This is a genomic window from Acinetobacter lwoffii (genome assembly GCF_015602705.1).
GTDB classification, from domain to species: Bacteria; Pseudomonadota; Gammaproteobacteria; order Pseudomonadales; family Moraxellaceae; genus Acinetobacter; species Acinetobacter lwoffii_E.
The window spans coordinates 1-57,671 of sequence record NZ_CP059081.1 but is presented as its reverse complement, the minus strand read 5'-3'; the positions used below and the strand labels follow the sequence as shown (position 1 = coordinate 57,671).

Genomic DNA, 57,671 nt, shown 5'->3' with positions numbered 1-57,671 from the left:
GGCAAAACTGGTTTGCGGCAGCTGCTGATCCAGCGGTAAATAGAAACGCGGAGAACCAATTCCGACATAGGCCACATAGTTATCAATGCCCTGCTGTTTCGACAAAAAGGCTTCAACTTTTTTCACCGCAGCTTCGGTGGCTTTCAGAGAGGCGCCTTCTTCGAGTTTGAGATCCACCAGAATTTCAGCCCGATTCGAGGGCGGGAAAAATTGCTGTGGCACCAGCTTAAACATTAAAATGGAGAGAATAAAAATTCCTACCGTTGCTGTAATCACGGTCTTACGATAGGTCACACAGGTATTTACCCAACGGCGAAAACCTTGATAAAACCGGGTTTGATAAGGGTCATGCTGTTCGCCGGCATGATGTACGACCGGCTGAGGTTCGGGCTGCTTGCGCAAACGCGCCCAAAGGCGCTGATACCACGGCGCTTTTTGTATCAAGTCTTTGTTGAAATTGGGCAGCAGTTTATCGCCCAGATAAGGCACAAATAACACCGCGGCAATCCAGGACATCAACAGTGCAATCGTGACCACCTGAAAAATAGAACGGGTATATTCACCGGTACTCGATGCTGCTGTGGCAATCGGTAAAAATCCGGCGGCGGTAATCAGGGTGCCGGTCAGCATTGGAAAGGCGGTGGTTTTCCAGGTAAAGCCTGCCGCTTCAAGCCGGCTATAGCCCTGCTCCATTTTAATCGCCATCATTTCAATGGCAATAATGGCATCATCGACCAGAAGACCAAGTGCCAGAATCAGGGCACCCAAGGAAATTTTATGCAGGCCGACATCAAATAAATGCATGCCGGCAAAGGTCATTGCCAATACTAGCGGAATCGAAAAGGCCACCACCAGTCCGGTACGAAAACCCAGCGAGAAGAAACTGACCAGCAGCACAATAATTACTGCCTCTGCCAGCACTTTCATAAATTCGTTAATGCTGCGTTCGACTGCCACTGGCTGATCGGAGACTTTTTGCAGCTCCATGCCGAGTGGCAGAGCTTTTTGCAGGCGGGCGAATTCCTGTTCCAGATTTTTACCCAAGGCAATGATGTCCCCACCCTTGCGCATCGATACAGCAATACCAATGCCGTTTTCGCCCATAAAGCGCATCCGGGGCTGTGCCGGATCACTAAAGCCTCGATAGACTTCTGCGACATCTCCCAGCTGAATAGTTTTGCCATTGACCAGCAGCGGCATCTGTCTTAATTCTTCAACACTGTTTAATGCACCACTGACCCGCACCTGAATCCGGTCTGAACCGGTTTCAAAAAAACCGGACTGGGTGGTGGCATTTTGCTGCTGCAGGGCTTGCTGAATCGCCATGACTGGAACGCCCAGCTGAATGGCCTTGGTATTGGAAATCTCAATCCAGATTTTCTGGTCTTGTAGGCCAATCAGCTCAACTTTGGCAACATCTTTGACCCGTTGCAGTTGCAGCTGTAAGCGGTCGGCGTATTCCTTGAGGGTCGCATAGTCAAAATCTTTACCCTTGAGCACATAAATATTGCCAAAGGTATCGCCGAATTCATCATTAAAGAACGGCCCTTGTACCCCTTGTGGCAATTCATGTCGGATATCGCCCACCTTCTTGCGCACGTTATACCAGACATCAGCGACATCTTTCGAAGCCAGGGAATCCTTGGCAACAAAAGTCACCATGGATTCACCCGGACGCGAATAGGCCATGATGCGCTCATACTGTCCCGTGGTCATCAGTTCCTTTTCAATCCGGTCAGTGACCTGTAGGGATACTTCTTTGGCACTGGCACCCGGCCAATAGGTCTGGATTACCATGACTTTAAAGGTAAAAGGTGGATCTTCACTTTGTGACAGTTTGGAATAAGAGACGATGCCGATCAGACCCAGCAGGATCATGAAATACAGCACCAGACCTTTATTTTTTAAAGCCCATTCCGACAGGTTAAAGTTCATGCTTAACTCCCTGCCTGAATGGTCACACGACGGTTTTCACGATCAATCGGATTGATTTTTTGCTGGTTACGCAGCAGATGTACGCCACCAATCACCACATAGTCTTCCGGCTTGAGCCCACTGAGTACAGGAACACTGTCCCGGCCATAGGCACCGAGCTGGACCGGGACTTTACGTAAGGTATGATCGGGCTGGACCACCATGACATAAGCCTGCTGATCCGTTGCCGAGACACTGGATAGCGGCACACTGAGCATATTGTCGCGGCTGTGCTGAAAAAACACCCGGGCACTTTGCCCCAGCTGGATCTGGCCATTGCCTTCACGTAAGGAAACTTTAACCCGAAAGGTACGCGACTGGTCCGCTGCCGGTGAAATCTCGCGGACAATGGCGGCAAATTTTTCTTCAGGTTTGGACCATAAGGTGACTAGGGCCGCTTGCCCCACCCTGATTTCAGCAATCGCCTGTTCCGGTACGCCAATCACCACTTCACGTTCGCCGGCAATCGCCAGTTCATACGCCGCCTGCCCGGCAGCGACCACCTGTCCTGTTTCAATATTGCGTGCCGTGATCACGCCGTTTCTGGTGGCAATCAGCTGGTTATAAGCAGTCTGGTTTTTAGCGGTATCATAGTTGGATTGTGCCTGCTTCAGATTTGACATGGCGGTCTTGTACTGATTTTCGATCGCATCATATTGTGAGCGGCTCACGGCATTGGATGGCAATAACTGCTTGAAACGTTGTAATTCATCCTGAGCAATCTTAGTGGCAGACTGCGCGCTTTCCAGCTGGGCACGTGCTGCATTCAGCTGCAGCTGGGCATCTTTGACATCCAGAGTTGCCAGGACTTGCCCGACTTTGACCTGGTCACCCACATCGGCGAAGCGCTGGGTCACCTGTCCAGCCACCCGAAATGCCAGCGCCGTTTGCTGGCGCGCCTGCACATCACCAGCATAACTTTTTAATTCATGCCGTGAAGAGGTGGGTGTGGCCACCATGACAAAGGGAACTTCCTGTTCTGCTGCAGCAGTATCTTTGCTGCACCCGCTTAAGGTCACGCTGCAAAGCACCACCATGCCAGCCAATACGCTGTAAATCCTGCTCATCTTATTCGCTCTTATCTGATCGTCTTTTTTAGGGCAAACTATGCTGATATATTGAATTGCTTGTTTTTAATTAATATACCACCCGGTACACTAATTAAAACTCAAGCTTCAAAGCAATGACCGTGGTGACTTTTTTTGGAAAAAATTGTGCAAATACCTGTAGGACGACCCAAGGATCTGGAAAAGCGTCAGCGCATCCTGAGTGTGGCCAAAGCGCTGTTTTTAGCGCATGGCTATCATGCCTCCAGCATGAACCAGATTGCACGTGAGGCAGGTGTAACCAAGCTGACGGTGTATAATCATTTTCAGGACAAGGCGACCCTGTTTAGCTGTGCGATTGAGGATACCTGTGAAGCCATTCTGCATGAACATCCTCAGCTCTTGCAGCCGAGCAGTGACTTTGCGCAGGAGTTTTATCAGGCCTGTCAGCGCGCTTTAAATATTATTCATTTACCAGAAGCGATCAAGCTGGACCTGCTACTGATGGAACTGGCATCGCAGCAAAGTCCTCTGGCAGAACAGTTTTATCAGGCCTCGCATAGCAAACTGGATGCAGTCTGGAATGATTTTTTTAACCTGGCCCAGCAATACCGCTTTATTCAGGTCGATCTTCCAGAAAAACAGACCGAGCTGATCGTGTCCCTGCTGACCGGAACCCGTCATCAGAAAATCCTACTGGGTCTCAGCCCTCCCCCTTCAAGCGCAGAACAGCAACAGATTATTAGCGAGGCCATTGAACTGTTTATGCTGAAATATGCCCTTTCGGATTAAATCCTTTCCTTTGGATTGATCACCGATCACCGTATATGGCCTAAAAGTTGCTAAAAAAGCAGCCTATGTTCTGCAACTTTTGTCTCTAGGGGACTTGGATTGTCATGCAGTCGCGGTATAGTCAAAGCATGCATGTGAGGGAATAAAAAATGATTCAACAGATTGATGCACCACTACGCGAAGACGTACGCTTACTGGGTAATTTGCTTGGGGAAACCTTAAAATTACATGCCGGGCAGGATTTGTTTAATCAGATCGAGCAGATCCGTGCCCTGTCCAAAGGCGCTCGCGATGGACAGGTCGAAGCAGAAAAACAACTGGAACAACTGTTTTTGAGCCTGGAAGATGCCGAAATCCTGCCGCTGACCCGTGCCTTTACCCACTTTTTAAACTTTGCCAATATTGCCGAACAATATCATGTGGTACGTCGTCGCCGTCAGAGCGAGTTTGATGACACTGCAGAATCGCCCAATCCTCTGGTGCCTTTATTTGAAAAATTTAAACAGCAGGAAATTTCTGCCGATACGCTGTATCAGCAAATCTGTGAACTGAAAATTGAACTGGTCCTGACCGCGCATCCCACAGAAGTCAGCCGCCGTACCCTGATTCAAAAATATGATGGCATCAATAATGCCCTGTCCAAATTCGACCAGCAGAAACTGACGCCACGTGAACGCCAGGCAGTCCTGGCCGATCTGAAACAGCTGATCAGCTCCGCCTGGCAAACCGATGAAATCCGTCAGCATCGCCCGACTCCGATCGATGAAGCCAAATGGGGTTTTACCACCATTGAACAGACCCTGTGGAATGCGGTCCCGAAATTTATCCGCGAACTAAATGGCATGGTTCAGGCGCAATGCGGCCAGAACCTGCCCTTAGATGTCGCACCAGTACGTTTTGCCTCATGGATGGGGGGTGACCGCGATGGCAACCCGAATGTCACCCACACCGTCACTCAGGAAGTACTGTGGCTGTCGCGCTGGAAAGCAGCCGATCTCTATGTACGCGATATTGAAAACCTGCGCTGGGAACTGTCCATTCAGCAATGCAGTCCGGAAATTTCCGAAGCTTTGGGCCAGCCCCATCCTGAACCCTATCGTGAATATTTACGTGACACCCGTACCCGCCTGAAAGCGACTCGGCACTGGCTGGCAGAAAAATTAAAAGGCAATGATGCCGATGACAGTCTGGTGATTAAAAGTAAAGACGAACTTTTACAACCGCTCCTGACCTGTTACCGCTCGCTGATGGACTGCAATCTGGCTGAAATTGCCAATGGCAGCCTGCTGGACTTTATTTACCGGGTCAACAGTTTTGGCATCGAACTGCTAAAACTGGATATCCGTCAGGAATCCGGGCGTCACCGTCAGGCAATTTCGGCCATTACTGAATATTTGGGACTGGGCAATTTTGAAACCTGGACCGAACAGGCCCGTCAAAACTTTTTACTGCAGGAATTGCAAAGCAAACGTCCGTTACTGCCGAAACATCTGAATGAACCGGCCGGCAGCCTGATTGAACATCCGGATGTACAGGAAGTCTTTGCCACCATGCGCACACTGGCCGAACAGCCGAGCGAGTCTCTGGGTGCCTATATTATTTCCATGGCAGAATATCCAAGTGATGTGCTGGCCGTACTGCTTTTACAAAAAGAAGCCGGCATCGAGCAGGCGTTACGGGTGGTTCCCCTGTTTGAAACCTTAAAAGATCTGGATGGCGCAGCCGCAACCATGTCGACCCTGTTCAATATGCACTGGTACAAACAGCATATTCAGGGCAAACATGAGGTCATGATTGGCTATTCGGATTCTGCCAAAGATGCCGGCTTTATGTCGGCCAACTGGGCACAGTATCGTGCCCAGGAAGAACTGACCGCGGTTGCCCAGCAACATGACGTGCAATTGACCCTGTTTCATGGTCGTGGCGGTTCAATCAGCCGTGGTGGTGCGCCAACCCAGCAAGCCTTGTTCTCTCAGCCACCAGGTTCTATTTCCGGTGCGATCCGGGTGACTGAACAGGGTGAAATGATCCGCTTTAAATTCGGGCTGGAAGAAATCGCGCTGCAAAATCTGGAAATTTATACCGCTGCAACCCTGGAAGCGACCCTGCTCCCGCCACCTGAGCCAAAACAGGAATGGCGCGACCTGATGCATCAAATGACTGAACTGTCTGTTCAGGTCTATCGCCAGACCGTACGGGAAAATCCACACTTCGTGAAATACCTGCGTACGGTAACGCCAGAACTAGAACTACAAATGCTGCCGTTGGGTTCACGCCCAGCCAAACGTAAAGTCAGTGGCGGGATTGAATCCCTACGTGCGATTCCGTGGGTATTTGCCTGGACCCAGATTCGCCTGATGTTGCCTGCCTGGCTCGGTACTGGTGCCGCACTGAATGAAGTTCTGGATCAGGGACAACGTAATGTACTCGATGAGATGCTGGCCGAGTGGCCATATTTCCAGACCCTGATTGATATGCTGGAAATGGTATTGTCCAAAGCCGACGCGCATGTGGCGCTATATTATGAATCGCATCTGACTCAGGATGAAGATCTGAAAATTCTGGGGACAGCGTTGCGCCAGCGTTTGCAGGATGCCGTACAAACCCTGTTAAGCTTGAAAGGTGAATCGAAACTGCTCAGCAGCAATGGCGTACTGGATCAGTCCATGAAGGTACGTAAACCATATCTGTTACCCTTGCACTTGCTGCAAGCTGAACTGATGAAACGTCGCCGTTTATATCTTGAACAGCAACAGGCCGAAAACACCCCGGTAGATCATGCGCTGATGGTCAGTATTGCCGGTATTGCAGCCGGTTTGCGTAATACTGGCTAAGCAAAAATGCCCATTTGAAAGCACATCCTGGTGATGTGCTTTTTTATTGACCAGTCAATAGCCAGGAAATATTTTATTTTATATAGTAAATCAGATTTATTTATAGATACCCCTATTCATAATAAGAAATTAATCTACTGATTTCACTTTAATTTTAACCCAGTATTCTTTTACCGCCCGGTAAAATCTTAAATAAAGTCATAGAATTAATTTGAACAAAAATTTTGTTTAAGTGATTAAATCTTCTAAAGAACAAGAGTATGATGTGCACAATTTATCTTTTGAGTGCTCATTTTATGTCCAGTTGGTTTCCCAAATGGCGCCCTTATGAGGGCAGTATCGATGCACGACCAGTAGGTACCGCAGAGTATTTGCCACCCGCACAAACGGTCATTTTGGGTGTACAACATGCTTTTGCCATGTTTGGCGCAACTGTACTGGCACCTTTTTTAATGGGCTTTGATCCTAACCTGGCGATTTTAATGTCAGGGGTCTGTACCATTCTGTTCTTTTTAATCACCGGTGGCCGGGTTCCAAGTTATCTAGGTTCAAGCTTTGCCTTTATTGGTGTGGTCATCGCAGCAACAGGTTATGCGGGTGGTGGCGGGCTGAATCCAAATATTGGCGTTGCAGCAGGCGGGATTATCGCGTGTGGCATCTTCTATGCGCTGATGGGCTTTCTGGTCATGGCGACCGGCACCCGCTGGATTGAAAAGCTGATGCCACCGGTGGTGACCGGTGCTGTGGTGATGATCATTGGCCTGAACCTTGCTCCAGTCACAGTGAAAAGCGTGATGGGCAATACCTTCAATATGTGGATGTCCCTGGTCACTGTGCTGTGCATGGGTTCAATTGCCGTATTCACCCGTGGCTTATTACAGCGCCTGCTGTTATTGGTCGGCCTGTTATTGGCTTATCTGATTTACTTCGTACTCAGCAATGTCATGGGTTATGGCACTGCGATCAATTTCCTTCCCATTCAGCAAGCAGCCTGGTTCGGTTTACCGACTTTCCATGCACCGACCTTTGAATTGAATGCGATGCTGATCATTGCGCCAATTGCCTTGATTCTGGTGGCTGAAAATCTGGGGCATATTAAAGCCGTAGGCGCGATGACCGGTGAAAACCTGGATCCGCATATTGGTAAAGCCTTTGTGGCAGATGGTGTTGCAACCACTTTAGCCGGTGGTGTAGGTGCGCCGGGTATGACTACCTATGGTGAAAACATTGGTGTGATGGCCGTGACACGGGTTTACTCGACCATCATCTTTGCAGTCGCGGGTGTCTTTGCTGTGTTCCTGGGTTTATCGCCTAAGTTTGGTGCGATTATTCACACGATTCCGACAGCGATTCTGACCGGTGCTTCGATTGTAGTCTTTGGTTTGATTACCATTGCTGGTGCCAAAATCTGGATTGAGAACAAGGTCGATTTCTCGCAGAACAAGAACCTGATGGTGGCTGCGGTGACCATTATTTTAGGTACGGGTGATTTTGCCCTGACTTTTGGCAGCTTCAATCTGGGTGGTATTGGTACGGCAACGTTTGCTGCACTGATCCTGAACTGGTTCTTTAGCCTGGCCGATAAAAAATAAAACTCGAAATAAAAGTATTGAGCAGCCGAATGGCTGCTTTTTTTATCTTTATATTTTTCAACTTTGCGATGAAAGAAATGAAAAGAAGCCCCACAAGGCTTCTATTAAAGCATGTGCCTGGTTAAGGACGAAACTCTTTCAGTTCACGTTGAATAAAATAATGAAACATTTCACGATAGAGATGTTCGATAAATTCCTGATCGACGCCCTGTTGCTGTGCCAGCGCCCTGACATTTTCTACAATCTGTTCCATACGTTCCGGTGACTGCAAATCGGTTTCGGTTTTTTTGAAACGGGTGGTTTGATCAACATAAAATTGACGCGCAGCGATCAGCTCAACTAAAGCTGTATCAATGGCATCGATCTGTTGACGTGCATGTTCTAGTGATTCAGCTTTGATCTTTTCCATGTTTTTTCAGTTCACTTTCAGTTTGATTATTACTCTTATACTTTTCTTCTAACACATTACTGAAAATACTTTCAATCATCCAGACCCGATATAAGCTATTAAATGTATAACTTTGATCATCTATGCGCAGTTCCAGTACCGGGAAATTCGGCTGGGACTTCATTTCACAGAGCATATCATTGTCCTGCAGCTTGGCCAGAATATCGTCCTGGGTCAAATCGACAATATTTAACTGTTGCTGCAAATGTTTGAAATGGGGTACATAAGACAGGTCTTCACCACGGGTCCAGACAGCCTGCAAGATCTGGTACATCGCCTCAATCCGCTGTTCCTCGGGGCAGCTATAAAATAACTGTGCCATTGGCGCAATCGCCTGCTCGGTCGGTCGGCAGAACGGGGTAAATTCTACTTCCGTCCGTTTGGATAAACGGGTGGCCAGACTCCAGTCAAAGTCATCTCGGCCACGATAGGACAAGGGATAGACATTTAGCTGGATATTATAATAATCCGCCAGTTCTTCCTTGATATAGGCCAGTAATAGCCAGGAAATCGGATCTTCCAGCGCGATATACAAGTCCAGTTCCGGATCCATCGACTGGATCTCGTTCAGCTCTTCAGCATCACTGATTAGATGCTCACGCCATTCAATGTGATCGATCATAAAAATCGGATTACCGGTCAGCAGTTTTTGCTGCTCCAGACGTCGGGTCAGACGTAACAGATCATCGACCGCCTGATACTGGCGTCCGCCTAAATTAAAATAGCTGGCCAGAATCGGGGTCTGATCAAAAATACGTTCAGGAAAATCCTGTGGCTGATGATGGCGGCTGGCCATGGCATATAAGGTGCGCAATTTTCCGGTCTGTTTTTGCCAGAGCATATGGAATACATCTTCCAGTAAATACAGGAAATCCTGTCCCCGCAGCGGCGTATGCCGCAAAATCAGTTCGGCCTGTTTTAAGGCCTCAGCGCTCGGTAATTCCGGCGTATCATGAAAACTGAAACGATGCTGTTTTGACAAGATTTTTGCATCATTAATCGTGTAGTGCTGCCATTCATCAAAAGACATCTGGTTCGGCGCTTCGGCATGCTCACTGGAAATGATGACTTTTAGCGGCTTGAGTTCTGGACTTAAAATTTCTTCGAGCTGGGGCAACTGCTGTACCGCCAGATAACTGTACACATCATCCAGTCTTAAATGGATACTCAGCCCATCTTGAATAGATAACACCGTTTGACGGGTCGGTTTTTGGTAAAACCAACTCGATCGGATTGGATCAAACCAACGGCGTAACAGGGACATGAGATCGGCCTCGACAACAATGACGGTGCGCAGCTCAACATATGAGAAGCTGCGCAGAATAATCTATTTTTAAGATCGCAGAAGCCAAAGCCCTGCATGCTGTAAAAACTTATATCAAGTCATAAGCAAATGTTCAATGTTTAACAATGGATTAGAGGTCAAGATTCAGGTCAGTGACCGCCCCGGTTTCTGCACCTGAAGTCAGTTTGGCGAATTTAGCCAGCGCACCGTGGGTATAGTTTGGCTGAGGTTTGGTCCAGGCCGCTTGACGTGCAGCAATTTCTTCTTCCGCGACATGCCAGGTCATTTCCCGAGTTTCGGCATTAATCGAAATCTGATCACCATTTTGCACCAGACCAATCGGGCCGCCCTCATAAGCTTCTGGCGTCACATGACCAATCACGAAACCATGACTGCCGCCAGAGAAGCGTCCGTCAGTAATTAAAGCCACCGAAGCGCCCAGACCTTTACCAATAATCGCAGAAGTCGGTTTCAGCATTTCCGGCATGCCCGGACCACCTTTAGGGCCGACGCCACGAATCACCACCACTTCACCCGGCTGGACTTCGCCATCCAGAATCCCGCGCATGGCACCCTGCTCGCCTTCAAAGACCCGTGCCGGGCCAGCAAAATGCAGACCTTCCTTACCGGTAATCTTGGCCACAGCGCCCTTCGGCGACAGATTGCCTTTCAAAATCACCAGATGGGAATCTTTTTTCACGGGCGCATCAAAAGGCAGAATAATCTGCTGACCTTCCGGATAGTCCTGCACATCGGCCAGGTTTTCTGCCAGCGTCTTACCTGTGACCGTTAAACAGGACCCATCCAGCATGCCGGCATCCAGCATGCGCTTCATCAGTGGTTGAATCCCACCAATCGCAATCAGTTCTGACATTAAATATTTCCCGGATGGACGCACATCGGCCACCACCGGAATATCTTTGCCAATTCGGACAAAGTCATCCAGACTCAATTCAACCCCTGCGGTATGCGCCATGGCTAGCAGATGCAACACGCCATTGGTCGAACCACCCAGCGCAATCAAGACCTTGATCGAATTTTCAAAAGCAGCCTTGGTCATGATGTCACGTGGCTTGATATCCAGTCGTAACAGATTCATGACTGCTTCACCGGCACGGGCACAGTCGATTTGCTTGTCATCCGAAATCGCTTCCTGTGCCGAGGAGCCCGGCAAGCTCATACCGAGTGCTTCAATTGCAGAGGCCATCGAGTTGGCCGTATACATGCCGCCACAAGAGCCCGGACCCGGCAAGGATACTTCTTCAATATGCTTGACTTGAATCGCGTTAATTTCACCTTTGGCATATTGACCGACTGCTTCAAATACCGAAATCATGTCGGTATGGCCTTCGCCGGGTTTGATGGTTCCACCATAAATAAACAACCCTGGACGGTTTAAGCGGGCCAACCCCATGATGCAACCCGGCATGTTTTTATCACAGCCACCAATCGCGATGACTCCATCATAAGCCTGGCAACCCACGACCGTTTCAATGGAGTCTGCGATCACTTCACGTGATAGCAGTGAATATTTCATACCTTCCGTGCCATTGGAAATACCATCTGAAATCGTAATGGTATTAAAGATAATGCCCTTACCACCCGCGGCACTGACGCCCTGCTCGACTGTTCTGGCCAGACCATCAATATGCATATTACATGGTGTGACATTGGCCCAGGTCGAAGCGATACCAATAAATGGCCGTTTAAAATCGGCATCTTTAAAACCGGTAGCACGCATCATGGAACGCGCCGGTGCATTTTCAATGCCTTCATAAACGGGGGCTGAATGCTCGCGGATATTATCTTTACTCATTATTCTCTTCCTGGGCGATGACCAATTTTAAGCTTCGGTCTTGGACAATTTATTTTAAGGTCATTGTATAGAATTAAAACAAAGCAATACAGCTTTCAGCTGCTTCTATAATATTCGATACATGCCAAAGTCATCTGCAACTGTCCGAGGCAGGACTACAATTAATATTTACTGTTTCTGCGATATAAGTGAAAAATGCTAGTTTCGGACGAGTTTTGCAGATGATAGTAGTTTTGCCTACTTTTGCCGAAACAAAAGTAGGTCGAACCGAAGGTTATAAACTGCAATTAAACAATTTCCTTTAAGACCCCCGTCTTATTGAATCTATAAATTTCAAATAAAAAAAAGCACCCCATCTGGAGTGCTTTTTAAATCTGTAAAATTACAAATTAGATATCACGTACTGCACCTTTCGAGGCACTGGTGGTATGCATCGCATACGCTTTGAGTGCTTTAGACACTTTACGAGGACGCTGTTCAGCAGGCTGCCAGCCTTTGGCTTCTTGGGCTTCACGACGTGCTGCCATGGTTGCATCATCCACTGCCAGGTGAATGGTACGGTTTGGAATATCAATTTCGATACGGTCACCATCTTCAACCAGACCAATCGCACCACCTTCCGCTGCTTCAGGAGACACGTGACCAATCGACAGACCAGATGAACCACCCGAGAAACGGCCATCTGTTAAAAGTGCACAGTCTTTACCCAAACCTTTCGATTTGAGATAACTGGTCGGGTACAGCATTTCCTGCATGCCCGGACCACCACGTGGACCTTCGTAGCGAATCACGACAACATCACCCGCAGTGATTTTGCCGCCAAGAATGGCTTCAACCGCAGCATCCTGGCTTTCAAACACACGTGCAGTCCCGTTGAATTTCAGGATTGAGTCATCCACACCCGCTGTTTTTACGATACAGCCTTCTAGTGCGATATTGCCATAAAGTACTGCCAGGCCACCATCTTGCGAGAATGCATTGGCTGCATTACGGATCACGCCATTGTCACGGTCACCATCTAAACGGGCATAGTAACGGTCTTGCGAGAATGCGGTTTGCGTTGGTACACCGCCCGGCGCTGACTTAAAGAATTGATAGATGTCTTCATCTTCAGTACGGATGATGTCCCATTTATCCAAGGCATCTTTTAAAGTTTTTTCATGGACCGTTGGAACAGAAGTATCCAGTAAGCCTGCACGATCCAGTTCGCCCAGAATCGACATGATGCCACCGGCACGGTGTACATCTTCCATATGGACATCCTGTTTCGCCGGCGCAACTTTACATAGTACCGGCACATTACGTGACAAACGGTCGATATCGGTCATAGTAAAGTCGACTTCAGCTTCGTGTGCTGCTGCCAACAAATGCAGAACAGTATTGGTTGAACCACCCATGGAAATGTCTAAAGTCATGGCATTTTCAAACGCTGCTTTGGTTGCGATTGAACGTGGCAACAAGCTGTAGTCATTTTGCTCATAATGACGTTTAGTGATTTCAACAATCAGTTGACCCGCACGCTCGAATAATTTTTTACGATTTGCGTGGGTTGCCAGGGTTGAACCATTACCCGGAAGCGATAAACCAAGTGCTTCAGTCAAACAGTTCATCGAGTTTGCAGTGAACATGCCTGAACATGAACCACAGGTTGGGCAAGCTGAACGCTCATATTCAGCGACTTCTTCATCAGTGAAGCTGTCATCTGCTGCAACAATCATGGCATCAACCAGGTCGATGGCTTTTTCATTGCCACGGATTTTGACCTTGCCCGCTTCCATTGGACCGCCAGAGACAAATACCACCGGAATGTTCAGGCGCATCGCAGCCATTAACATGCCTGGGGTGATCTTGTCACAGTTCGAGATACACACCATCGCATCGGCACAATGGGCATTGACCATGTACTCGACCGAGTCTGCAATCAGGTCACGCGAAGGCAATGAATACAACATACCGTCATGACCCATCGCGATGCCGTCATCGACCGCAATAGTATTGAATTCTTTGGCCACGCCGCCTGACGCTTCAATTTGACGTGCCACCAGCTGACCCAAGTCTTTAAGATGCACATGCCCTGGTACAAACTGGGTGAACGAGTTCACCACCGCAATAATCGGTTTACCGAAATCTTCATCTTTCATGCCGGTGGCACGCCATAAACCGCGTGCGCCAGCCATATTTCTTCCGTGTGTCGATGTTTTTGAACGATAGTCAGGCATTTTATATTTCCAACAAAGTTTGAGCTTGCAATGAATCGGGCAGATCCACTCTGGCTAAATCATACTGACAAGGAGCTTAAATCAGTTGAATTTTAAACCTATCATACTACAAGCCCTTGATTTACAAGATGGCCTTTTGGGTGTAGATGCAGGCAAAAATGTCTATAGAGAGGTTTTGATGATCTGACGATAAAAATTTCTTAATGAAATCTACTATACCGCCATCATCATCAGGACAATACAAAACTTTCATGAATAATTTTTACAATTTGCATGAGTTTTTTTTATATAAAAATTCCACCAAAATTCAAGCACTCATCAAGCTTCTCGGATAAGTTTTGGTAAGGATTAGGCTGAAATTTGGCTTTTGGCTTATAATAGCTTTTAAGTTTATTTGGAATTTCATGTGTGAAGATCATATTTGCGGGCACACCAGAATTTGCAGCCACAGCATTGGCTGCACTGCTTAAAACCGAACATGAAATTGTTGCGGTCTACACTCAACCGGACCGCAAAGCTGGACGTGGACAAAAACTAACAGCTTCTGCAGTCAAGCAGCTGGCTTTAGAAAATAATATTCCGGTCTACCAACCGCTTCACTTCAAATCTTCGACTGAAGAAGGTCTGGCAGCGCAAGCGGAACTTAAAGCCTTAAATGCAGATGTGATGGTAGTAGCGGCTTATGGCCTGATCCTGCCACAAGTGGTTCTGGATACGCCAAAATATGGTTGCCTGAATATTCATGGTTCGCTGTTGCCACGCTGGCGCGGTGCAGCCCCGATTCAGCGTGCCATTGCCACTGGCGATGCCGAGACCGGTGTAACCATTATGAAAATGGCAGCCGGTCTGGATACCGGGGATATGATGTATAAAACATTGTGCCCGATTAGCGCTGAGGATACTTCTGCCAGCCTGCATGACAAACTGGCGCTGCAAGGTGCTGAGGCGATTGTGGCCGTGCTTGAATCGGAACAGACCTTACAGCACTATCTTGAGATTCGCGAAGTCCAGGATGAAAGCCTGACGGTTTACGCGCATAAACTATCAAAAGCTGAAGCACAAATTGACTGGACCCAGCCTGCAGCAGCCATTGACCGTAATATTCGTGCTTTTAATCCATGGCCGGTGGCATTTACCCCACTGGATGACAGCAACAATTTACGCATCTGGAATTCCTCGCTTTCTACGCAAAAGACAAGCAATGCCGTGCCTGGTGAAGTAATTGCTCTGGATAAAGACGGCGTGCATGTAATGTGTGGCGATCAAAATGCCATCTGTATCACCAATCTGCAATGGCCAGGCGGCAAAGCCCTGAATGCTGTTCAAATTAATCAAACTCAAAAACTATCGGTAGGATATAAATTCGCATGAGCCAAATTCAATCATCAGCTAAAAACTTGAATTTGCGCGCGCAAGTTGTAAAAACCCTATTGGCTGTACAAAATGGCCAATCACTTGCTTCTGTACTCAATCAACATATCAACATCGTGTCTGAACGTGATCGTGGTCTATATCACGAGTTAACTTTGGGCTGTTTACGTCAGTGGCATGGCCTGAAAGCCATTACCCTGCCGCTGTTAACCAAACCCCTCGATAACCAAGCTTTAGAAAGCTGCTTATATCTGGGTTTGTATCAGATTTTATGTACCCGTATTCCGGCGCATGCTGCAATTTCAGAAACCGTCACTGCTGCCAAACAGCTGGGCTTTGAACCTTTAAGCGGTCTGGTGAATGCCGTTCTGCGTCGTGTTTCACGTGAAACAGAAGAATTTGATCTGGCTTTAAATCAGGCGCATGGCCTGCCAAGCTGGCTTTACAAGCGTTTAAAGAAAGACTGGCCGGAACAGCTTGCCGAACTGTCACATGACTTGAAACAGATTGCACCACTCACCTTGCGTGTCAATGTCAATCAGGTCAGCCGTGATGAATATCTGGAAATTCTGGAAGAAGAAGGTTATGAAGCACGTGCCTGTACTCTTTCTAAAGTTGGCATCGTGCTGGAACAGAATGTCCATATTCCAAACCTGCCGGGCTATGAAGCCGGCGGTTTCTCGGTTCAGGATGAACATGCCCAGCTGTGTGCAACTTTAGTTCCTGACCTTGAAGGCAAAGTCGTGGTCGATGCCTGCGCCGCTCCGGGTGGTAAGACCGCGCATATCCTGGAAAAATATAGCCCGAAAAAGCTGTATGCGATTGACCAGGATGCCAAACGTTTAGTCCGTGTGGCAGAAAATCTGGAACGTTTACTATTAACTGAATATGCCGACGTTGAAATTATCGCGGCTGATGCGATCACCTGGACAGCGCCGGAGCCGGTGGATTGTATCGTGCTGGATGCACCGTGTTCTGCAATTGGTGTGATCCGTCGTCATCCGGACATCCGTTTACTGCGTCATTCCACAGATATTCCGCAAACGGTACAGCTGCAAAAGCAGATTCTGGAAAATATGTGGCAGCAACTGAAAGTCGGTGGTACTTTGCTGTACATCACCTGTTCAATTTTGAAAGCCGAAAACGAACAGCAGATGGTCGAATTCTTTGCTCAACATGCCGATGCCAAAGAAATCAAGATCGAAGCCGATTGGGGTATCGAACAGATTCATGGTCGTCAGTTGTTGCCGAAAGCAGATCAAGGCGATGGCTTCTTCTATTGCCGTATAGAAAAAACTGCATAAGTCATGTGTTTAAAATGAAAGGCAGCGCAAGCTGCTTTTTTTATGGCGCGTGATTTAGTGAATATATGGCTTATTGAATAAACTTAAAAATCACCAGACTGCTGGCCAATGCCGCCATGCCGCTCACCAATCCATAGACTGTTTCATGCCCTTCAGAATAGCGCTTTGCCGTCGGCAATAATTCATCCAGCGCCAGATAAACCATCACCCCGCCAATCACGCCAAAGATCAGACCATAGACGGTTTCACTCATATAAGGTGCCAGAATAAAATAACCGAGCGCTGCCCCCAATGGTTCGGCCAAACCCGAAACCAGACTGGCCCAGAGCGCATAATCTTTACGGCCGGTGGCCATATAGACCGGCAGGGCAATCGCCACGCCTTCTGGTACATTATGAATCGCAATCGCGACTGCCAATGGCGCACCCAAAGCAGGACTTTCCAGCGTGGCAAAAAACGTCGCCAGCCCTTCCGGCAGGTTATGTGCGCTAATCGCAAACAGGGTCAGCATGCCGGTACGCAGTAATTGGGGTGAACTGACGCCCTTGGCAGAATGGGTCTCAATAGTGTCATGTGGGTTTGGCACAAAACGATCCAGCAACAACACCAGAATTACGCCCAGTAAAAAAGCAAAAGTGCCAAAGGCAAAACCGGTTTTTTCATCAAAATCTAAGCTAAAGGACACGATCGATTTGTTCAGAATTTCGGTTAAAGAGACATAGATCATGGCCCCGGCAGCAAAGGCCAGACCAAAGGCCAGCAAACGGAAATTAGGTTTTTTTAAGAATAATACCAGTCCCCCACCCACCACGGTGGCCAGCCCGGCAAATAAAGTCACGGCAAAGGCTGTATAGACTTGTCCATCTGAAACGGAAATCATGTCAAAGCATCAGCCATTAAAAAAGTCATTATCATCAAGGATGATAATGACTTCCGTTTATGGCAACAGTAGGTTTATGTGAAGATTTTTAGTCTTCTGGTTCTTCCGGATTCTTTGCCAGATGAATCACAGCCAGTACCAGACCACCCCATAATAAAACGATGGAGATGATCATCATGATTAGTGCAGATGTATTCATAGTCGCTCTCCTAGCTGTGACGGTCTTTGATCAGGCTGAACAGAATGGCACCCAGAATAAAGAATGCCATCACTCCTCCACCTACCATCCATAGGGTACTGGCAGCATAGCCACCATAACCTTCTGCCATAATCGATTTCAGGGTCAGGCCCAATGCCAGCAATAATGACAAAGGCGTGATCACCGTCAGCATGAAGTTCCAGCTGGCACCCAGTTTCACGCTGGCAAACTCATTCACATGGCCTTCCAGCTGTTTCATTAATGGACGACGGAACCACGACAACAGAATAATCGATAACAGACCACCACCGACAATACCGATGTTATTGGCAAAGTAATCGATGATATCGACAAAGGTAATCGCACTATGTGTCGAGAACATCAGGGTAGAAATCACCGCTGAACCACCAGCAATAATCGTTACTGACTTATTCTTTGACCAGCCCAGTTTGTCTTGGAACGCAGCAATCGGAACTTGCAGGATACTGACCATCGAGGTAATACCGGCAACCGTCAACGAAGCGAAGAACAGGAAACCGAACAGGTCACCACCTGCACCTAAACTGGAAATGATTTTCGGAAACGCAATAAAGGCCAGACCAATACCGCCAGATACCACATCTTCAACTTTCGCACCTGAGCTGAATGCCATAAAACCAAGCGCGGCAAAGACACCAATACCCGCCAGAATTTCAAAAGACGAGTTGGCCAATGCCACCACAATGCCTGAACCGGTCAGGTTAGTTTTGCGTTTCAAGTAAGAGGCATAGGTCAACATGATCCCGAAGCCCACTGAAAGTGAGAAGAAGATATGACCAAAGGCCGCTAACCAGACTTTATAGTTAGCCATCGCTTCCCAGTTTGGCGTGAAGAAAGCATTTAAGCCATCGACTGCACCCGGTAAACGGACTGCCTGAATCACCAGGATCGTGAATAAAATCACCAGCAATGGCATAAAGATTTTATTCGCCAGTTCCACCCCACGGCGTACTCCACCGTAAAGAATCAGCATGACTGCTCCCCAAACGACCACTAGACCAAAGAACAGCACAGGTACAAAACCGAGAGTCAGACCCTCACCATTTTGTAGGTAAGTATTGAAGAAGAAGCCTTGGGTATCTGTGCCCCACTGCTGTCCAAAGGAATAGAACATATAACTGCCGGCCCAGGACAAGACGCTGGCATAGTAAATCCCGATCACCAGAGTGACCATGACCTGCCACCAACCCAGAGATTCGGCATTCATGAGTTTTTTATAGGCCATAGGCGGCGCTTTGCGGAACTTGTGTCCGACCGCATAGTCTAAAAACAATAAAGGTAAACCTGCTGCGAAAATCGCAATCAGATAAGGGATCAGGAATGCCCCGCCACCATTTTCATAGGCAACATAAGGGAAACGCCAGATATTCCCCAAGCCAACGGCGGAACCAATTGCTGCAATAATGAATCCTGATCGTGCGGACCAATTCTCACGAGTTTCTGTCATAGAACACCTAAACTTTTAACCCCTTCAGATGCTGCTTGTTATGGTTATGGCGCAAGCAAAAAAAGAAGCATTTTCAATAATTTTGGGTGTTTGAATTAGAGGGCACCTTGTGGGCGTCGAATTCTAATGTACAAACAGGTCAGCAGGTCTTACATCTTGCTTAAAGTCTGATCGAAAAACTGACCTTGTAGATGATTTAACAATACTGACTTTTTTAAATTTTTTCTGTAAATTCTGCTTAAAATATTCGTTATTTATAATCTATTCGAATTAAGCGTTCAATAATTCTGCAAAATAAGGCAGATTAAACAAGTTATATATTGACAAACTTTTTGGAATATATTTTTCTTAAGTTTTACTACAGGGTCGCTGTTTCAAAAAATGTATTCCAAGACTCTGATCCAGCATCTGTTTTTAGATCATTATTTGAAGATGAAACGGCTCATACTAAGGCACATGACCAAGCCGTGATATGGGAAATCAAATTCTCTCATGGAATTTTGACCTCTTTAAAAACCGGTTTAAATATCACAAGCAGATTTAAAACAAGCTGCCTGTGATATCGAAGCGATGAGTATTCTAAACTTAGGCTTTAATCACCAGCATGCGCTCTTCCTGCATGTCGCGAATGGCTGACTGAATTCCTTCACGACCCAGACCTGAATCTTTGACCCCGCCATAAGGCATGTTGTCCACCCGGAAAGATGGAATGTCATTGATAATGACCCCGCCGACATGCAGATGATCCCAGGCATACAGCATCTTGTTCAAGTTCTGGGTATAAACTCCGGCCTGCAAGCCAAAACGGCTACGATTGATACAGGCAATTCCCGCTTCAAAATCAGGATAAGGTTCAATCATCGCCACCGGACCAAAGACTTCATCACGGTAAATTTCCAGATTATGATCCACGTTTTCCAATAAAGTCGGTGCGAACATCACTCCATCCAGCTCACCACCTACCAGAATTCTGGCATCCTTTTTCAGTGCTTTTTCCAGCCATTTTTTCAGGCGTTTGGCTTCTGCTTCCTTGATCATCGGCCCCACCAAAGTTGTGCTCAGATTTGGATCGGTGGCTTTCAGATGTTTGAGTTTTGCAAGCAGTTTATCTCTGACTTCGGCATAAATATCCTGATGCACCAGAATGCGCTGCACACTGATACAGACCTGCCCGGCATGACCATAAGCACCGCCAACCAGACGGGTAATCAAGGCATCATTAATTTCGGTATCCGGCTCGATCATCACTGCGGCATTACCGCCCAGCTCCAGAACCACTTTTTTGCGGCCAGCTCGCGCTTTCATATCCCAACCCACCACATCGGAACCGGTAAAACTGAGTAATTTAAAACGGTCATCGGTGACCAGCACATCGGCCAGCTCGCGCGGACAGGGTAAAACTGAAAATGCGCCTTTCGGCAAATCGGTTTCCGCCAGAATCTCGGCAATTTTCAAGGCAGAAATCGGCGTCAGACTGGCGGGTTTCAACACGAAAGGACAACCGGCAGCAATTGCCGGTGCAATTTTGTGGGCGGTCAGATTTAAGGGAAAATTAAAAGGGCTGATTAAAGACACTGCGCCAATCGGCACCTGCTTAACCATACCCTGATACCCCGATGCTGCCGCGGTTACAGCCAAAGGCAGCATACGTCCCTGATCGATTTGAGTCACGGCATCTGCGGCAATTTGAAAGGTATTAATCAGACGCTCGACTTCGGCTTCTGCCGCTTTGCGCGGTTTACCGCCTTCTGCAATCAGAATTTCAGTCAGTTCTTCACGAATTTCATGAAAACGGCGCACACAATGCAGTAGAATTTTCTGTTTTTGAAAGGGTTCTAAAGCCGCCATCTCTGCCTCGGTGTCTAGGGCAGACTGGATGGCCTGCTCCAGACTTTTGGCATCGGCCAAAGCGACACGTGCATAGAGTGCTTGCGTATATTTATGTTTAACCTCTAGCCATTCTCCGGTCTGAACCGCCTGACCAGCCACATAGAATGAATAGTCTTTACACTGTTGTACTGCTGTAGATCGCATTTTTTAGTCCTTCAAAATCTCAGGATATACATTTTTGAAATTCTCTATATCATGCACTTGCTGATAAATATTAAGAAGATGTTTTTAAGTAACCAGACACGCTCAATTTTAATAAAGCTTTAGGGACTCACTGTCATGCAGACAAAAATACTCGCCACATTATTCTTCAGTTTTGGATTAAGCACGCTCAGTCATGCAGATTTCATCGGGGCAAAAGCCGATCTCAGCTACTGGAATTTTAACGGTTATAGCGAAAATAGCAGTATGAAACATGATCTGGATCGACAAGGTACGGCGCAGCTGTCCGTGGCTTTTGAACATCCAGTGCCACTGTTGCCAAATGCCAAAATCAAATACGTCAATCTGGACAGCAACAGCGAACAAAGCACTCCGATCAATGCCTCAGAAATCAAACTGAAGAATATTGACTATATTCTGTATTACGAATTGCTGGATACCGTGGTACATGCCGATATAGGCGCAGGCTTAAGCAATCTGGAGGGTACGGCAAAAAACCTGAATACCGGGGCTTTCACACAATACGATCTGGATGAATACACTCCACTGCTCTATGCAACTGCAGGGGTTAAATTGCCATTTACCGGACTGAGTGCCAAAGCAGAAGCCGTTTACAGTCATGGCAGCGATAGCAAAAAGACCGATGTACAGGCTGAGTTACAATATGATTTTATTGATAATCTGCTGGTCGATGTCGGTGCCAAAATCGGTTATCGCATAATGAAGGTAGATTTTGAACAGGAGCAACGTCCAGATTTACAGCTGGAATTTAAAGGCCCATATATTGGCTTAGATGTACATTTTTAATGCCAAGAATTCAGCAGCTGGTCGTGCTCAATTTCTCTGCGTTCATGTAAGTCAAAGCGTACAACAATAAGCGCAATCTGCTGCTGGTACAAAATCTGCTTGTGTATTACTTTAGACACATAGAGAGCAGGATGCTCCGAAAACCTAAAAACAACAAGAATAAGCAAGCATCAGGACGTGAGGTACGACAGGAGTTATACCTAAATCACGAGATACGGAAAAAGCCCCAACAGGATGTTGGGGCTTTTTTTCTGCTATTTCTTTTTCTGTGCATTGCTTTATTTATCATTGCTTAACAGTTCCGAGTTAAAACTCCAACATTGTAAAAATCGGCTTGTTGTTAAGCTAAAAATCCTCACATTTTTTGGGAACAGCAATCATGGTAAAAAAGGTCCTCTTTATTACATCCAATCAAGGTATTGAACATGATGAACTGACTGAGCCTTTAAATTTTTTAAAGTCCAAAGGTTTTGAAGTGATTCATGCTGCAGAAAAAAATGAAGATGTCGCGACGGTCAAAGGTGATACCAAAGCTGCCACCCAATATACGCCGGATACCAGTCTTGAACACGTCGATCTGGATGATTATGATCTTTTGGTGATTCCAGGTGGTACAGTCAACGCAGATACTTTAAGAATTAATCAGGATGCCCAGAAAATTATTCAGCATTTTGCCGACAATCACAAACCGATTGCGGCGATCTGTCATGGGCCATGGGCCTTAATTGATGCAGATCGAATTAAAGACAAGAATCTGACCTCGTATAAGAGCATCAAGCTGGATCTGGAAAATGCCGGCGGTAAATGGGTCGATGAAGAAGTGCATCGCTGTAATACCGGCGGCTGGGTACTGATTACTTCACGGAATCCGGATGATCTTCCGGCCTTTAATGAAGCCATTTTAAAAGAACTTGAAGGCGATGCTGCCTAAGTTCCTACCATAAAAAGAGAACCTCATGATTGAGGTTCTCTTTTTGCTTTAAACAGTTCCGATCAAGCTTTTTAGATAAGCCATCACTTCTTTATTGCCTGCCATTTCGGCCAGTTCTAGTGCCGTATGTGGACTGCGATGGGCAATATCCGCACCTTTGCTAACCAGAAGCTTGACTACGTCTAGATGATCATTTTCAGCAGCGGCCTGTAAAGCGCTGTAGCCTTCGTCATCGGCAGAGTTGACGTCCAGACCTTCTTGCAAGCCCTGCTCGACCTGTTCGATGTCGCCTAAAGATGCCCAGTACACTAGTTCAGGAAGATGCAGTTCATCATCATCTTCAGGGATTGGGGAGAGTGAGTTGATGTTCATCTGAGTAATCCTATTTATTCAATATCTATGATTGATTCTAACGCGCTCTACTAAATAAAAAACTATAGCTATGAATATGTATAGGAAAATACGGTAAAACTATGTATTTAATGTTTGAAGAGAGAACTACTTGGAGAAGAATCAAAATCCATTATTTATTTTTACAATTACCGCGAAATACCATTGCATTGTCCATATAAGTAAAGGATTTGATAGGTTTACTTTGGTACTCCTCAACAATAAGGGAATATACATTGCTTCCTCTTCCTAATCCTTCCCCTATTTTTAAATAGTTAATGACTTTAAAACTATTATCTTTGGAGCCTGGATCAATAATAATTGGTTTATTAACGTAATCATTTTTCAAAGCCCCACTTATGATTCCTGTACTACGATTAACATTGAAAGTTTGACCAAGGTAATGATTCTCTAAATTTTTCACATCATAACTATTAGATATTTCTTCTATTACACATTCATAACTATTTATTTTTTGAGCATACACAAAAGAATTTGCTAAAAATATTGCACCTAAAATTAATATTCTCATAAAAGTTATATCTCTTTTTATAAAACTGATTCTCTTTATAGAATACTATTATTCTGATTTTAAATATAAAAAAGCCTCCTTTCGGAGGCTTCTTATTTAAAAACTTAGCTTTAAGCTTTAGACACTGCAGGCTCAATTGAACCAATCTTTTCAGATTCATTGTCATGCATGATTAATGCAACAGCAATTGCAGTAATCAGAACCGGTAAACCGACTGCCATAAAGTTAAAGTAAGCAGGCAGGTTCATACCAAGTAAACCACCAATCAGGATCGGCCCTACAATCGCACCCATACGACCGATCGCAGAAGACCAGCCAATCCCTGTCGAACGTACCGCAAGTGGATAGAACTGCGCAACATAGCTATATAGCAACATTTGTGAACCAATCGACGCTGCACCTGCCAGGAACACCAAGATGTAAAGTAAGAATTGGTTAGATGCAAAGCCCATTGAGCTCATCACAATCGCACCCATCATACCCAGGAACATCAGTACCGGTTTCAGGTGGAAACGATCCGCAAGAATACCACCACCGACAATACCCACAACCGCACCAACGTTCATCACCATCATGAACATCAAGCTGTTGTCCATCGAGTAGCCCGCTGCCATCATTAACTTCGGTAACCAGCTGCTCAGTGCATACATGGTTAACAGACAAGTAAAGAACGCGACCCAGAACAGTAAAGTATTGACCGCACGACCACGACGGAACAAACTCACCACGTTAGCGGCTTCAGGCACATTTTCCTGTGGCAAAGTGAAAGTTGTATTCTCGGTAACTGTCAGATTTGGCGCCAAGCGACGTACAATACGACGAGCTTCTGGCTGCTTGTTCTGTTTCACAATAAATGCGAGCGACTCAGGCAGGAATTTCCAGATCACTGGTAATAAAAACAGTGGAATACCCGCGATAAAGAACATGATTTGCCAACCAAAACTTGGGGTAAACCATGAACCCAATAACGCAGCCATTACGCCACCGACCGCATAACCACTAAACATGGTGGTCACCAGCGTACTACGCATTTTTTGTGGGGCATATTCCGAAGTCAATGCCACCAGGTTTGGCATTACGCCACCAATACCAAGACCGGCAAGGAAACGTAAAATACCGAATTCGGTTGGGTTTGAAGCAAAGCCGCCAGCAAAAGTTAAACCACTAAATAATACAATACAGATCATGATCACTTTCTTACGACCGATCTTGTCCGCTAGGGAACCAAAGATCATCGCACCAAACATCATGCCGGCCAGTGCGGTACTTGCAAGCATTCCGGCCTGCACTGCACTTAAGCCCCAGTCTTGCATCAATAACGGTAAAACTACACCATTGATTGCGAGATCATAGCCATCAAATAAGATAATGAGTAAACACCAAGCAACTACATTGAAGTGGAAAGGCGTGAATTTCGCATTATCGACTACAGAATTTACATCTATTTTTTCCGTTGTCATCGTTCTCATCTCCCATGAGTACTTGTCCATAACATCTTGTTGAAGACTGAAGTCAATCTTCAATGTCAGGCAATATACGCAAGCAGGATTTAAGGCACAATAAGACTAATTGATATTCTGCTATGCTCTCGGAAATGTCATTTATTTGCGTGATATGTCACACTATTATTAGTATAAACTTTTGAATAATTGATGTTTATTTTTTAATTTACCCAATATTTAAGCTCTTTTAATCCGCTTATTCTTTTGACCAATTGAATATTGATTTAATTTCATACTAAAGATATGAAAAAGCCCCTTTAAGTAAGGAGCTTTTTAACTGACTGAGTCAATTACGAGAGTTTAAATTTTGGCTGTTTTTAATTTTTTCACCATAACGCGAGTAGGTTGTGGCTTACGAATCATTGAAATAGCGATGATCCCAATAATACCTGGCATTGCAACCGCGATAAAGTTCCATTTATGTGGTAACTCCATACCAAGCAGCATACCAATCACGATTGGGCCAACAATTGCACCTGTACGCCCTACAGCAGAAGCCCAACCAATACCAGTAGAACGTACTGCAACAGGATAGTATTGAGCAACATAGCTATATAACAAGATACTGGTACCAATAGATGAGGCACCTGCTAAACTGACAAGTAAATAAATAACAGGGGTTGGAGAATTAAAGCCCAAACCAACCAAAGATAGTACACCGACAGTTAACATACTCATAAGAACAGGTTTAAAGTCAAAACGGTCTGCCAAAATACCACCGCTAATGGTTCCGATCACGGCACCAATATTCAGCGCTAATAAGAACATTAAACTGCTACCTAAAGAATATCCCGCTGCCATCATCAGTTTTGGTAGCCAGCTTCCAAGTGCGTAAAGCATGAGTAAGCACATAAAGAAAGCAATCCAAAATAAGAATGTTCCTGTGGCACGATTTTCTGTAAATAAAGCTTTTACTGATGCACTTTGGGTCTGATCAGCGCTAGCTAGAACCAGTTCAGTATCTTCTTGTATGTCTGCAGTTGGCTCGACTTGCTTTATAAAACGACGTGCTTCATTCACTTTTTGTTCTTTAACGAGGAAAGTTAAAGACTCAGGTAAGAACTTCCAAAAAAATGGAACAAAAAGTAATGGAATACCTGCAATGAAGAACATAATTTCCCAACCAAAACTTGGTGTAAACCATGTACCGCATAATGCAGCCATAATACCGCCCACCGCATAACCACTAAACATGGTGGTTACCAGTGTGCTTTTTAAACGTTTAGGTGCATATTCAGACGTTAGAGCGACTAAGTTTGGTAATACACCACCAATCCCTAAACCAGCAATAAAACGTAAAATACCAAATTCTGTTGGATTAGTGGTAAATCCACCTAAAAATGTAAAAGCACTAAATAAAGAAACACAAATCAAGATAACTTTTTTACGACCAATTTTGTCTGCAAGCATCCCAAACAGCATGGCTCCAAACATCATGCCAGCGAGTGCTGTACTTGCAAGCATGCCTGCTTGAACAGCACTCATGCCCCACTCTTGCATAAGTAGAGGCAGAACGACACCGTTAATTGCTAAATCATATCCGTCAAATAGGACAATAAATAAACACCACAATACAATGCTTAAGTGAAATTTAGTGAATTTTGCTTGATCAATCACATCATTCACACTTACCGTGTTTGCTACTCGCTTCATGTTTTCTGCCATTTTTACTCACCTCCTGTGAGTTTTTTTCGTTGTTTTCAGCACGACACATGACCCTAACTCTTATTTATTATTTTTAATGATTCTTATCGCCATGTCTTCGCAACAACTTAGTTCAACACAGCTACTTTTCATGCAATATCCGACTAAAGTCTTACTTATTCCTTAAAATTCTAAACCCATGAGTCTAGTTTTTAATCAATATTCAACAGTTCACACATTTATTTAACTAAATTCCACGCATAAAAAAACACCCCCTTCTAACGAAGGGGGTGTTTCGAATAATGAGCTGGCGATGACTTACTCTCACATGGGTAACCCCACACTACCATCAGCGCTAAGAGGTTTCACTTCTGAGTTCGGGAAGGGATCAGGTGGTTCACTCTTGCTATGGTCGCCAGCACAACTGTTTATGGATACTTGCTAGGTCTTATTGAGATGCCTTGCTTTCTACCAAATAGAATTCATTAACAGATTTATCTGAGTTGGATAGTTTGTTCGTTTAGCGTAACTAAATCAAGTCACTTTGTTTAATATCGAATCAATCGAGCTTTTATACAACAACTGTTTGGGTGTTGTATAGTCAAGCCTCACGAGCAATTAGTATTGGTCAGCTTCACATATCACTATGCTTCCACATCCAACCTATCAACGTCGTAGTCTTCAACGGCTCTTTAGGAGACATAAAGTCTCGGGGAAATCTTATCTTGAGGTAGGCTTCCCGCTTAGATGCTTTCAGCGGTTATCCCTTCCGAACATAGCTACCCGGCGATGCCACTGGCGTGACAACCGGTACACCAGAGGTTCGTCCACTCTGGTCCTCTCGTACTAGGAGCAGATCCTCTCAAATTTCCAACGCCCACGGTAGATAGGGACCGAACTGTCTCACGACGTTCTAAACCCAGCTCGCGTACCTCTTTAAATGGCGAACAGCCATACCCTTGGGACCTGCTTCAGCCCCAGGATGAGATGAGCCGACATCGAGGTGCCAAACACCGCCGTCGATATGAACTCTTGGGCGGTATCAGCCTGTTATCCCCAGAGTACCTTTTATCCGTTGAGCGATGGCCCTTCCATACAGAACCACCGGATCACTAAGACCTACTTTCGTACCTGCTCGACTTGTGGGTCTCGCAGTTAAGCGCGCTTTTGCCTTTATACTCTACGCGTGATTTCCGACCACGCTGAGCGCACCTTCGTACTCCTCCGTTACTCTTTAGGAGGAGACCGCCCCAGTCAAACTACCCACCAGACATGGTCCTCGTCCCGGATAACGGGACAGAGTTAGAACCTCAATATTACCAGGGTGGTATTTCAAGGACGGCTCCATCGCAACTAGCGTCGCGACTTCAAAGCCTCCCACCTATCCTACACAAGTAAGATCAAAGTTCAATGTCAAGCTGCAGTAAAGGTTCACGGGGTCTTTCCGTCTAGCCGCGGGTACACCGCATCTTCACGGCGAATTCGATTTCACTGAGTCTCTGCTGGAGACAGCGCCCCCATCATTATGCCATTCGTGCAGGTCGGAACTTACCCGACAAGGAATTTCGCTACCTTAGGACCGTTATAGTTACGGCCGCCGTTTACTGGGGCTTCGATCAAGAGCTTCGCTTACGCTAACCCCATCAATTAACCTTCCAGCACCGGGCAGGCATCACACCCTATACGTCCACTTTCGTGTTTGCAGAGTGCTATGTTTTTAATAAACAGTTGCAGGGGCCTGGTTTCTGAGGCTGTCGGCCGCTCAAGGAGCAAGTCCTATCACAGACAACAGCGTACCTTCTCCCGAAGTTACGGTACCATTTTGCCTAGTTCCTTCAGCAGAGTTCTCTCAAGCGCTTTGGTCTACTCGACCTGACCACCTGTGTCGGTTTCGGGTACGATTCCTGTGTAACTGAAGCTTAGAGACTTTTCCTGGAAGCATGGTATCAGCCACTTCACTGTACAAGTACAGCTTGCTATCAGTTCTCAGCATAGAGTACCCCGGATTTGCCTAAGATACATGCCTACAACCTTCCACCTGGACAACCAACGCCAGGCTGACTTAACCTTCTCCGTCCTCTCATCGCATTACACAGAAGTATTGGAATATTAACCAATTTCCCATCGACTACGCCTCTCGGCCTCGCCTTAGGGGTCGACTCACCCAGCCCCGATTAACGTTGGACTGGAACCCTTGGTCTTTCAGCGTGCGAGTTTTTCACTCGCATTGTCGTTACTCACGTCAGCATTCGCACTTCTGATACCTCCAGCAGACTTCTCAATCCACCTTCATCGGCTTACAGAACGCTCCCCTACCACGCATAATAAATTATGCATCCGCAGCTTCGGCATATAGTTTTAGCCCCGTTACATCTTCCGCGCAGGCCGACTCGACTAGTGAGCTATTACGCTTTCTTTAAAGGGTGGCTGCTTCTAAGCCAACCTCCTAGCTGTCTATGCCTTCCCACATCGTTTCCCACTTAACTATAATTTTGGGGCCTTAGCTGGCGGTCTGGATTGTTTTCCTCTTGACTACGGACGTTAGCACCCGCAGTCTGTCTCCCGGATAGTACTCATTGGTATTCGGAGTTTGCATCGGTTTGGTAAGTCGGGATGACCCCCTAGCCGAAACAGTGCTCTACCCCCAATGGTATTCGTCCGAGGCGCTACCTAAATAGCTTTCGGGGAGAACCAGCTATCACCAAGTTTGATTAGCCTTTCACCCCTATCCACAAGTCATCCCCTGGCTTTTCAACGACAGTGGGTTCGGTCCTCCAGTTAGTGTTACCCAACCTTCAACCTGCTCATGGATAGATCACCTGGTTTCGGGTCTATACCCAGCAACTAAACGCCCTATTAAGACTCGGTTTCCCTACGGCTCCCCTATGCGGTTAACCTTGCTACTGAATATAAGTCGCTGACCCATTATACAAAAGGTACGCAGTCACCGAACAAGTCGGCTCCCACTGCTTGTATGCATGCGGTTTCAGGATCTATTTCACTCCCCTCACAGGGGTTCTTTTCGCCTTTCCCTCACGGTACTGGTTCACTATCGGTCAGTCAGGAGTATTTAGCCTTGGAGGATGGTCCCCCCATATTCAGACAAGGTTTCACGTGCCTCGCCCTACTCGACATCATCATATAAGCCCTTTCGTGTACAGGACTATCACCGTCTACGGTCGCACTTCCCAGAGCGTTCCACTAGAACTTATATGACTTAATGGGCTCTTCCCCTTTCGCTCGCCGCTACTGAGGGAATCTCAATTGATTTCTTTTCCTAAGGGTACTGAGATGTTTCACTTCCCCTCGTTCGCCTTGCAACACTATGTATTCATGTTGCAATACCTACCTTATGGTAAGTGGGTTTCCCCATTCAGACATCTCCGGATCACAGGATATTTGCCGCCTCCCCGGAGCTTTTCGCAGGCTATCACGTCTTTCTTCGCCTCTGACTGCCAAGGCATCCACCACATGCACTTAATTACTTGACTATACAACCCCAAACAGTCGTTTATCCTTACAAGTGGGATAAGCAACAGATTGTGTCTTTCAACACTCTCATACAGTTGGCGTTTCGTAGATTCAACTACTGTACAGCTTCAATTAGATTCATATACCAAAACGCTTGATTCAGTTAATTTCGCTAGAACTCATTTCTTTAATCTTCACATCACAGTAATAAATCACTGTTAGTGTTGATCTTAAAAACGAGTTTGAACAAATTATTTCAACTCAAATATATTCTGTTAATGATTTTTCCAGCCTTCGTCAGGTCAGGAAACTGTGATAAATCACAGAGATTATCAAGTGCGCGTATCATAACGCTTGTACTTGTTAATCTCTAGGATCTAAACACCTGATCGCTTAGGAACTAAACAACTTCATCACTGTATGCTTACATACTGCGCGAAGCGTAGCTTCTTGCTTAAATTTCAAGTAAAAGCAGTGCTTTTATGATCTTGAAATTTGGTGGAGACTAGGAGAGTCGAACTCCTGACCTCCTGCGTGCAAAGCAGGCGCTCTACCAACTAAGCTAAGTCCCCAGCTTATCAATAAGTCAATGTATCGTTCTGTTCTGTTTGCTTCAGCACTTTCATGCTTCGTTAGTCAGATTTGGTGGGTCTGACAAGACTTGAACTTGTGACCCCACGCTTATCAAGCGTGTGCTCTAACCAACTGAGCTACAGACCCTCAGATACATCGTATGAAGAACAACTTGTTGTGGATTCTTACCAATCGTCAATCTTTCGTTAAGGAGGTGATCCAGCCGCAGGTTCCCCTACGGCTACCTTGTTACGACTTCACCCCAGTCATCTGCCACACCGTGGTAAGCGTCCCCCCTAAGGTTAGACTACCTACTTCTGGTGCAACAAACTCCCATGGTGTGACGGGCGGTGTGTACAAGGCCCGGGAACGTATTCACCGCGGCATTCTGATCCGCGATTACTAGCGATTCCGACTTCATGGAGTCGAGTTGCAGACTCCAATCCGGACTACGATCGGCTTTTTGAGATTAGCATCCACTCGCGTGGTAGCAACCCTTTGTACCGACCATTGTAGCACGTGTGTAGCCCTGGTCGTAAGGGCCATGATGACTTGACGTCGTCCCCGCCTTCCTCCAGTTTGTCACTGGCAGTATCCTTAAAGTTCCCGGCTTAACCCGCTGGCAAATAAGGAAAAGGGTTGCGCTCGTTGCGGGACTTAACCCAACATCTCACGACACGAGCTGACGACAGCCATGCAGCACCTGTATGTAAGTTCCCGAAGGCACCAATCCATCTCTGGAAAGTTCTTACTATGTCAAGACCAGGTAAGGTTCTTCGCGTTGCATCGAATTAAACCACATGCTCCACCGCTTGTGCGGGCCCCCGTCAATTCATTTGAGTTTTAGTCTTGCGACCGTACTCCCCAGGCGGTCTACTTATCGCGTTAGCTGCGCCACTAAAGCCTCAAAGGCCCCAACGGCTAGTAGACATCGTTTACGGCATGGACTACCAGGGTATCTAATCCTGTTTGCTCCCCATGCTTTCGCACCTCAGTGTCAGTATTAGGCCAGATGGCTGCCTTCGCCATCGGTATTCCTCCAGATCTCTACGCATTTCACCGCTACACCTGGAATTCTACCATCCTCTCCCATACTCTAGCCAACCAGTATCGAATGCAATTCCCAAGTTAAGCTCGGGGATTTCACATTTGACTTAATTGGCCACCTACGCGCGCTTTACGCCCAGTAAATCCGATTAACGCTTGCACCCTCTGTATTACCGCGGCTGCTGGCACAGAGTTAGCCGGTGCTTATTCTGCGAGTAACGTCCACTATCCAAGAGTATTAATCTCGGTAGCCTCCTCCTCGCTTAAAGTGCTTTACAACCAAAAGGCCTTCTTCACACACGCGGCATGGCTGGATCAGGGTTCCCCCCATTGTCCAATATTCCCCACTGCTGCCTCCCGTAGGAGTCTGGGCCGTGTCTCAGTCCCAGTGTGGCGGATCATCCTCTCAGACCCGCTACAGATCGTCGCCTTGGTAGGCCTTTACCCCACCAACTAGCTAATCCGACTTAGGCTCATCTATTAGCGCAAGGCCCGAAGGTCCCCTGCTTTCTCCCGTAGGACGTATGCGGTATTAGCATCCCTTTCGAGATGTTGTCCCCCACTAATAGGCAGATTCCTAAGCATTACTCACCCGTCCGCCGCTAGGTAATGTAGCAAGCTACATTTCCCCGCTCGACTTGCATGTGTTAAGCCTGCCGCCAGCGTTCAATCTGAGCCATGATCAAACTCTTCAGTTTAATACTATGTAGCACCTTAAAGGGTGCCAATCTTGGCTCATCAATTTTCTGACAAATATTTCTCAAATAAACTTCGAGTAATTTCTACCATCAATCAATGAAAATAATTTCGATCGATCAACCAGTAAAAATCCACACAAGTTGTTCTTCATAATCTCTTAATGATCTTTCTAACACCTCGTCAGTGCCAGAAGCTGGACTTCGATAAACTCAACAACTCCGCCATTCTGCTTCGTTCGTTTCCGTCTATCTCGTCGGTATGTGCTCATTATAGGGCAATTTCTTACACGTGCAAGCGCTTTTAACGCACAGGAATCACGAGTGTTTTATTTTTATGCACCAAATTGGTTCAATTCCATACAATTCATTACATAAGTACATATTTTTAAAACAGAAATATAAATTAAATATTTCTGCTTTATTCTATGCCTAGTTTTTCACGACTGGTGCTTTAATCGTCACACTGGTGATTTTTACAGGGTTCACCGGCACATTTTGATGCATTCCATAGTTTCGGGTCGGTACTTTGGCAATCTGATCGACGATATCCATACCTTTAGTAACCTTACCAAATACCGCATAGCCGGCATTTCTAGCAGAACGATCCAGGAAATCATTATCGACCAGGTTCACAAAGAATTGTGCTCGGGCAGAATCTGGCTGATTGGTACGCGCCATGGCTAAAGTACCGCGTTTATTTTGCAGACCATTCGATGATTCATTTTTAATGGGTGCTTGAGTATTGGCTTTTTCTTGCATGTTCACATCAAAGCCACCACCCTGCACCATAAAGCCTGGAATGACGCGGTGAAAAATCGTGTCCTTATAGAAGTTGCTCTTTACATAGCTTTCGAAGTTCTTTGCCGAGATTGGAGCTTTGTCATTGAAGAGTTCAATTTCAATATTTCCAGATGAAGTCTTCATCTCAATAATCGTATTTGCAGCGAAGCTTGGTAGACTGACCGCAGCAAGTGCGATGACACATAATGATTTCTTTAACATTTATTAACTCATCTACTTAGAAGTAATGGTTGTGAATGACTATATATTAATCTTTTATAACTCATAATGCAGTGACCTGCCGACTAAAGACAAGAGAATAAGAATGAAGCATGCATTATTACAGGAGCAAAATATCCACCAGTTTCCACCTTGGCATTTGCAGGGTGAGGGTTTTATTCTGAATTATTGGCTGACCCCAAGCTTTATTGAGCAAGCAAAACAGTTCCGTATTGCGCCTTCTCCGCTGGGTCGTATGGTCCAAGTCTTATTGGTGCGTTATCACGCTTCGCCGATTGGCCCTTATGATGAGTTACTGATTCTGGATCATCCTTTAATTAGTAAACGACGCCTCAGCTCAATTCCTAAAATTTATGTGTCTACCCATGAGTCTGTGGTACACGGTCAGCATTTATGGGGCATTCCCAAAGAACATGCGCAGTTTGAATGGCAGGAAAAGGATCAGGAAGTACTGTGTCAGATTCAACACCAGAACCAGCATATGACGATTCGGCTGAAGAAAACCAAATCCGCACGCCAGTTCTATATTAATAGTCATCATATTCCAGCATCTATGCTGAAGATTCAGCAAGCCTGGAAAGGTCAGCGTTTTCAGTTTAGTCCACAGTTCCGCGGTCACCTCTCCAAACTCTCGCAAGTAGAATGGCAAGATGCCGAAAATATATTTCCAGATTTTTCCAAAGCCAAATTGCTGCAAAGCTTTTATGTCCCCAAATTCAATCTGATCTTTCCTGAAGCGCAGATCAGCAGCAAAGTATAAGAACTGATAAAAACCTATCTACAAAAAAGGTGTTTCATGAGAAACACCTTTTTACATTCATGCCTTGGATTTAACTATTTTTGTCCCAAAATTTGCGGAAATTTTTGCTGATCTCAATCACATATTTTTTGGCACGGCGGGAGATCGGCGTCAGGTTAATAAAACCATGTGCCTGATCGGTATATTCATGATAATGAACACTCACGCCATTCTGACGTAGTTTATGTGCATAGATTGAACCTTCATCATGCAGGACATCATGACGTGCAGTAATCACATAACTTGGCGGCAAGTTTTGCAATTCACCATAGGTCGGTGATATCAACGGATCATCCAGTTCAATCTGATGGGTTTGGGCATACATGAAGGTCACCAGATCAATATCCTGCTCTGAAAGCACCAGTCCATCTTTATAGGCATAAAAAGAAGGATGGCGACTTTTAAAGTCGACCGCCGGATAAAGCAAAAGCTGTGCTCGTGCGGCATAAGATTTACCTGCACTGCGCTGTGCCACGACAGTAGCCAGATTTCCTCCGGCACTGTCCCCTGCTACGGCAATACGATTTTTATAGATTTTTAGTTGCTTACTATGCTGATGTGCCCAAGCCAAGGCATCTTCACAAACCTGTACCATCTGCAAGGGGCTAAATTCTGGCGTCAGCGGATAAGCCACGCTTAGCACCTGCACTTTGGCATGTACTGCCAGCAAGCGACAGAATTCATCATGGCTGTCCAGACCGCCCACCATAAATGCACCGCCATGATAAAAAATCACCATCGGCAACTTCTTTTGTGGAGCTGGATGATAATGCCGGGCAAAGATGCTGCCACTTTGCAAAGGCAGGCGCAGCTCTTCGATGACTTTGACAGTAGTTGGTTTAGCCGCGATCGCTTTCATGCGTGCATCAAACAATGTGCGCGAATGTGCCAGATCCTCACTGATAAAACTGCTATGCCCCTGTTTTATCTGGATGGCCATCAGACATTTTACCAAAGGGTCTAAATCAGGGTAGACATGAGGATAATCCAGGGCCTTAACCAATGCTTCCTGTGCAATACCAGGTAAGCGGTCCAGCATACGTGCTGCCGTCCCTTGTCCTTTTTCCATCACACTTTTCAGAACCGGAGGATTCACAGTCATTATTTTTAGTCCTTATTCTCTTAATTCTTCATAGTTTCTACACGATTAGCGTTTCAGTGACCATATTCTTATATAAGTCTTAATATCAATGTACATATAGCTTCTGCCCGATACATTACCCTCATTTATAAAAGATGTCATTGACCGTTTAAAGGTTATTTTTGACGTACTTTTGCGAGCTTAAGTATATTTTTTATTACAAATCTGGAGGATGCCTATGGCTAGTAAAATTATAGCTTTGTCTTTGGCGACTGCATTTTTAGCTGTAGGCTGCGTCGCATTTCCTGAAGATGGTGGCTATTATGATGGCCGCTATGATCAGCGTTATGACCGTCGCTATGAACTGGACCGGCGTTATGAACAAGATCGTCGCTATGAGCGGCAACGCTGGGAATATGAACAGCAACGCAAACGCATTGAACTGGATCGACGTAAACAGGAATTACAACGTCGCAATTGGGAGCAGGATCGTAAAAGACAGTTAGAGCTGGATCGACGTAAAAGCCAACTGGAACGACAGCGCCATGAACAGCAACGTAAAAATATCATGACGCAACGGCAAAAACAGGCAGAGGCAGAACGTAAACGTCGTCAGGATCTGGAGCGTAAACGTGTAAAAGATCAACGCAGTAAAAAAGTCCAGCAAAACCGTTCTAATCAACGCTGGAATGACAACCGACGTCATCAGGAACAACGTTCACGGGATCGTCGTGACTAAGACTTGAATCACCCTCTCTATTAAAAGCCCAGACTGGGCTTTTTTAATGAAAAAGGTAGCTGCCAGATAGACAAAGGCCCTAAAGAAAATTTCTTTAGGGCCTTTGCAGAGGGTTATATTAAACGAACTTCCACTTCGCTTATGCTTCTCAGCAATTCAACCAGAACATCCTGTTCTCTACACAAATTATCCTATCGAATCAACTTGCGCTCATGAAGCGAACATTCACTATCCAAGCTGTAAGTTTTATCTTACAAACCGCTAAAATAGAGACGACTGATTCCAACAAATTCAAAAAAGGTAAATTCTGGACAAAAAAAAGGCTTATCTAGAGAACAGGATAAGCCACGAAAACACATTTCAAAATAAGAAGAAACTACAGCGATAGAATCTGGAATAAATATTAATCAAAAGTTCATCTATTGTGAAAGACTTTATTGCTTAGATATTAATCGTTTTTATGTCTAATAAATAAACAGGCAAAAAAAAGCTGAGTTTTGGGGATACTCAGCTTGAAAAAAGCAACTCTAAAATAGGGCAACAGCAACCCGGTTCGGCTCTCTCCTCTGAACAAGGTCGCTGTTAATAGAAGTATGATGCAATTTTTTTACCAATACTTAAAACGGATTAAAATTATTAATTTGATTCAAAAATACGATTATTCATTTTTTATATTTATTTTCAAATACTTAATTCTTAGATTTAGTCGCTAATTAAATCTATTCAGTTCAAAATTCGGATTCATCGCTGCTGATGTCCGTGTATTTTATTCTCATCCTATCCTGCTGTTGTGTTCTGAATAGCTTGTTCTGCTATCCGCTGGATTCAGTATTTTGTATAAATCTTAAATTTAATCTGGGTCGACGCTTGAATTTTTACACCCTGCCCCGATTTCTTTAGGTAATCAAGAACTTCACAACCATGGCAGTTCAGCATAAACGCAGTGAACACTGAGGCCTAAGGACTGTACATGTTTAAGAACCCATTTAAACGGAGTAAATCAATGGCGACTGAGCAAAACGAGCAAGCTCAACAACTTGAGCAAGAGCAAGCGGAACAAGATACAGCGCAAACTCAAGCTGAAACCGAGCAGGCTGAAGTTTCCGTTGAGTCTTTACAAGAGCAGATTGCGCAGCTTGAAGGTGACTTGAAGTTAGAAAAAGCCCGTACCGCCAACGCAGTCTATGAAGCACAAAAAAGTGTTGAACGTATTCAGCGTGAATCTGAAAAGCATAAAGATACGGTTCTGGAAAAATTCTCTAAAGAGCTTCTAGAAACAGTCGACAATCTGGAGCGTGCCATTGTGGCTGCAGGTGAAGAGCAAACACCATTGCGTGAAGGCGTTGAACTGACGCTTAAATCTTTATTGCATACCTTGGAGAAATTTGGGGTTGTGGCAGTAGACACCAACAATGGTTTTAATGCTGACCTGCATCAGGCAGTCGGTATTGATCCAAATGCCAAAGCCAATGAAATTGGGACTGTTTTGCAAAAAGGTTACACGCTTAACAGTCGCTTATTGCGTCCTGCCATGGTAATGGTCGGCGCTTAAGCCAAATAAATTTCGAGAGTTTGTGAAATTTTTCAAAAAATTTACTTGAAAAAAATCGAACGGCTCTCATATCGGATAACAAGTGTAAATCACAAAAAAATTTTAGAGGAAACATCCAAATGGCTAAAATCATTGGTATTGACTTAGGTACTACAAACTCATGTGTTGCAGTACTTGAAGGCGACAAAGTTAAAGTAATCGAAAACGCTGAAGGCGCGCGTACCACTCCATCTATTATTGCCTATAAAGATGGCGAAATTCTGGTAGGTCAATCTGCAAAGCGTCAAGCAGTAACGAATCCGAAAAACACATTGTTCGCGATCAAACGTTTGATCGGTCGTCGTTATGAAGACCAAGCGGTACAAAAAGATATCGGCTTAGTTCCTTACAAAATCATCAAAGCTGACAACGGTGATGCTTGGGTTGATGTCAACGACAAAAAATTGGCACCACAACAGGTTTCTGCTGAAATCTTGAAAAAGATGAAGAAAACTGCTGAAGACTACCTGGGCGAAACAGTGACTGAAGCAGTGATTACTGTTCCAGCTTACTTCAACGATGCACAACGTCAAGCAACTAAAGATGCAGGTAAAATCGCAGGTCTAGAAGTTAAACGTATCATCAACGAGCCAACTGCTGCGGCACTTGCGTTCGGTATGGACAAGAAAGAAGGCGACCGTAAAATCGCGGTTTACGACTTGGGTGGTGGTACTTTCGACGTTTCAATCATTGAAATTGCTGACCTTGATGGCGACCAGCAAATCGAAGTATTGTCGACTAACGGTGACACATTCCTAGGTGGTGAAGACTTCGATAACGCGTTAATCGAGTTTCTGGTTGAAGAGTTCAAGAAAGAACAAAACTTTAACCTGAAACAAGATCCACTTGCACTTCAACGTTTAAAAGAAGCTGCTGAGAAAGCGAAGATCGAGCTTTCTTCTTCAAATGCAACTGAAATCAACCTTCCATACATCACTGCTGATGCGACAGGTCCTAAACACTTAGTGATCAACGTAACACGTGCAAAACTTGAAGGTCTGGTTGCTGACCTGGTTGCGCGTACCATTGAACCTTGCCGTATTGCGCTTAAAGATGCGGGTCTTTCGACTTCTGACATCTCTGACGTCATCTTGGTGGGTGGTCAGTCTCGTATGCCAATGGTTCAACAGAAGGTTCAAGAATTCTTCGGTAAAGAGCCACGTAAAGATGTAAACCCTGACGAAGCAGTAGCCATGGGTGCTGCGATTCAAGGTGCGGTACTTTCAGGTGACAAAACTGACGTACTTCTACTTGATGTAACTCCGTTGACACTTGGTATTGAAACCATGGGCGGCGTGTTGACTGCAATTATCGAGAAAAACACCACGATTCCTGCGAAGAAATCTCAAGTGTTCTCAACCGCTGCGGACAACCAGCCTGCTGTAGACATTTCAGTTTACCAAGGTGAGCGTAAAATGGCGCAGCAAAACAAACTATTGGGTAACTTCCAGTTAGGCGACATTCCACCTGCTCCACGTGGTGTGCCACAAATTGAAGTATCTTTCGACATCAACGCTGATGGTATTTTGAAAGTATCTGCAAAAGACAAGAGCACTGGTAAAGAGCAATCGATCCAGATTAAAGCAAACTCAGGTTTGTCTGATGCTGAAATCGAAGCAATGATCAAAGATGCTGAAGCGAATGCTGAAGAAGACCGTAAATTTGAAGAGCTTGCAAAAGCACGTAACGAAGCGGATGCTTTAGTTGCTTCTTCACAAAAAGCAGTGAAAGATCTTGGCGAGCAAGTGACTGCAGACGAAAAAACTGCAATCGAAACTGCGGTTTCTGAGCTTGAAGCTGCAACTAAAGAAAATGACGTTGAAGAAATCAAAGCGAAAACTGAAGCGCTGCAAAACATCATCATGCCAATTACACAACGTGCATATGAAGCAGCTCAAGGCCAAGGCGGTGCGCAAGGTTTTGATCCGAATGCATTCCAAGGCGGCGAAGGTCAATCTCAAAAAGCGGACGACGGCGTTGTAGATGCTGAGTTCACTGAAGTAAAAGATGACAAGAAATAATTTGTCGCTTTAACTGAAAAAACCGCGCGAAAGCGCGGTTTTTTTATGTCTCGACTTGAAAGAATAAAATAAAAATTACCTAAATTTGATCGTATTTGCAGGAAAAGATGTATAAGTTAAATCAAACATTAAAATACCCTAAACCCATGAAAATTCTGATTTTGCTGGCTTTATTTAGTTGTTTGGGCCTGACAGCGTGTAGTCTGCCCGTTTCATCTTCTCCCTCTCAAAGCACTTCGACTCAATCGACTCAAGCCATTGCCCAATTATTTGATCAGGCGCAAAGCTCTGGCGTTTTAGTGATTCAGCGTGGTCAAAAGATCCTGGTCTATGGCAATGATTTAAGCCGTGCAGATACCGAATATGTTCCTGCCTCTACCTTTAAAATGCTCAATGCTCTGATTGGCCTGCAACATGGCAAAGCCACAACCAATGAAATTTTTAAATGGGATGGCAAGAAACGCAGTTTTGCAGTCTGGGAAAAAGACATGACTCTCGGCGAAGCCATGCAAGCTTCTGCTGTACCCGTGTATCAGGAACTGGCACGTCGTATTGGCCTTGAACTGATGCAACAGGAAGTACAACGCATCCAATTTGGTAATCAGCAGATTGGTCAACAGGTCGATAACTTCTGGTTGTTAGGCCCTTTGAAAGTTACTCCAAAACAGGAAGTCCAATTTGTCTCTGCTCTAGCCCGAGAGCAACTGGCCCTTGATCCTCAAGTCCAGCAACAAGTCAAAGCCATGTTATTTTTACAGGAGCGGAAAGCTTATCGACTATATGTCAAATCCGGTTGGGGCATGGATGTGGAACCGCAAGTCGGCTGGCTCACCGGCTGGTTTGAAACACCGCAGGCTGAAATCGTGGCATTTTCACTCAATATGCAGATGCAAAATGGTATAGATCCGGCGATCCGCCTTGAAATTTTGCAGCAGGCTTTGGCCGAATTAGGGCTTTATCCAAAAGCTGAAGGATGATGCAAATAAGCATGGGAAAGGCATTAAAATTAAGCTATATTTTTAAAAAATAGACATTTAAATAAAAAATATGCGTCTTCTGCTCTGTCTGCTCGTAGTGGGATTGATCATGTCTGCCTATCTACATATGCAGGCCCAAACCCATCCACAACTGCGCTATAACTCGCTGGCTGATCGTTTGACGCATCCTTTCGATACACGCTTACGTTTCCGGATTGATCAGGTCGATTCAGGCTTTGGACTAAGTAAAGATCAGGTCATTCAACTGAGCAAGGAAGCGATCGAAATCTGGCATCAGGGAAGCAATCGTGATGATTTGATGGTCTATGATGAAAATGCCAGGCTGAGTATTCACCTGATCTATGATCAACGCCAGCAAGACTATGATGCCTTGAAGAAAGTCGAAAAACAGTTGCTGGCAGATGACGCCAAGTATCAACGTCAGGTCAAAAATCTGGAAGCATCCCATCAGCATCTGGAAAGTCAGCAGCAACGCCTGATCCAGCAAAGAGATCAGATGAATAGTGAATTTCAGGCCTTACAGCAACGACGCCGTCAGCCAAATTTATCTGCTTATGAACATGAGCAGATTGAATATGAGGTTTTGGCTTTACAGCGCAAATCGGAAAGTTTTCAACGGGAACTTCAGTACCTTCAGGAACAGCAAAGTTCCTTTAATATGAATGTTTCCATGCATCAACATGGTCTGCAAAACCATCAGCAGAATATCATTCAAGCCCAACAGCGTTTCCCTGCCCGCGAATTTCATAAAGGCGTGTTTATGGGTGATCAAATTCATGTCTATCAGTTTGATGCAGAAGATGATCTCCGTCTGACTCTGGCACATGAACTCGGACATGCCTTGGGGCTGTATCACCATAATGACCCGGAAGCACTGATGTATCCGGTGCTGGGTAAACAGAATCTGCAACACTTCCAGCTGCGACCTGCAGACAAGACCTTGCTTTATAACCGTTAAGTGATCAGCTTGAATTCCCTAATTAATTTAAGTGTATAAGTATTATAAAAAACACTCTATTCTGATTTCATGTTATTGTGATTGGCTACATTGTTCAGGCCATCTTTGGAGATTCGTGTGAGTTACTACCATATTTTAATTGAAGTAAATGACCACATTAGTACGATTGATGAAACCCGTGATATCGAAATCTTTGATATCGAGGACATCCAACCCTATCTTCATTCGATTTTGCTGCCTTATTTCAATGAACAACTGATTGAACTCGACGATGAAAATCTGGAATATAAAGATATTCTGCATCTGGAAATCAAACAGACCTTATTACCGATCAATGACCTGATCGAAGAAGAACAGCGTCTGTTGCCAAGCGATACCGACATTACCATTAGCGCCTATGAAATTTTCAATAACCGCGAGTTGAGTCAGGATGTCACTACCGTGATCTTTGACCTGCTTGAAGCGGTAAAACTGGATAGCTAAACGTTCTTCCAGATATAAAAAAGTCCTCATTGAGAGGACTTTTTTTTTGTGCATGGATTTAGATCGAGAATGAAGATCCACAACCACAGGTCGTGGTCGCATTCGGGTTTTGTACCACAAAACGTGAACCTTCCAGACCTTCTAAATAATCTACCACCGAACCGACCAGATATTGATAACTCAATGAATCGACCAGGACTTTAACATCGCCATTGGCAAATTCTGCATCATCTTCATTCTGGCTTTCTGCAAAATTAAAGCCATAAGAGAAACCTGAACAGCCGCCACCGGTCACATAGACACGGAGCATTAAGTCTTGGTTACCTTCACTGTCACGCAACTGGCGTACTTTATTTGCGGCATTGTCGGTGAGCACAAGCGCTTGGGCATTCATGGCGGATTCCTCTGTTGAATGGAATGTCTTTAAAAAGAAAAGACCATGTTTAAGTATAGCACACTCAATATATGGTCAGTCTCTACAGATTAAAAGTCAAATCAGAGTAATTTTATCAGGATTATTTGTAGTTCTCATCCTGTAAGGCACATTCAAAGTTTTTCGGGTTCTGTTTGCAGCGGAATTGCCATAACAATTTCATCATACGTTTGTCATAAACACCGCGTTTGGTCAGGTCAATTCGGGAATCCCGCATCATTTTCTGGTAACCCGATTTGTCTGCAGCAGGAATATCCATCCAGTATTTTGCTGGAATGTCCGCTTTCATTTTCCCCAAAATACCAAAGGCACGCGGTAACTGACTTCTCACCCATTCACGTGATTTTTGTCCGTAACCTGCCGGAAATTTATCTGGACGGATAATGATATTGCCTGTGACCTGCAACACCGGATAATTCACAATCGCGCCTTTGTTACCCAAGCCTTTATGTAATTCCAGCGGTTTAAATACTGCTGCTGGTGCACCAATAATATCCACCTGGCCATTGTTAAACTTGGCACCAAAATTGGTGACATCGGCACTCACCGCCTGTGCGCCGACCTGCTGTACCATGATTTTTTGTGCTTCATCATAATCAAGTACGGCAATTTTTTTACCAGCGGCTTTAGCAACGGTATTAATACTGCGGTCGTTCACCAGCAGGAAAGCATCACCCACAGGAATGACACCGACTACCTCATATTTACCTTGCAGCATATGTTTGGCAAAGGTCGGACTGGCCAGTCCCTGCATTACTTTAACTGCCAGATTCAGATCTGGAATCGCGCCAATAGCATCGAGTGAACCGGTAAAATTATTGAACTGACGGCCACGCATCCCGGTCACACTAATGCCGTCACATTTTCCAGCTTTAAAATCTTCTGCAACCACCGCTTCATTGGTATTCACCCGCAGTTCGACATCTGCACCCCAATTTTTGGCCGCCAACTGATAGTCTTTCATCACACTATAGACATCACCGTTTTTACCAACCAGATCAAATACGCAAATCACCTGTTTAGCTTGCGCCAGACCTGAAACAGCCAGTGTCGCCGTAGCCAATGCCAGTGCTTTCCATCCTCTATGCATCATCCTCATTTCCTTATCGCTTGTTTTTGTTATTGCACTTTTAGTCACATGTGATTGTTTTTTATATAAAACATGCGAATTTAATAGTTAATCAAGCTTAAGCTATTTTATTCGCTGCACAATGGCAGATCTGACCTGGTTCAGCCATAAAAAAAGCCTAGATCAATCTAAGCTTTTTTCTTTAAAAATCAGATTATTCGCCAGCAATTGAACATTCAAAGTTGGCCTTATCGACAGAACAGCGTGCACGTTTTAAGACCGACATCATGCTAGCATCATAGATTCCGCGTTTGGTCATATCCATCCGGCCATCACGTAACATTTTCTGATACTTGGTTTTATCTTCAGCGCTCAGATTCATTTTATATTTCGACGGAATACCCGCTTCCAGACGGCTGATCATCCCCATGCTCTTTGGCAGGTTTTTGATAAACCAGTCACGCGATTTCTGTCCAAAACCTGCGGGGAATTTTTCCGGACGAATTACAAAATCAGAGGTGACATGCAGTACCGGGAAATTAAACATTGCGCCGTTATTACCCAGACCTTTATAGATTTCTAATGGCTTGTAGGCATAAGCAGGTGCACCGATCATATCCACCTGACCATTGTTAAATTTGGCGACAAAGTTAGAAACATCGGAGATCACTGCCTGCGCACCGACGCGCTGTACCATGATTTTCTGGGCATCGTCATAGCCGAGTACGGCGAATTTCTTCCCTGCGGCTTTTTCAATCGAATTGATATTCTTGTCACGAACAAAAATAAATGCTGAACCCAACGGTGAAATACCGGCAATTTCGTATTTTTTGCCGCCCATATTACTGACCATTTTCGCTGCATTACGTTTGTCCAGAGCAAAACTGATCGCACGCTGGGCAATGGCATTACTTGGTGCACCGCCCAGTGCATCAATAGAACCGGCAAATTTATTGTATTGACGGGCACGCATGGCTGTCATAAACACACCATCACATTTACCGGCCTTGAAGTCATTGTCGGCAACCGCTTCATCCTGACGGGCAATCAGATTGATTTCTGCGCCCCAGCCTTTTGCAGCCAGTGCCCATTCTTGCGCCATCTGGAAAGACTCACCGGATTTACCCAGTAAGTCAAACACACAGATATCGACTTTTTCTGCATGCGCCGCACTTGCAAAACCAAATGCAGAGAATGCAGCCAATGATAAGAGTGTTTTTTTCATTGTAGTTATCCTTTGAAATCTTGTTATTCGCTGAGTGTCCGTACACGGGACAAATATTAAGCAAGTTTAATTAAAAAAAATAGAGCATTTACTCCATTTAAAACCGGCATTTTGGCCTATAAAGATAAATCAGCAATAGTTGCCTAAGTTATTTTTAAATATATATTTAAATATCAATATCTTAATATTTAAAACTGCTTTCTTATAATTACATTTACCCAGATATAGTTACAAAGATATACATGATTTCAGATTTATTCGCCACCAATCGAACATTCAAAATTGGTTCTTTCTACCGTACAACGCGCGCGTTTCAATACGTTCATCATGCCCTGATCATAAATCCCCTGTTTGGTTAAATCGATCCGCCCATCACGCAGAATCTTTTGGTAGGCCACACGATCTTCACGGCTTAGATTCAGAATATATTTGCTTGGAATCTCAGCTTCCATGCGCTTGACCATGGCAAAGCTGCGCGGTAACTGTTTCACAAACCAGTTTCGGGATTGTGCGGCAAAGCTTGCCGGAAACTTTTCCTGACGAATAATCAGATCAGCAGTGACATTAATCACCGGAAAATTAATCATTGCGCCTTGACGGCCTAGTCCTTTCTGTAATTCCAGCGGTTTAAATGCATAAGCCGGTGCAGCGACAATATCCACTTCGCCCTGATTAAACTTGCGAATAAAATTGGAAATTTCCGACATGACCGGTACTGCTTCAATCCGGTCGACCATGATTTTTTGCGCATAGTCATAATGCAGCACGGCAAATTTCTTGCCTTTGACCTGTTCCAGTTTATTTAGAGTACGATCACGAACAAAAATATAGGCTGGGCCAATCTGACCAATACCCGCCACTTCGAATTTTTCTTTGCCAATCTGGGTGATCAGGCGTTTGCTATTGCGTTTATCCAGTACATAGCTGATGGCTTTCATGGCAATGTCATTATTCGGCACGCCGCCAATTGCATCAATCGATCCAGCAAATTTGTTATAAGCCCGGGCACGCATTGAGGTCATATAGAAGGCATCACATTTTCCGGCTTTGACGTCCTGATCGACCTTGGCTTCATCCTGATAAGCGCTTAGCTGAATTTCGGCACCCCAGCCTTTTGCTGCCAGCGCCCATTCCTCCAGCAGTTTGTAAGACTCACCAGATTTCCCCAGTAAATCAAAAACACAGACATTCACTCTGGCTTGAGTTGAAGTCGACACCAAAATGCCCAGTGCCGATAAAATTAAACATCCCTTTTTCATTTTTATTTGACTCTATGATATTTTTTGCTCCATCAGCCTGAACTATAAACCACTGTTCATGCATAAAATAGAGCTTTTACTCAACTTATGCGTCCACCCTAGATCAATTGACAGAGGTGAAAAGCACACTCATTTCAGCAAAAACGGTAAGATTTTTCATTTTCACAGGGCTTTCCTTTAGAATAGGCGCATCTTATTTCTTAGCTTTGATTTCTCAATGATTCAGTTAGACCAGTTATCTATACGTCGCGGTGGACGTGTTTTATTTCAAAAAGCGTCGATGCAGTTACACCCAGGATGGAAAATTGGCCTAACCGGTGTCAATGGTGCTGGAAAATCAACCCTGTTTTCAGCCTTGCTCGGCGGCATGGAATCGGACACCGGTTCGCTGACCCGACCTGCGGTATGGACCGTAGCGCATATGGCTCAGGAAATCAAAGCACTGAATATGAAAGCCATTGATTTCGTCTTGTCGGGTGATGAAGAATACTGGGATATTCAGCAGAAACTCGATCAACCGGATCAACTGGATGATGCAGAACTGGCTCATTTATATGGCCGTTTTGATGAAATTTCAGGTTATTCTGCTCCTGCCAAAGCTTCACAACTGATGGCTGGTCTGGGCTTCTTTGAACATCAATCACAGCTGGATGTTTCAAGTTTTTCCGGTGGCTGGCGTATGCGTTTGAATCTGGCACGTACCCTGATGAGCCGATCAGACTTACTGCTCCTCGATGAACCAACCAACCATCTGGACTTGGACGCAATTCTCTGGCTCGAAGACTGGCTGAAAGCCTATGAAGGTACGCTGGTACTGATTTCGCATGACCGGGACTTCCTCGATGCGATTACCGATCACATTTTACATATCGAAAATCAGGAACTGATTTTATATACCGGTAACTATTCAACTTTTGAGCGCACCCGTAGTGAGCGTTTAGCGCAGCAGCAACAGGCGTATGAAAAGCAGCTGGAAACCCGCGCGCATCTGCAAAAATATATTGACCGTTTTAAAGCGCAAGCGACCAAAGCCAAACAGGCACAGAGCCGGATCAAACAGCTGGAACGAATGCAGGAACTATCTGCAGCCCATGTCGATACGCCATTTACCTTCAGTTTCCGTGAACCGACCAAAATGAGTTCGCCGTTATTGCAACTGGAACATGCCGATATTGGTTATGGCGACAAGCTGATTGTCACCAATGTAAATTTACAGATCACGCCAAACAGCCGGATCGGTTTGCTTGGGATGAATGGTGCCGGTAAATCCACGCTGATTAAATCGCTGGTCGGTGACCTGAAACTGATTCAGGGTCTGCGGAAAGATTCAGAATTACTGAATATTGGTTATTTTGCCCAGCATCAAATGGATGCACTGGATGGTAATGCCAGCCCAATGTTACAGCTTGCACGTATCGCAGATAAAAAAATCAGTGAAGCCAGTCTACGCTCCTTCTTGGGTAGTTTCGGTTTTAGTGGCGAACGTATGGATACGCCAAGCGAAAGCTTCTCAGGCGGTGAACGTGCACGTTTGGCCCTAGCACTGATTGTTTGGCAGCGTCCGAATGTACTGATTCTGGATGAGCCGACCAACCATTTAGACCTGGATATGCGTCATGCACTGACTATGGCTTTACAAGATTTTCAGGGCGCGGTAGTTCTAGTTTCGCATGAACGTCAGCTCATCGCCAGTGTCTGTGATGAACTGCTACTGGTACATAATGGTCAATGCCGTGAGTTTGATGGTGATCTTACTGCCTATGCTGACTGGTTACGCCAAGCCCGTATTGAGATGATTAAAAATGGGCAAAAGCCAGCAGAACCGGTGAAATCCCAAGTCGAAGTCAAACCGACTATTTCCAAACTGGACAAGGAAGCACAACGTAAGGAAGCTGCTCGCCAGCGGGAACTAAGTCGTCCGATTCGCAAGAATATTGAAAAATTCGAAGCACAGATGGCCAAACTACAGCCGCGACTGATTGAAATTGAAAACCTGCTGGGTGACAGTGCTTTATACGAAGCATCACGTAAAAATGATTTGCTGAAACTGATGAATGAGCAAACCGAGCTAAAAGCCAAACTGGAAACAGCCGAAGAGCAAATGCTAGAACTGATGATGGAACTGGAAAGTCTGGAACAGACGTTCTAAAGCTCTTTTAGTAAGATTTAAGATAAGAGATGAATGACCAACGTTGTTCATCTCTTTTTTATTCACTATTTTTAATGTTTTCTCTTCCATTTTCCCCCCTGTATTTTTTCATCTACGTCTAGATGTTTCTTTAATTCTGTTCTTTTCTATTCATTCGACACATAAGGTCATGAATTACACAAACCCTATATAAGTTTATTTTTTAAACAGTTGGATGCCTTATTTCATACATTAATTTACAGCGCGCTGTTTCATCCTAAGGCTCTAATACAAGTGTTTTTTAATTTTTGGCAGCCTTGCTACGAGTCTGTTTAATGTTGAACTAGAGAGAGGAAATCCGCATGCGTGCTCTTACCTATCATGGTGCTCGGGATGTACGAGTTGAATCCGTTCCAGATCCAGTGATTCAGGAACCAGATGACGTCATTTTAAGGGTGACAGCCACCGCCATCTGTGGCTCAGATCTGCATTTATACCGGGGGAAAATTCCGGCCACTGAAGACGGTGATATTTTCGGCCATGAATTTATGGGAATTGTAGAAGAAGTCGGCCCAGAAGTAACCGAAGTCAAAAAAGGTGACCGGGTGATTATTCCCTTTGTGATTGCATGCGGTCACTGTTTTTTCTGTGAACATGAACTCATGGCTGCCTGTGAAAATACCAATACCGGTCGTGGTGCAATTCTCAACAAAAAACAGATCCCACCAGGGGCAGCTTTATTTGGCTTTAGCCATCTGTATGGTGGTATACCGGGTGGTCAGGCTGAATATGTACGGATCCCCAAAGGCAATGTCGGACCATTTAAGGTGCCGGGTTCCCTGCCTGATGAAAAAGTATTATTCCTGACCGATATTCTGCCAACTGCGTGGCAAGCAGTGAATAATGCCCAAGTCGGTCGAGGTTCCAGTGTGGCGATTTATGGTGCTGGCCCGGTCGGTCTGCTGGCTGCTGCCTGCGCGCGGATGCTCGGTGCCGAGCAGATATTTATGGTCGATCACCACCCTTACCGTTTGCGTTTCGCGCATCAAACCTATGGGGTAATTCCCGTCAATTTTGATGAAGTCGATGCCGCTGAATTTATTATTCAAAATACTACGGGTTATCGTGGAGTCGATGCCGTCATTGATGCGGTCGGTTTTGAAGCCAAAGGCAGCATGCTGGAAACCGTAATGACCAACCTGAAATTAGAAGGTTCGAGTGGTTCAGCGCTAAGACAATGTATTGCAGCGGTCCGCCGCGGCGGTGTGGTGAGTGTACCTGGAGTTTATGCCGGTCCAATTCATGGCTTCCTGTTTGGTGATGCCTTTGACAAAGGTTTAACCTTTAAAATGGGGCAAACCCATGTACATAACTACTTGCCGCAGTTGCTAGAACATATTGAAAATGGAGATCTGTCTCCAGATCTGATTATTACCCATCGCATGAAACTGGAAGATGCTGTGGAAGGTTACCGTATTTTTGATAAAAAGGAAGAAGATTGTCGTAAAGTCATTCTAACACCATAAATATGATTAAAAAAAAGCGCCGTCAGGCGCTTTTTTATTTTTCATCGTCATTTTATCAATCCTCTTTTTCTTGTTCCTAATCAATATCATTTCAGCGATTCCCTCCCTCTTTTCTATCGAGTAATGAAAGAAGTTCCAGATTTTCAATAATGAAATCAAGAAATAAATCAAAAATGAGAAATAAAAAAGTTAAGCAAAAATCGATAAAAGTATGATTTTAAATAAAATGAAAGTTCACTTGATTATTAAATTAATTGTGTAGTTTAGCTACATCTTGAGTTTTTAACTCAAAATATGTTCCACGCTAATGATTAGATAAACTACACTATTCTTTCAAGAATATGATTTATAATAATTTTTTATTTTAAACCCAATATAAGGAATCGTCTGGCCATACGAGGAATATCTCGCCAAATCCCTTTAAAATTTAAAATGCTATTTTAAATTTAAAAACACTTATCCACAAGACAAGAGGGTTTAAATTTGAATTTAAAATGAAGGACTAATACATGGATTAAAGCTTGTGGAAAAATACTATCTTATTCATATAAAAATTATGGATAACTTCAGAGTTATCCACATCTCTGATCAGGCTTGCTATATGCTTAAAGCAATATTATTCACGTATTATTTAACTTATTAGACCAAACTTCTTATAAGTTATTGAAAATTTAAAATTTATTTTTAGCAGCTTTTTATATATTTTTGAGATATTGGATCTTCTGAATAGGCCATTTATTATTTTTTAGTCGAATCCACATGACGTATTCGATCTGTTTTTATTACACGTATCTTTAAATACCACTTTGACTAATACAGTTTTCACCCAGCATTCTGGACTGCGTACACACTCTTCATCGTATAAAGAGCGTTCTTCTACCTCACTTTCCTGTTCAAATATTATCTTCAAAACATCAATCTTGAGCGTTGTTATAACGATAGCTTCACTTAGGATTTCAAGTATTCTCCTGAGCTGCTGATGTATACATAAACCCTTTTTTTAGAATCGATCTAGCTTATTCAACTTGGCTTTTAAAAACTAAAATGAACCAGCTCTATATCTAAAAATCTGTCCAAAATTACTTTATTTTGCCTAGCTCACAGGATATGAATAAAAAATTGATCTAAAAAAGCGCCTCAAAAGGCGCTTTTTTATGTTTGATTTTATCCTGAGGGATCAGGCATCAATATCTGCATTCAAGGCATTTTCTTCAATGAAGGCACGACGTGGTTCTACATCATCGCCCATCAGACAAGAGAACATACGATCTGCTTCAATCGCATCGGTTACCGTTACTTGCAGCATATTACGATTGTCTGGATCCATAGTGGTTTCCCACAGCTGTTCCGCATTCATCTCACCCAGACCTTTATAACGCTGGATCATCATGCCACGACGTGAGTCCTGCAAGATATGCTGCCAAACCTGATGGAAATTGTTGACCTGAATCTTGCGGTCGCCTTTCTGTAAATATGCACCCTCTTCAAGCAGACTAAACCAGCTCTTCGAGTTCTTCAATAAACGTGCATATTCACTTGAACCTAGAAGCACAGAGTCTAATAGGTAGCTATGTGGCAAGTTATGCACATAGATCGTGATACGTGGCAACCAGCTTGCAGTTTTTTGACCATCTGCCAGTTCTTTTTCAAAACGCTCCAGGGTTAATTCTGGACGTAATGTTGGCTGAATGGCTTCAATCGCTGCACGCAGATTCTCACCCCATGTTTCCACATAGGTTTTGTCTTCCAGCTGATCCAGCTTAAAACCTTCCAGTGAAAGTAGTGCATCAAGCAGACTCGCAGGATAACGCTGGGTCAAACGTGCCAAGCTCTTCTGGGAAGTCTGATAATCAGCAATCACATTTGCCAGTGCTTCACCACGAATCGCAGGCGCTTCTGCACTGATATGCAGTTCCAGCTCATCAATCGCATTCGAAATTAGGTAAGTTTCCAGTGCATCATTGTCCTTGATGTACTGTTCCTGCTTGCCTTTTTTCAGCTTGTACAGTGGTGGCTGGGCAATATAGATATGACCACGTTCCACAAGTTCTGGCATTTGACGGAAGAAGAAGGTCAACAGCAGCGTACGGATGTGTGAACCATCGACGTCAGCATCGGTCATGATGATGATTTTATGATAACGCAGTTTGTCCGGATTATATTCCTCACGACCAATACCACAGCCGAGTGCGGTAATCAGCGTACCAACTTCAGCAGAGGAAATCATGCGGTCAAAACGGGCACGTTCCACGTTCAGGATCTTACCTTTCAGCGGTAAAATCGCCTGCATTTTACGGTTACGACCTTGCTTGGCTGAACCACCTGCAGAATCACCCTCGACCAGGTACAGTTCAGACAAAGCTGGATCTTTTTCCTGACAATCGGCCAGTTTACCTGGAAGACCGGCAATATCCAGCGCACTCTTACGACGTGTCATTTCGCGTGCTTTACGCGCTGCATCACGCGCACGTGCTGCATCAATGATCTTGCCAGCAATCGCTTTGGCTGCTTGTGGATTTTCCAATAAATATTCAGAAAATGCCTTGTTCATGGCCTGTTCAACAGCCGTTTTCACTTCACTCGACACCAGTTTTTCTTTAGTCTGTGAAGAGAATTTTGGATCAGGTACTTTGACTGACACGATGGCAGTCAGGCCTTCACGCGCATCATCACCCGAGACTGCGACTTTTTCCTTTTTCAGGATATTTTCGCTGTCCATGTAGTTGTTTAAACCACGGGTCAACGCAGCACGGAAACCGGCCAAATGCGTACCACCATCCTTTTGCGGGATGTTGTTGGTAAAGCAACGTACATTTTCCTGATAAGAATCATTCCACTGCAATGCGACTTCTACCGTAATACCGTTATCGGCCTGTGCAGCAGTGAAATGGAAAATATCATTCAGGTGAGTTTTGCCTTCGTTAATATATTTAACGAACTCAGACAGACCACCTTCATAATCAAAGACATGCTCGGCATTAATGCGTTCGTCACGCAGCACAATACGCACACCTGCGTTCAGGAACGACAGTTCACGCAAACGACGCGCCAAAATATCAACATTAAAAATGGTCTGACTAAAAGTCTCGGCACTTGGCCAGAAACGGACACGAGTACCGGTTTTATCGGTATCGCCCACTACTTTTAATGGATATTGAGAATCGCCATGACGGTATTCCTGTTCATAAGTTTTGCCCGCACGGCTAATATTTAATAGCAGTTTTTCAGACAGCGCATTGACCACCGAAACACCAACGCCATGCAGACCGCCAGAGACTTTATAACTGTTGTCGTCGAACTTACCACCGGCATGCAGAATGGTTAAAATTACTTCTGCTGCAGACACGCCTTCTTCAGGGTGAATGTCGGTCGGAATACCACGACCATTATCAGATACTGAAACCGATTCATCTTCATGGATCGTCACTATAATTTCATCACAGTGGCCTGCCAAGGCTTCATCAATCGAGTTATCGACTACTTCAAACACCATGTGGTGCAGGCCTGTACCATCGTCTGTGTCACCAATGTACATGCCCGGACGCTTACGTACTGCGTCTAAACCACGTAATACCTTGATGCTAGAGGAATCATAAGCCTTTTCAATGGTTTGTTCTGTTTGAGAAGCAGCTTGATCTTCTGAACTCATGGTTTCTCCCTAGTGAAAAATAGGTCTATCCAAAGATGGGTAAAACTCAAAAAATATTATTGCACAACTTGAACTGTACCGTTTTCAACACTGAATAACTGATATGAGATAGACAAATCATGTAAGTGCTTTTGTACTGATTCATGGTCTAAGGTGGTAATAAAAACTTGACTACCAAGTTGGCTCAATCGCTCAATTAAACGTTGTTGTGCGGTTAAATCTAATTCTGCTGTCACATCATCTAATAATACCACAGTTTCCTTATTACAAGAATGGAGCATTGCGATTTGCGACAGTTTTAGTGCGATCATCAGCAGCTTTTTCTGACCCCGCGACAGGATCACGTCGGCATCCCCCATCGGGGTCTTTAAACGCAAATCCGCGCGATGTGGACCATATTCGGTATAGCGTCGCTCACAGTCTTTTTCATGCTGGTTGGTCAGATCATTCAGCAGGCCAGTTTCACTGTGAAAGCCCGGACTGTATTCCAGACTGACTTGCAAATCAGGTAATAACTGTTTCAGGTCATCTTCAAAAAAGGGCTTCCATTGTTCCACAATCCCGACACGTTGCGAGTGCAGGATTTCACCATATTCACTCAGCATCTGGTTCCACGGTTCCAGATCAGACAGACTGAGAAAGCGTTTGCTTTTGAGCAGACTATTTCGCTGTTTCAGCGCACGAGAATAATATTGCCAGGCATGATAAAACTCTGGTTCCACGTGGAACATTAACCAGTCGAGCAATTGACGTCGTGGTTTGGCACCATGATCGATGATATCGGTACTTTGTGGATCAATCAGTTGCAAGGGTAACAGTTTGGCCAGTTGTCCCTGAGTTGCCACTAGATCGCCATTGACCTTGATCAACTGTTCCCCGCTGGCCATTTTTTGCATGCCTATTTTTTCAGTCGCAGATTGTGCAAACACAATCGCATCCTGTGCGCCATGCTGGATATAATTTTTGGGAATATGGGTACGGAAAGAACGACCAGCAGCAAGTAAATGAATCGCCTCTAAAATCGAGGTTTTACCTGAACCATTTTGGCCATAAAAAACATTAAACGGCTGCAATCCGTGGAGAGCAACCGTCTTTAAATTCCGCACACGCTCAATATGTAAACGCGTAATATGCATGTCTTATATAAATATCAAGAGCCGCGGCTTAAACACGCATCGGCATGACGACATAGGTTTGATCCGTATGCGCCGGGTCTTGTACCAAGACAGACTGATTCGCTTCAGTCATGGTCATTGACACATCATCGCCATCCAGCACACCGAGTACTTCAATCAGATACTGCGCATTAAATGACATTTCTAGCGGTGAATCAGCATATTGAATCGCCAGATCTTCAATCGCTTCATCCTGCTCCGGGTTATTGGCGCGAAGTTGCAAAGAATCGGCATTAAAGTTTAGAAACACACCACGAAGTTTTTCATTACTTAAAATCGCCACACGTTGCAAAGACTGCTTGAACACGTCATGTGCGATCATCACCACTTTGTCGCCACCACGTGGAATCACACGGCGATAATCCGGAAATTTACCATCAATCAATTTAGTGGTGAAACGCACGGTAATGTTCGCCTGTTCCTTGTCACGGCTTGGCATATTGATGGTCACATTGAGCAGTTCACGACCAATCAATAGAGATAATTGCTCATCTTCAACGCTGAGCAGGCGCTGTAATTCTGCAACGGCCTTACGTGGCACAATCGCCTGAATCGGTTGTGCTGCAGTGGATTGTGCCGCTGTTTCACACAGTGCCAGACGGTGGCCATCGGTGGTCACAGCACGTAGCTGATTGGCATCAATTTCCAGCAAGGTACCGGTCAGGTAAAAACGTACATCCTGAACCGCCATGGCAAAAGCAGTTTTTTCGAACAGGCGTTTTAGCTCACGCTGTGTCACCGTTACTTGCGTGCCTTGGGTGTTTTCAGTGTTCAGCAATGGATAATCATCAGCAGGCAATGTCCCCAGTACAAAACGGCTGTTGCCTGATTTAAGGATGCAGCGCTGATCTTCAGTGATATGCAAATCCACCAATGCTGCTGAAGGAAGTGACTTACAGATATCAATCAGCTTACGTGCAGGAACTGTGGTCTCGCCTTCCTGCAAACATGCACCTTCAGCCAGTGCTGTACTCGCCACCAGTTCAACTTCCAGATCGGAACCGGTCACGGTCAATGCTTGCGCAGTCACCTGAATTTTCAGGTTAGACAAGATATTCAAGGTATGGCGACGTTCAACCGCTCCTACGACATGTGAGAGAACATTCAGTAAGCTTTCTTTCGCGATTTTTAAACGCACGGTGCATTCCTCTAAAGCTGAAGATTAATATAGAAAAAGTGATTTTTTTGACGGTTTACTATGCGGCAAAAGCAGCCGCATAGCAAGAATAGAATTTGAGCGATTTAGGTCAACTTTGCAACAGACGTTGCAAGTTTTTATAGTCTTCGTTAAAGATCGGATCTTCTTCACGCAGACTCTGTACTTTCTCGCAGGCATGCATCACGGTACTGTGATCACGCCCCCCAAAAGCCATGCCAATTTCCGGAAAACTGTCGCCTGTTAATTCACGTGCCAGCCCCATCGCCAGTTGACGTGGGCGGGCATAAATCCGGGTGCGTTTTGGACCGACCAGTTCTTTCAGCGGAATCCGGAAATACTCACTCACGACACGCTGAATATTTTCAGTACTGATAGTACGGGCACGAATCGCCAGCACATCTTTTAAAGATTCACGCACCACATCCAGATCAATTGGTGTGCCTTTAAAACGTGAAATCGCCACCACTTTGTTCAGCGCACCTTCCAGCTCACGCACGTTAGCCACCACCTGCTGGGCAATAAACAGCGCACAGTTACGTGGTAAATCAACCTGGTTGCTTTCTGCTTTTTTCAGCAGAATTTCAATTCGGGTTTCAATATCTGGTGGTTCAACTCCGACCGACAACCCCCAGGAAAAACGTGAAACCAGACGTGGATCCAGTTCGGTTAGCTCTTTAGGATAACGATCTGAAGTCAGAATAATCTGTTTGGACTCATCCAGCAGTGCGTTAAAGGTGTAGAAAAACTCGACCAGACTGGCCTCTTTACCGGCCAGCAAGTGAATATCATCGACCAGTAATAAATCCAGAGAACGGCAATTTTTCTTAAACTCTTCGACTTTGCCCTGTTGCAACGAGCTGACAAAGTCCTGCACAAAACTTTCTGCGGTCATGTACATGACACGTGCATTCGGTTTTGCCTGCAACAATGCATTGCCCACGGCCTGCATCAAATGGGTTTTACCCAGACCCGTCGGACCATATAAAAATAAGGGGTTGTGCTGTGAAGCCCCCAGCTGGGTCAATACCTTGCGACAGGTTTCTGCCGCCATCTGGTTAGATCGACCTTCTACAAACAACGAGAAGGTAAACAATGGATTCAACTGACGTCTACGGCTATTTTTGCCGCTGTCTTCTTTTTCTTTCTTCGGTTTCGGCACCGGCATCGGTGTCGAGGTTAATGCCGCAGTCGTGGTCGCCGGTTGTTCACTGGCAGATAAAATTGCCCCTGGACGTGAATCCACTAAAATTTCGACCTTGCGTACCCGTCCTTCAGACAATTGCTCTGCCAGAATCGTGATCAGTTCCAGATGATGTTCTTGAATGTAACGCGTCCAGTAAGGATTAGGTGCATACAAACGCAAGCTGTCTTCCAGCTCTTCTGCAACCAATGGGCGAATCCACATTGTAAAGACATTTCCAGAGAGCTCTTGTCGCAGGCGATTTAAGCAGTCCGTCCAAAGCAT

At 45.0% G+C, this 57,671-nt stretch carries 40 protein-coding genes, 2 tRNA genes and 3 rRNA genes (1 of these 45 running past the window's edge); 16 read left to right on the top strand and 29 right to left on the bottom strand.

Features of this window, described 5'->3' with window-relative positions; translation table 11 throughout:
• Both H0S56_RS00225 and H0S56_RS00220 read right to left on the bottom strand, forming a co-directional pair.
• Window positions 1-1,935, bottom strand: partial view of an efflux RND transporter permease subunit gene (locus tag H0S56_RS00225; RefSeq protein ID WP_195725376.1) — the 5' portion only. 1,203 nt of this gene lie to the left of the window's left edge; 1,935 of the gene's 3,138 nt are visible here — the first part of the coding sequence; its start codon is at window positions 1,933-1,935; the stop codon falls past the left edge of the window.
• A 2-nt stretch (window positions 1,936-1,937) separates the two neighbouring features.
• On the bottom strand, window positions 1,938-3,041 hold the full coding sequence (locus H0S56_RS00220) for an efflux RND transporter periplasmic adaptor subunit (protein ID WP_195725375.1): 1,104 nt from the start codon (window positions 3,039-3,041) through the stop codon (window positions 1,938-1,940).
• Window positions 3,042-3,188: 147 nt separating this feature from the next.
• Between H0S56_RS00220 and H0S56_RS00215 the strand changes: the two genes are divergently transcribed.
• The 3 genes from H0S56_RS00215 (at window position 3,189) to H0S56_RS00205 (ending at window position 8,238) form a co-directional block, all read left to right on the top strand.
• The gene (locus tag H0S56_RS00215; protein ID WP_195725374.1) at window positions 3,189-3,812 is read left to right on the top strand and encodes a TetR/AcrR family transcriptional regulator; all 624 of its coding nucleotides are present in this window, start codon (window positions 3,189-3,191) and stop codon (window positions 3,810-3,812) included.
• A gap of 149 nt (window positions 3,813-3,961) precedes the next feature.
• Window positions 3,962-6,646, top strand: coding sequence for a phosphoenolpyruvate carboxylase (ppc, locus tag H0S56_RS00210; RefSeq protein WP_195725373.1), 2,685 nt, complete (start codon window positions 3,962-3,964; stop codon window positions 6,644-6,646).
• A gap of 296 nt (window positions 6,647-6,942) precedes the next feature.
• Window positions 6,943-8,238: a solute carrier family 23 protein gene (locus H0S56_RS00205; protein WP_195725372.1), complete on the top strand. Its 1,296-nt coding sequence runs from the start codon at window positions 6,943-6,945 to the stop codon at window positions 8,236-8,238.
• Between the two features lie 121 nt (window positions 8,239-8,359).
• Here H0S56_RS00205 and H0S56_RS00200 read toward each other — a convergent pair whose 3' ends face one another.
• From H0S56_RS00200 to ilvD (H0S56_RS00185), 4 genes are all read right to left on the bottom strand, one after another.
• Complete coding sequence (locus tag H0S56_RS00200) at window positions 8,360-8,647, bottom strand: chorismate mutase (protein ID WP_195725371.1); 288 nt, start codon at window positions 8,645-8,647, stop codon at window positions 8,360-8,362.
• Complete coding sequence (locus H0S56_RS00195) at window positions 8,628-9,950, bottom strand: hypothetical protein (RefSeq protein WP_195725370.1); 1,323 nt, start codon at window positions 9,948-9,950, stop codon at window positions 8,628-8,630. The genes H0S56_RS00200 and H0S56_RS00195 overlap by 20 nt, the downstream gene beginning before the upstream one ends.
• A gap of 151 nt (window positions 9,951-10,101) precedes the next feature.
• Entirely contained in the window at window positions 10,102-11,787 is a 1,686-nt protein-coding gene (gene ilvD / locus H0S56_RS00190; protein ID WP_005108266.1) for a dihydroxy-acid dehydratase, read from the bottom strand.
• Between the two features lie 389 nt (window positions 11,788-12,176).
• On the bottom strand, window positions 12,177-14,006 hold the full coding sequence (gene ilvD / locus H0S56_RS00185; RefSeq protein ID WP_195725369.1) for a dihydroxy-acid dehydratase: 1,830 nt from the start codon (window positions 14,004-14,006) through the stop codon (window positions 12,177-12,179).
• 408 nt (window positions 14,007-14,414) lie between these two features.
• Between ilvD (H0S56_RS00185) and fmt the strand changes: the two genes are divergently transcribed.
• Together fmt and rsmB are read left to right on the top strand one after the other, a co-directional pair.
• A complete protein-coding gene (gene fmt / locus H0S56_RS00180) occupies window positions 14,415-15,377 on the top strand; it encodes a methionyl-tRNA formyltransferase (RefSeq protein ID WP_195725368.1) in 963 nt (320 codons plus the stop codon).
• Window positions 15,374-16,681 carry a 16S rRNA (cytosine(967)-C(5))-methyltransferase RsmB gene (gene rsmB / locus H0S56_RS00175; protein WP_195725367.1) on the top strand — a complete coding sequence of 436 codons (1,308 nt, stop codon included), beginning with the start codon at window positions 15,374-15,376 and terminating at the stop codon, window positions 16,679-16,681. Before fmt ends, rsmB begins: the two co-directional genes overlap by 4 nt.
• Window positions 16,682-16,751: 70 nt before the next feature.
• Here rsmB and zupT read toward each other — a convergent pair whose 3' ends face one another.
• From zupT to H0S56_RS00155, 4 genes are all read right to left on the bottom strand, one after another.
• On the bottom strand, window positions 16,752-17,561 hold the full coding sequence (gene zupT, locus H0S56_RS00170; protein WP_195725366.1) for a zinc transporter ZupT: 810 nt from the start codon (window positions 17,559-17,561) through the stop codon (window positions 16,752-16,754).
• An 88-nt stretch (window positions 17,562-17,649) separates the two neighbouring features.
• Window positions 17,650-17,760 carry a methionine/alanine import family NSS transporter small subunit gene (locus H0S56_RS00165; protein WP_004647694.1) on the bottom strand — a complete coding sequence of 37 codons (111 nt, stop codon included), beginning with the start codon at window positions 17,758-17,760 and terminating at the stop codon, window positions 17,650-17,652.
• 10 nt (window positions 17,761-17,770) lie between these two features.
• Window positions 17,771-19,246 (bottom strand): sodium-dependent transporter, encoded by a 1,476-nt coding sequence (locus H0S56_RS00160; RefSeq protein WP_195725365.1) that lies wholly within the window; start codon window positions 19,244-19,246, stop codon window positions 17,771-17,773.
• A 585-nt stretch (window positions 19,247-19,831) separates the two neighbouring features.
• Complete coding sequence (locus H0S56_RS00155; protein WP_195725364.1) at window positions 19,832-21,280, bottom strand: aldehyde dehydrogenase family protein; 1,449 nt, start codon at window positions 21,278-21,280, stop codon at window positions 19,832-19,834.
• A 135-nt stretch (window positions 21,281-21,415) separates the two neighbouring features.
• Here H0S56_RS00155 and H0S56_RS00150 point away from each other — a divergent pair, with 135 nt between their 5' ends.
• Together H0S56_RS00150 and H0S56_RS00145 are read left to right on the top strand one after the other, a co-directional pair.
• On the top strand, window positions 21,416-22,105 hold the full coding sequence (locus H0S56_RS00150; protein ID WP_195725363.1) for a TIGR04219 family outer membrane beta-barrel protein: 690 nt from the start codon (window positions 21,416-21,418) through the stop codon (window positions 22,103-22,105).
• Between the two features lie 379 nt (window positions 22,106-22,484).
• The gene (locus H0S56_RS00145; protein WP_195725362.1) at window positions 22,485-23,036 is read left to right on the top strand and encodes a type 1 glutamine amidotransferase domain-containing protein; all 552 of its coding nucleotides are present in this window, start codon (window positions 22,485-22,487) and stop codon (window positions 23,034-23,036) included.
• 48 nt (window positions 23,037-23,084) lie between these two features.
• Here the strand turns inward: H0S56_RS00145 and H0S56_RS00140 are convergent, their stop codons facing one another.
• From H0S56_RS00140 to H0S56_RS00095, 10 genes are all read right to left on the bottom strand, one after another.
• Window positions 23,085-23,408, bottom strand: a complete 324-nt coding sequence (locus H0S56_RS00140; protein ID WP_195725361.1) for an ankyrin repeat domain-containing protein — start codon at window positions 23,406-23,408, stop codon at window positions 23,085-23,087.
• 151 nt (window positions 23,409-23,559) lie between these two features.
• Complete coding sequence (locus tag H0S56_RS00135) at window positions 23,560-23,958, bottom strand: hypothetical protein (RefSeq protein WP_005264502.1); 399 nt, start codon at window positions 23,956-23,958, stop codon at window positions 23,560-23,562.
• Between the two features lie 110 nt (window positions 23,959-24,068).
• The gene (locus H0S56_RS00130) at window positions 24,069-25,418 is read right to left on the bottom strand and encodes an aromatic acid/H+ symport family MFS transporter (RefSeq protein WP_004647700.1); all 1,350 of its coding nucleotides are present in this window, start codon (window positions 25,416-25,418) and stop codon (window positions 24,069-24,071) included.
• A gap of 342 nt (window positions 25,419-25,760) precedes the next feature.
• The gene (locus tag H0S56_RS00125) at window positions 25,761-27,125 is read right to left on the bottom strand and encodes an MFS transporter (RefSeq protein WP_195725360.1); all 1,365 of its coding nucleotides are present in this window, start codon (window positions 27,123-27,125) and stop codon (window positions 25,761-25,763) included.
• A 284-nt stretch (window positions 27,126-27,409) separates the two neighbouring features.
• Window positions 27,410-27,524, bottom strand: a 5S ribosomal RNA gene (gene rrf, locus H0S56_RS00120).
• Between the two features lie 177 nt (window positions 27,525-27,701).
• A 23S ribosomal RNA gene (locus H0S56_RS00115) occupies window positions 27,702-30,595 on the bottom strand.
• Window positions 30,596-31,071: 476 nt separating this feature from the next.
• Window positions 31,072-31,147, bottom strand: a tRNA-Ala gene (locus H0S56_RS00110).
• Between the two features lie 71 nt (window positions 31,148-31,218).
• Window positions 31,219-31,295 (bottom strand) — tRNA-Ile (locus H0S56_RS00105).
• Between the two features lie 60 nt (window positions 31,296-31,355).
• Window positions 31,356-32,893, bottom strand: a 16S ribosomal RNA gene (locus H0S56_RS00100).
• Together the 16S, 23S and 5S rRNA genes with 2 tRNA genes alongside form the textbook arrangement of a ribosomal RNA operon.
• 429 nt (window positions 32,894-33,322) lie before the next feature.
• Window positions 33,323-33,895, bottom strand: a complete 573-nt coding sequence (locus H0S56_RS00095) for a peptidylprolyl isomerase A (protein ID WP_004647112.1) — start codon at window positions 33,893-33,895, stop codon at window positions 33,323-33,325.
• 103 nt (window positions 33,896-33,998) lie between these two features.
• On the opposite strand from H0S56_RS00095, the gene H0S56_RS00090 reads away from it, so the two are divergent.
• A complete protein-coding gene (locus tag H0S56_RS00090) occupies window positions 33,999-34,673 on the top strand; it encodes an acetoacetate decarboxylase family protein (protein WP_195725359.1) in 675 nt (224 codons plus the stop codon).
• 70 nt (window positions 34,674-34,743) lie between these two features.
• Here H0S56_RS00090 and H0S56_RS00085 read toward each other — a convergent pair whose 3' ends face one another.
• Complete coding sequence (locus H0S56_RS00085; protein ID WP_005094832.1) at window positions 34,744-35,814, bottom strand: alpha/beta hydrolase; 1,071 nt, start codon at window positions 35,812-35,814, stop codon at window positions 34,744-34,746.
• A 217-nt stretch (window positions 35,815-36,031) separates the two neighbouring features.
• Between H0S56_RS00085 and H0S56_RS00080 the strand changes: the two genes are divergently transcribed.
• The 6 genes from H0S56_RS00080 (at window position 36,032) to H0S56_RS00055 (ending at window position 42,583) form a co-directional block, all read left to right on the top strand.
• Entirely contained in the window at window positions 36,032-36,532 is a 501-nt protein-coding gene (locus H0S56_RS00080) for a hypothetical protein (protein ID WP_114541701.1), read from the top strand.
• 1,003 nt (window positions 36,533-37,535) lie between these two features.
• On the top strand, window positions 37,536-38,084 hold the full coding sequence (grpE, locus tag H0S56_RS00075; RefSeq protein WP_004647116.1) for a nucleotide exchange factor GrpE: 549 nt from the start codon (window positions 37,536-37,538) through the stop codon (window positions 38,082-38,084).
• Window positions 38,085-38,203: 119 nt separating this feature from the next.
• Window positions 38,204-40,144: a molecular chaperone DnaK gene (gene dnaK / locus H0S56_RS00070; protein ID WP_071852338.1), complete on the top strand. Its 1,941-nt coding sequence runs from the start codon at window positions 38,204-38,206 to the stop codon at window positions 40,142-40,144.
• Between the two features lie 146 nt (window positions 40,145-40,290).
• A complete protein-coding gene (gene blaOXA, locus H0S56_RS00065) occupies window positions 40,291-41,121 on the top strand; it encodes an OXA-134 family carbapenem-hydrolyzing class D beta-lactamase (RefSeq protein ID WP_195725358.1) in 831 nt (276 codons plus the stop codon).
• Between the two features lie 70 nt (window positions 41,122-41,191).
• Window positions 41,192-42,100 (top strand): matrixin family metalloprotease, encoded by a 909-nt coding sequence (locus H0S56_RS00060; RefSeq protein WP_005094835.1) that lies wholly within the window; start codon window positions 41,192-41,194, stop codon window positions 42,098-42,100.
• Window positions 42,101-42,205: 105 nt separating this feature from the next.
• Window positions 42,206-42,583 (top strand): hypothetical protein, encoded by a 378-nt coding sequence (locus tag H0S56_RS00055; protein WP_016806936.1) that lies wholly within the window; start codon window positions 42,206-42,208, stop codon window positions 42,581-42,583.
• A 58-nt stretch (window positions 42,584-42,641) separates the two neighbouring features.
• On the opposite strand, the gene erpA is transcribed toward H0S56_RS00055, so the two are convergent.
• The 4 genes from erpA to H0S56_RS00035 all read right to left on the bottom strand — a co-directional run bounded on the left by erpA (window position 42,642) and on the right by H0S56_RS00035 (window position 46,569).
• Entirely contained in the window at window positions 42,642-42,977 is a 336-nt protein-coding gene (gene erpA, locus H0S56_RS00050) for an iron-sulfur cluster insertion protein ErpA (protein ID WP_004281944.1), read from the bottom strand.
• Between the two features lie 121 nt (window positions 42,978-43,098).
• On the bottom strand, window positions 43,099-44,106 hold the full coding sequence (locus H0S56_RS00045; RefSeq protein WP_005094842.1) for a putative solute-binding protein: 1,008 nt from the start codon (window positions 44,104-44,106) through the stop codon (window positions 43,099-43,101).
• Between the two features lie 193 nt (window positions 44,107-44,299).
• Window positions 44,300-45,310 (bottom strand): putative solute-binding protein, encoded by a 1,011-nt coding sequence (locus H0S56_RS00040; RefSeq protein ID WP_195725357.1) that lies wholly within the window; start codon window positions 45,308-45,310, stop codon window positions 44,300-44,302.
• A gap of 254 nt (window positions 45,311-45,564) precedes the next feature.
• Window positions 45,565-46,569, bottom strand: a complete 1,005-nt coding sequence (locus tag H0S56_RS00035; RefSeq protein WP_005094847.1) for a putative solute-binding protein — start codon at window positions 46,567-46,569, stop codon at window positions 45,565-45,567.
• Window positions 46,570-46,786: 217 nt separating this feature from the next.
• On the opposite strand from H0S56_RS00035, the gene H0S56_RS00030 reads away from it, so the two are divergent.
• Together H0S56_RS00030 and H0S56_RS00025 are read left to right on the top strand one after the other, a co-directional pair.
• Window positions 46,787-48,718 carry an ATP-binding cassette domain-containing protein gene (locus tag H0S56_RS00030; RefSeq protein ID WP_195725356.1) on the top strand — a complete coding sequence of 644 codons (1,932 nt, stop codon included), beginning with the start codon at window positions 46,787-46,789 and terminating at the stop codon, window positions 48,716-48,718.
• A 341-nt stretch (window positions 48,719-49,059) separates the two neighbouring features.
• On the top strand, window positions 49,060-50,223 hold the full coding sequence (locus tag H0S56_RS00025; RefSeq protein WP_195725355.1) for a zinc-dependent alcohol dehydrogenase: 1,164 nt from the start codon (window positions 49,060-49,062) through the stop codon (window positions 50,221-50,223).
• Between the two features lie 1,177 nt (window positions 50,224-51,400).
• Here the strand turns inward: H0S56_RS00025 and gyrB are convergent.
• The 4 genes from gyrB to dnaA form a co-directional block, all read right to left on the bottom strand.
• Entirely contained in the window at window positions 51,401-53,872 is a 2,472-nt protein-coding gene (gene gyrB, locus H0S56_RS00020; protein ID WP_195725354.1) for a DNA topoisomerase (ATP-hydrolyzing) subunit B, read from the bottom strand.
• Window positions 53,873-53,928: 56 nt separating this feature from the next.
• Window positions 53,929-55,008: a DNA replication/repair protein RecF gene (recF, locus tag H0S56_RS00015; protein ID WP_004728979.1), complete on the bottom strand. Its 1,080-nt coding sequence runs from the start codon at window positions 55,006-55,008 to the stop codon at window positions 53,929-53,931.
• Window positions 55,009-55,036: 28 nt separating this feature from the next.
• The gene (gene dnaN / locus H0S56_RS00010) at window positions 55,037-56,185 is read right to left on the bottom strand and encodes a DNA polymerase III subunit beta (protein WP_195725353.1); all 1,149 of its coding nucleotides are present in this window, start codon (window positions 56,183-56,185) and stop codon (window positions 55,037-55,039) included.
• Window positions 56,186-56,294: 109 nt separating this feature from the next.
• On the bottom strand, window positions 56,295-57,671 hold the full coding sequence (dnaA, locus tag H0S56_RS00005) for a chromosomal replication initiator protein DnaA (RefSeq protein ID WP_004281934.1): 1,377 nt from the start codon (window positions 57,669-57,671) through the stop codon (window positions 56,295-56,297).

Excerpts from the sequence above, each read along its gene's own strand:
- H0S56_RS00150 (WP_195725363.1), top strand. The coding sequence starts at position 21,416 with ATGCAGACAAAAATACTCGCCACATTATTCTTCAGTTTTGGATTAAGC.
- H0S56_RS00130 (WP_004647700.1), bottom strand. The coding sequence starts at position 25,418 with ATGACAACGGAAAAAATAGATGTAAATTCTGTAGTCGATAATGCGAAA.
- H0S56_RS00140 (WP_195725361.1), bottom strand. The coding sequence starts at position 23,408 with ATGAACATCAACTCACTCTCCCCAATCCCTGAAGATGATGATGAACTG.
- H0S56_RS00040 (WP_195725357.1), bottom strand. The coding sequence starts at position 45,310 with ATGAAAAAAACACTCTTATCATTGGCTGCATTCTCTGCATTTGGTTTT.
- H0S56_RS00080 (WP_114541701.1), top strand. The coding sequence starts at position 36,032 with ATGGCTAGTAAAATTATAGCTTTGTCTTTGGCGACTGCATTTTTAGCT.
- erpA (WP_004281944.1), bottom strand. The coding sequence starts at position 42,977 with ATGAATGCCCAAGCGCTTGTGCTCACCGACAATGCCGCAAATAAAGTA.
- H0S56_RS00125 (WP_195725360.1), bottom strand. The coding sequence starts at position 27,125 with ATGGCAGAAAACATGAAGCGAGTAGCAAACACGGTAAGTGTGAATGAT.
- H0S56_RS00135 (WP_005264502.1), bottom strand. The coding sequence starts at position 23,958 with ATGAGAATATTAATTTTAGGTGCAATATTTTTAGCAAATTCTTTTGTG.
- ilvD (WP_005108266.1), bottom strand. The coding sequence starts at position 11,787 with ATGAGTAAAGATAATATCCGCGAGCATTCAGCCCCCGTTTATGAAGGC.
- H0S56_RS00165 (WP_004647694.1), bottom strand. The coding sequence starts at position 17,760 with ATGAATACATCTGCACTAATCATGATGATCATCTCCATCGTTTTATTA.
- H0S56_RS00205 (WP_195725372.1), top strand. The coding sequence starts at position 6,943 with ATGTCCAGTTGGTTTCCCAAATGGCGCCCTTATGAGGGCAGTATCGAT.
- H0S56_RS00145 (WP_195725362.1), top strand. The coding sequence starts at position 22,485 with ATGGTAAAAAAGGTCCTCTTTATTACATCCAATCAAGGTATTGAACAT.
- H0S56_RS00095 (WP_004647112.1), bottom strand. The coding sequence starts at position 33,895 with ATGTTAAAGAAATCATTATGTGTCATCGCACTTGCTGCGGTCAGTCTA.
- blaOXA (WP_195725358.1), top strand. The coding sequence starts at position 40,291 with ATGAAAATTCTGATTTTGCTGGCTTTATTTAGTTGTTTGGGCCTGACA.
- gyrB (WP_195725354.1), bottom strand. The coding sequence starts at position 53,872 with ATGAGTTCAGAAGATCAAGCTGCTTCTCAAACAGAACAAACCATTGAA.
- H0S56_RS00090 (WP_195725359.1), top strand. The coding sequence starts at position 33,999 with ATGAAGCATGCATTATTACAGGAGCAAAATATCCACCAGTTTCCACCT.
- dnaA (WP_004281934.1), bottom strand. The coding sequence starts at position 57,671 with ATGCTTTGGACGGACTGCTTAAATCGCCTGCGACAAGAGCTCTCTGGA.
- ppc (WP_195725373.1), top strand. The coding sequence starts at position 3,962 with ATGATTCAACAGATTGATGCACCACTACGCGAAGACGTACGCTTACTG.
- rsmB (WP_195725367.1), top strand. The coding sequence starts at position 15,374 with ATGAGCCAAATTCAATCATCAGCTAAAAACTTGAATTTGCGCGCGCAA.
- H0S56_RS00045 (WP_005094842.1), bottom strand. The coding sequence starts at position 44,106 with ATGCATAGAGGATGGAAAGCACTGGCATTGGCTACGGCGACACTGGCT.
- zupT (WP_195725366.1), bottom strand. The coding sequence starts at position 17,561 with ATGATTTCCGTTTCAGATGGACAAGTCTATACAGCCTTTGCCGTGACT.
- grpE (WP_004647116.1), top strand. The coding sequence starts at position 37,536 with ATGGCGACTGAGCAAAACGAGCAAGCTCAACAACTTGAGCAAGAGCAA.
- ilvD (WP_195725369.1), bottom strand. The coding sequence starts at position 14,006 with ATGCCTGACTATCGTTCAAAAACATCGACACACGGAAGAAATATGGCT.
- H0S56_RS00085 (WP_005094832.1), bottom strand. The coding sequence starts at position 35,814 with ATGACTGTGAATCCTCCGGTTCTGAAAAGTGTGATGGAAAAAGGACAA.
- H0S56_RS00155 (WP_195725364.1), bottom strand. The coding sequence starts at position 21,280 with ATGCGATCTACAGCAGTACAACAGTGTAAAGACTATTCATTCTATGTG.
- H0S56_RS00200 (WP_195725371.1), bottom strand. The coding sequence starts at position 8,647 with ATGGAAAAGATCAAAGCTGAATCACTAGAACATGCACGTCAACAGATC.
- H0S56_RS00060 (WP_005094835.1), top strand. The coding sequence starts at position 41,192 with ATGCGTCTTCTGCTCTGTCTGCTCGTAGTGGGATTGATCATGTCTGCC.
- H0S56_RS00030 (WP_195725356.1), top strand. The coding sequence starts at position 46,787 with ATGATTCAGTTAGACCAGTTATCTATACGTCGCGGTGGACGTGTTTTA.
- dnaK (WP_071852338.1), top strand. The coding sequence starts at position 38,204 with ATGGCTAAAATCATTGGTATTGACTTAGGTACTACAAACTCATGTGTT.
- recF (WP_004728979.1), bottom strand. The coding sequence starts at position 55,008 with ATGCATATTACGCGTTTACATATTGAGCGTGTGCGGAATTTAAAGACG.
- H0S56_RS00195 (WP_195725370.1), bottom strand. The coding sequence starts at position 9,950 with ATGTCCCTGTTACGCCGTTGGTTTGATCCAATCCGATCGAGTTGGTTT.
- H0S56_RS00035 (WP_005094847.1), bottom strand. The coding sequence starts at position 46,569 with ATGAAAAAGGGATGTTTAATTTTATCGGCACTGGGCATTTTGGTGTCG.
- H0S56_RS00220 (WP_195725375.1), bottom strand. The coding sequence starts at position 3,041 with ATGAGCAGGATTTACAGCGTATTGGCTGGCATGGTGGTGCTTTGCAGC.
- H0S56_RS00160 (WP_195725365.1), bottom strand. The coding sequence starts at position 19,246 with ATGACAGAAACTCGTGAGAATTGGTCCGCACGATCAGGATTCATTATT.
- H0S56_RS00025 (WP_195725355.1), top strand. The coding sequence starts at position 49,060 with ATGCGTGCTCTTACCTATCATGGTGCTCGGGATGTACGAGTTGAATCC.